Origin of the sequence: Lentzea sp. NBRC 102530 (assembly GCF_030269365.1) — a bacterium.
In the GTDB taxonomy this organism is placed as follows: domain Bacteria; phylum Actinomycetota; class Actinomycetes; order Mycobacteriales; family Pseudonocardiaceae; genus Lentzea.
Map to the genome: position 1 here is coordinate 502,095 of NZ_BSTF01000004.1, position 57,671 is coordinate 559,765.

At 68.8% G+C, this 57,671-nt stretch carries 48 protein-coding genes (2 of these 48 cut by a window edge); 32 read left to right on the top strand and 16 right to left on the bottom strand.

Annotation, left to right across the window (positions count from 1 at the left end; all coding sequences use genetic code 11):
* The 5 genes in view from QSK25_RS13860 to QSK25_RS13880 are tightly spaced (at most 19 nt apart) and all read right to left on the bottom strand, a layout consistent with a single transcriptional unit that may run on beyond the window.
* Positions 1 to 2,465: the 5' portion of an alpha-mannosidase gene (locus tag QSK25_RS13860; RefSeq protein ID WP_285638605.1), read on the bottom strand. Its footprint begins 442 nt before the window's first position; 2,465 of the gene's 2,907 nt are visible here — the first part of the coding sequence; it begins with the start codon at positions 2,463 to 2,465; the stop codon falls past the left edge of the window.
* Positions 2,466 to 2,472: 7 nt separating this feature from the next.
* On the bottom strand, positions 2,473 to 3,591 hold the full coding sequence (locus tag QSK25_RS13865; RefSeq protein WP_285638606.1) for a glycoside hydrolase 5 family protein: 1,119 nt from the start codon (positions 3,589 to 3,591) through the stop codon (positions 2,473 to 2,475).
* 19 nt (positions 3,592 to 3,610) lie between these two features.
* Positions 3,611 to 4,432, bottom strand: a complete 822-nt coding sequence (locus QSK25_RS13870) for a carbohydrate ABC transporter permease (protein WP_285638607.1) — start codon at positions 4,430 to 4,432, stop codon at positions 3,611 to 3,613.
* Positions 4,429 to 5,298, bottom strand: coding sequence for a carbohydrate ABC transporter permease (locus QSK25_RS13875; protein WP_285638608.1), 870 nt, complete (start codon positions 5,296 to 5,298; stop codon positions 4,429 to 4,431). The genes QSK25_RS13870 and QSK25_RS13875 overlap by 4 nt, the downstream gene beginning before the upstream one ends.
* 5 nt (positions 5,299 to 5,303) lie before the next feature.
* Positions 5,304 to 6,557: an ABC transporter substrate-binding protein gene (locus QSK25_RS13880; protein WP_285638609.1), complete on the bottom strand. Its 1,254-nt coding sequence runs from the start codon at positions 6,555 to 6,557 to the stop codon at positions 5,304 to 5,306.
* Positions 6,558 to 6,657: 100 nt separating this feature from the next.
* On the opposite strand from QSK25_RS13880, the gene QSK25_RS13885 reads away from it, so the two are divergent.
* Complete coding sequence (locus QSK25_RS13885; RefSeq protein ID WP_285638610.1) at positions 6,658 to 7,656, top strand: LacI family DNA-binding transcriptional regulator; 999 nt, start codon at positions 6,658 to 6,660, stop codon at positions 7,654 to 7,656.
* 57 nt (positions 7,657 to 7,713) lie between these two features.
* Here the strand turns inward: QSK25_RS13885 and QSK25_RS13890 are convergent, their stop codons facing one another.
* Together QSK25_RS13890 and QSK25_RS13895 are read right to left on the bottom strand one after the other, a co-directional pair.
* Complete coding sequence (locus QSK25_RS13890; protein ID WP_285638611.1) at positions 7,714 to 8,613, bottom strand: LysR family transcriptional regulator; 900 nt, start codon at positions 8,611 to 8,613, stop codon at positions 7,714 to 7,716.
* Between the two features lie 289 nt (positions 8,614 to 8,902).
* Positions 8,903 to 9,649 carry a hypothetical protein gene (locus QSK25_RS13895; RefSeq protein WP_285638612.1) on the bottom strand — a complete coding sequence of 249 codons (747 nt, stop codon included), beginning with the start codon at positions 9,647 to 9,649 and terminating at the stop codon, positions 8,903 to 8,905.
* Between the two features lie 269 nt (positions 9,650 to 9,918).
* On the opposite strand from QSK25_RS13895, the gene tig reads away from it, so the two are divergent.
* The 6 genes from tig (at position 9,919) to QSK25_RS13925 (ending at position 16,743) form a co-directional block, all read left to right on the top strand.
* Positions 9,919 to 11,268 (top strand): trigger factor, encoded by a 1,350-nt coding sequence (gene tig, locus QSK25_RS13900; protein WP_285638613.1) that lies wholly within the window; start codon positions 9,919 to 9,921, stop codon positions 11,266 to 11,268.
* Positions 11,269 to 11,496: 228 nt separating this feature from the next.
* A complete protein-coding gene (locus QSK25_RS13905) occupies positions 11,497 to 12,081 on the top strand; it encodes an ATP-dependent Clp protease proteolytic subunit (RefSeq protein ID WP_285638708.1) in 585 nt (194 codons plus the stop codon).
* 19 nt (positions 12,082 to 12,100) lie between these two features.
* Entirely contained in the window at positions 12,101 to 12,730 is a 630-nt protein-coding gene (locus tag QSK25_RS13910; protein WP_285638614.1) for an ATP-dependent Clp protease proteolytic subunit, read from the top strand.
* A gap of 242 nt (positions 12,731 to 12,972) precedes the next feature.
* Positions 12,973 to 14,253, top strand: coding sequence for an ATP-dependent Clp protease ATP-binding subunit ClpX (clpX, locus tag QSK25_RS13915; RefSeq protein WP_191305687.1), 1,281 nt, complete (start codon positions 12,973 to 12,975; stop codon positions 14,251 to 14,253).
* Between the two features lie 585 nt (positions 14,254 to 14,838).
* The gene (locus tag QSK25_RS13920) at positions 14,839 to 15,417 is read left to right on the top strand and encodes an RBBP9/YdeN family alpha/beta hydrolase (protein WP_285638615.1); all 579 of its coding nucleotides are present in this window, start codon (positions 14,839 to 14,841) and stop codon (positions 15,415 to 15,417) included.
* 21 nt (positions 15,418 to 15,438) lie between these two features.
* Positions 15,439 to 16,743 carry a serine hydrolase domain-containing protein gene (locus tag QSK25_RS13925; protein WP_285638616.1) on the top strand — a complete coding sequence of 435 codons (1,305 nt, stop codon included), beginning with the start codon at positions 15,439 to 15,441 and terminating at the stop codon, positions 16,741 to 16,743.
* On the opposite strand, the gene QSK25_RS13930 is transcribed toward QSK25_RS13925, so the two are convergent.
* The 3 genes from QSK25_RS13930 to fdhD are packed head-to-tail and all read right to left on the bottom strand — an operon-like array spanning position 16,740 to position 19,608.
* The gene (locus QSK25_RS13930; protein ID WP_285638617.1) at positions 16,740 to 17,624 is read right to left on the bottom strand and encodes an alpha/beta hydrolase; all 885 of its coding nucleotides are present in this window, start codon (positions 17,622 to 17,624) and stop codon (positions 16,740 to 16,742) included. The two genes, QSK25_RS13925 and QSK25_RS13930, sit on opposite strands and share 4 nt — an antisense overlap.
* Positions 17,625 to 17,663: 39 nt before the next feature.
* On the bottom strand, positions 17,664 to 18,794 hold the full coding sequence (locus QSK25_RS13935; RefSeq protein WP_285638618.1) for a CaiB/BaiF CoA transferase family protein: 1,131 nt from the start codon (positions 18,792 to 18,794) through the stop codon (positions 17,664 to 17,666).
* A complete protein-coding gene (gene fdhD, locus QSK25_RS13940) occupies positions 18,781 to 19,608 on the bottom strand; it encodes a formate dehydrogenase accessory sulfurtransferase FdhD (protein WP_285638619.1) in 828 nt (275 codons plus the stop codon). Before fdhD ends, QSK25_RS13935 begins: the two co-directional genes overlap by 14 nt.
* Positions 19,609 to 19,673: 65 nt before the next feature.
* Between fdhD and QSK25_RS13945 the strand changes: the two genes are divergently transcribed.
* From QSK25_RS13945 to QSK25_RS13960, 4 genes are all read left to right on the top strand, one after another.
* Complete coding sequence (locus tag QSK25_RS13945; protein WP_285638620.1) at positions 19,674 to 21,188, top strand: phytoene desaturase family protein; 1,515 nt, start codon at positions 19,674 to 19,676, stop codon at positions 21,186 to 21,188.
* Positions 21,189 to 21,235: 47 nt separating this feature from the next.
* Positions 21,236 to 21,727 (top strand): hypothetical protein, encoded by a 492-nt coding sequence (locus tag QSK25_RS13950; protein WP_089922227.1) that lies wholly within the window; start codon positions 21,236 to 21,238, stop codon positions 21,725 to 21,727.
* Positions 21,728 to 21,796: 69 nt separating this feature from the next.
* Positions 21,797 to 22,354 (top strand): winged helix-turn-helix domain-containing protein, encoded by a 558-nt coding sequence (locus tag QSK25_RS13955; RefSeq protein ID WP_285638621.1) that lies wholly within the window; start codon positions 21,797 to 21,799, stop codon positions 22,352 to 22,354.
* Between the two features lie 23 nt (positions 22,355 to 22,377).
* Positions 22,378 to 22,539, top strand: coding sequence for a hypothetical protein (locus QSK25_RS13960; protein WP_285638622.1), 162 nt, complete (start codon positions 22,378 to 22,380; stop codon positions 22,537 to 22,539).
* A gap of 5 nt (positions 22,540 to 22,544) precedes the next feature.
* Here the strand turns inward: QSK25_RS13960 and QSK25_RS13965 are convergent, their stop codons facing one another.
* Positions 22,545 to 24,833 carry an FdhF/YdeP family oxidoreductase gene (locus QSK25_RS13965; RefSeq protein ID WP_285638623.1) on the bottom strand — a complete coding sequence of 763 codons (2,289 nt, stop codon included), beginning with the start codon at positions 24,831 to 24,833 and terminating at the stop codon, positions 22,545 to 22,547.
* A gap of 149 nt (positions 24,834 to 24,982) precedes the next feature.
* Entirely contained in the window at positions 24,983 to 25,684 is a 702-nt protein-coding gene (locus tag QSK25_RS13970) for a hypothetical protein (protein ID WP_285638624.1), read from the bottom strand.
* 97 nt (positions 25,685 to 25,781) lie between these two features.
* Here QSK25_RS13970 and QSK25_RS13975 point away from each other — a divergent pair, with 97 nt between their 5' ends.
* The 13 genes from QSK25_RS13975 (at position 25,782) to QSK25_RS14035 (ending at position 44,150) form a co-directional block, all read left to right on the top strand.
* Positions 25,782 to 28,409, top strand: a complete 2,628-nt coding sequence (locus QSK25_RS13975) for a valine--tRNA ligase (protein ID WP_285638625.1) — start codon at positions 25,782 to 25,784, stop codon at positions 28,407 to 28,409.
* A 5-nt stretch (positions 28,410 to 28,414) separates the two neighbouring features.
* On the top strand, positions 28,415 to 29,752 hold the full coding sequence (gene folC / locus QSK25_RS13980; protein ID WP_285638626.1) for a bifunctional tetrahydrofolate synthase/dihydrofolate synthase: 1,338 nt from the start codon (positions 28,415 to 28,417) through the stop codon (positions 29,750 to 29,752).
* Positions 29,749 to 30,171, top strand: a complete 423-nt coding sequence (locus QSK25_RS13985) for a DUF4233 domain-containing protein (protein WP_285638627.1) — start codon at positions 29,749 to 29,751, stop codon at positions 30,169 to 30,171. Before folC ends, QSK25_RS13985 begins: the two co-directional genes overlap by 4 nt.
* Before the next feature lie 219 nt (positions 30,172 to 30,390).
* Complete coding sequence (locus QSK25_RS13990; RefSeq protein ID WP_285638628.1) at positions 30,391 to 30,690, top strand: PE domain-containing protein; 300 nt, start codon at positions 30,391 to 30,393, stop codon at positions 30,688 to 30,690.
* Positions 30,687 to 31,343: a DUF3558 domain-containing protein gene (locus tag QSK25_RS13995; protein ID WP_285638629.1), complete on the top strand. Its 657-nt coding sequence runs from the start codon at positions 30,687 to 30,689 to the stop codon at positions 31,341 to 31,343. The genes QSK25_RS13990 and QSK25_RS13995 overlap by 4 nt, the downstream gene beginning before the upstream one ends.
* On the top strand, positions 31,340 to 32,647 hold the full coding sequence (locus QSK25_RS14000) for a hypothetical protein (protein WP_285638630.1): 1,308 nt from the start codon (positions 31,340 to 31,342) through the stop codon (positions 32,645 to 32,647). Before QSK25_RS13995 ends, QSK25_RS14000 begins: the two co-directional genes overlap by 4 nt.
* A 1-nt stretch (position 32,648) precedes the next feature.
* Positions 32,649 to 33,347: an ESX secretion-associated protein EspG gene (locus QSK25_RS14005; RefSeq protein WP_285638631.1), complete on the top strand. Its 699-nt coding sequence runs from the start codon at positions 32,649 to 32,651 to the stop codon at positions 33,345 to 33,347.
* 45 nt (positions 33,348 to 33,392) lie between these two features.
* The gene (locus QSK25_RS14010) at positions 33,393 to 33,815 is read left to right on the top strand and encodes a hypothetical protein (protein ID WP_285638632.1); all 423 of its coding nucleotides are present in this window, start codon (positions 33,393 to 33,395) and stop codon (positions 33,813 to 33,815) included.
* A 51-nt stretch (positions 33,816 to 33,866) separates the two neighbouring features.
* On the top strand, positions 33,867 to 35,375 hold the full coding sequence (locus tag QSK25_RS14015; protein ID WP_285638633.1) for an alkaline phosphatase D family protein: 1,509 nt from the start codon (positions 33,867 to 33,869) through the stop codon (positions 35,373 to 35,375).
* 21 nt (positions 35,376 to 35,396) lie between these two features.
* A complete protein-coding gene (locus QSK25_RS14020; protein WP_285638634.1) occupies positions 35,397 to 36,641 on the top strand; it encodes a hypothetical protein in 1,245 nt (414 codons plus the stop codon).
* A 94-nt stretch (positions 36,642 to 36,735) separates the two neighbouring features.
* Positions 36,736 to 42,135 (top strand): pullulanase-type alpha-1,6-glucosidase, encoded by a 5,400-nt coding sequence (gene pulA, locus QSK25_RS14025; protein WP_285638635.1) that lies wholly within the window; start codon positions 36,736 to 36,738, stop codon positions 42,133 to 42,135.
* Between the two features lie 49 nt (positions 42,136 to 42,184).
* Positions 42,185 to 42,667 carry a MarR family winged helix-turn-helix transcriptional regulator gene (locus tag QSK25_RS14030; RefSeq protein WP_285638636.1) on the top strand — a complete coding sequence of 161 codons (483 nt, stop codon included), beginning with the start codon at positions 42,185 to 42,187 and terminating at the stop codon, positions 42,665 to 42,667.
* Positions 42,668 to 42,707: 40 nt separating this feature from the next.
* Positions 42,708 to 44,150: a DHA2 family efflux MFS transporter permease subunit gene (locus QSK25_RS14035; protein ID WP_285638637.1), complete on the top strand. Its 1,443-nt coding sequence runs from the start codon at positions 42,708 to 42,710 to the stop codon at positions 44,148 to 44,150.
* Here QSK25_RS14035 and QSK25_RS14040 read toward each other — a convergent pair.
* Positions 44,147 to 44,764: a hypothetical protein gene (locus QSK25_RS14040; protein WP_285638638.1), complete on the bottom strand. Its 618-nt coding sequence runs from the start codon at positions 44,762 to 44,764 to the stop codon at positions 44,147 to 44,149. The genes QSK25_RS14035 and QSK25_RS14040 overlap by 4 nt on opposite strands.
* A gap of 155 nt (positions 44,765 to 44,919) precedes the next feature.
* Between QSK25_RS14040 and ndk the strand changes: the two genes are divergently transcribed.
* Positions 44,920 to 45,330: a nucleoside-diphosphate kinase gene (ndk, locus tag QSK25_RS14045; RefSeq protein WP_285638639.1), complete on the top strand. Its 411-nt coding sequence runs from the start codon at positions 44,920 to 44,922 to the stop codon at positions 45,328 to 45,330.
* Between the two features lie 357 nt (positions 45,331 to 45,687).
* Here the strand turns inward: ndk and QSK25_RS14050 are convergent, their stop codons facing one another.
* Complete coding sequence (locus tag QSK25_RS14050) at positions 45,688 to 46,266, bottom strand: GNAT family N-acetyltransferase (protein WP_285638640.1); 579 nt, start codon at positions 46,264 to 46,266, stop codon at positions 45,688 to 45,690.
* Positions 46,267 to 46,321: 55 nt separating this feature from the next.
* Here QSK25_RS14050 and QSK25_RS14055 point away from each other — a divergent pair, with 55 nt between their 5' ends.
* From QSK25_RS14055 to QSK25_RS14070, 4 genes are read left to right on the top strand one after another with little or no spacing between them, the layout of a single operon-like run.
* The gene (locus tag QSK25_RS14055; protein ID WP_285638641.1) at positions 46,322 to 47,236 is read left to right on the top strand and encodes an ABC transporter ATP-binding protein; all 915 of its coding nucleotides are present in this window, start codon (positions 46,322 to 46,324) and stop codon (positions 47,234 to 47,236) included.
* Positions 47,236 to 48,009: an ABC transporter permease gene (locus QSK25_RS14060; RefSeq protein ID WP_285638642.1), complete on the top strand. Its 774-nt coding sequence runs from the start codon at positions 47,236 to 47,238 to the stop codon at positions 48,007 to 48,009. Before QSK25_RS14055 ends, QSK25_RS14060 begins: the two co-directional genes overlap by 1 nt.
* Positions 48,006 to 48,851: an ABC transporter permease gene (locus QSK25_RS14065; RefSeq protein WP_285638643.1), complete on the top strand. Its 846-nt coding sequence runs from the start codon at positions 48,006 to 48,008 to the stop codon at positions 48,849 to 48,851. The genes QSK25_RS14060 and QSK25_RS14065 overlap by 4 nt, the downstream gene beginning before the upstream one ends.
* Positions 48,852 to 48,895: 44 nt before the next feature.
* On the top strand, positions 48,896 to 50,857 hold the full coding sequence (locus tag QSK25_RS14070) for a TIGR03960 family B12-binding radical SAM protein (protein ID WP_285638644.1): 1,962 nt from the start codon (positions 48,896 to 48,898) through the stop codon (positions 50,855 to 50,857).
* On the opposite strand, the gene QSK25_RS14075 is transcribed toward QSK25_RS14070, so the two are convergent.
* Positions 50,847 to 51,584, bottom strand: coding sequence for a PhzF family phenazine biosynthesis protein (locus tag QSK25_RS14075; protein WP_285638645.1), 738 nt, complete (start codon positions 51,582 to 51,584; stop codon positions 50,847 to 50,849). The genes QSK25_RS14070 and QSK25_RS14075 overlap by 11 nt on opposite strands.
* The gene (locus tag QSK25_RS14080; RefSeq protein ID WP_502881846.1) at positions 51,581 to 52,978 is read right to left on the bottom strand and encodes a S8 family peptidase; all 1,398 of its coding nucleotides are present in this window, start codon (positions 52,976 to 52,978) and stop codon (positions 51,581 to 51,583) included. The genes QSK25_RS14075 and QSK25_RS14080 overlap by 4 nt, the downstream gene beginning before the upstream one ends.
* A gap of 238 nt (positions 52,979 to 53,216) precedes the next feature.
* Between QSK25_RS14080 and QSK25_RS14085 the strand changes: the two genes are divergently transcribed.
* From QSK25_RS14085 to rplU, 3 genes are all read left to right on the top strand, one after another.
* Positions 53,217 to 53,942: a TIGR03936 family radical SAM-associated protein gene (locus QSK25_RS14085; RefSeq protein WP_285638647.1), complete on the top strand. Its 726-nt coding sequence runs from the start codon at positions 53,217 to 53,219 to the stop codon at positions 53,940 to 53,942.
* 215 nt (positions 53,943 to 54,157) lie between these two features.
* Positions 54,158 to 57,205 (top strand): translation initiation factor IF-2 N-terminal domain-containing protein, encoded by a 3,048-nt coding sequence (locus tag QSK25_RS14090; RefSeq protein WP_285638648.1) that lies wholly within the window; start codon positions 54,158 to 54,160, stop codon positions 57,203 to 57,205.
* Between the two features lie 265 nt (positions 57,206 to 57,470).
* Positions 57,471 to 57,671, top strand: partial view of a 50S ribosomal protein L21 gene (gene rplU, locus QSK25_RS14095; RefSeq protein ID WP_065913850.1) — the 5' portion only. Its footprint extends 111 nt past the window's final position; 201 of the gene's 312 nt are visible here — the first part of the coding sequence; its start codon is at positions 57,471 to 57,473; its stop codon lies beyond the right edge, outside the window.

Consider the following 57,671-nt stretch of genomic DNA (forward strand, 5'->3'; position numbering starts at 1 on the left):
GTGGTGCGGGTGACCTCGTGGCCGTAGGTCGAGTCGTTGACCACCGCGACGCCGTAGCCGGGTTCGCCGACGTGCAGGAAGCGGTGGGCGCAGATCTCGAACTTCGCGGCCTCCCACGAGGTGTTGGTGTGGATCGGGCGGTGCAGGTGGCCGAACTGCGTCTCCGCCGTGGACACCTCGGCGCGCAGGTCGAGCGGGAACGCGATCTTGAGCAGCTTCTCCCGTTCCTGCCAGTCGACCTCGGTCTCGAAGTCGACCTGCTTCGCGCCCTCGCGCAGCCGGATGGTCTGGGTGAGCACGGAATCGCCGAACTCGGCCCGCACCACCACGCCGTCATCGCCGTCGATCCGCTCGGACGGGATCAGGTCGGCCTTCCAGTTGCGGTAGAACGGGTCGATGTCCCAGGCGTCCCACTGGTTCGGGTTGTCGCGGTGCAGCTGCGGCATGCCCGCGAACCCGTGCGGGGGCAACACCTCGCGGTCGTTCTCGAGGTCGAGGATCGAGGTGACGATGCCGTCGGCGTCGATCGTGACGCGCAACCTGCCGTTGTCCAGCACGCCGCCCACCGGAGTGGCGAACGGTTCCGGGGCGTCGCCGCCGAACACGTCGAACGTCAGCGGCTCGTCGCCGTCGCCCTTCAGCGCGTCGATCGCGGCGGTGGTGAGCGCCTTCAGCTCGGACGCCACGCGGGCGTAGGTGGCCTCGGCCTCGCGGTGCACCCAGGCGATCGAGCTGCCGGGCAGGATGTCGTGGAACTGGTGCAGCAGCACGGTCTTCCACAACCGGTCGAGGTCTTCGTACGGGTAGTCGGCGCCCTGCAGCGCCGCCGCCGTCGCCCAGTGCTCGGCCTCGCGCAGCAGGTGTTCGCTGCGGCGGTTGCCCTGCTTGGTCTTGGCCTGCGTGGTGTAGGTGGCGCGGTGCTTCTCCAGGTACAGCTCGCCCGCCCACACCGGCGCGTCCGGGTACTCGTCCTGCGCGGCCTGGAAGAAGTCGCGCGGGGGTTCGACCTCGACCGTCGGTGAGCCTTCGAGGTTCGCGACGCGGTGCGCGGTCTCCATCATCTCGCGGGTGGGACCGCCACCGCCGTCGCCGTAGCCGAACGGGACCAGCGACCGCGACGCCTTGGCGTGCTCGGCGAACTGGCGGGAGGCCCGCGCGAGTTCCTCGCCGGACAGCGAGGAGTTGTAGGTGTCGACGGGCGGGAAGTGCGTGAAGATCCGGGTGCCGTCGATGCCCTCCCACCAGAACGTGTGGTGCGGGAACTTGTTGATCTGGTTCCACGACAGCTTCTGGGTGAGGAACCAGCGGGAGCCGGACAGCTTGATCAGCTGGGGGAGCGCCGCGCTGTAGCCGAACGAGTCGGGCAGCCAGACCTCCTCGGTCTCGACGCCGAAGTTGTCCAGGAAGAAGCGCTTGCCGTGCACGAGCTGGCGGGCCATCGCCTCGCCGCCGGGCATGTTCGTGTCCGACTCGACCCACATGCCGCCGACGGGCACGAACTGTCCACCGCGGACCTTCTCGCGGACGCGGTCCCAGACGTGCGGGTGGTGTTCCCGCATCCACGCGTACTGCTGGGCCTGCGAGCAGGCGAAGTAGAAGTCCGGGTACTCGTCCATCAGCTTGGTGACGTTCGAGAACGTGCGGGCGCACTTGCGGACCGTCTCGCGCAGCGGCCACAGCCAGGCGCTGTCGATGTGCGCGTGGCCGATCGCGGAGACCTTGTGCGCGGAGGCGTTGGCGGGCGAGGTGAGCACTCCCGCCAGTTCCCCGCGGGCCAGGTCGGCGGTGGCGGCGACCTCGTTCAGGTCGAGCGCGTCCATCGCCCGGTCCAGCGCGTGCAGGATCTTGTGCCGGCGCGGGTCGTGGTCCTGGAGCTCCTTCATCAGGCCCTGCAGGACCTCGATGTCGAGCATCAGGTGCCAGACCTGCGGCTGGAACACCGCGAGCTCGGCCTTGAGGATCTTGTACAGCGGCTCGGTGCCGGCGGTGTCCTTGTCACCCAGCCGGGTCGGCAGGAACGGGTGGAAGTCGAGGATCGTCGGGTTGCCCGCCGCCTCCAGGTAGAACAGCACTTCGCGGCCGTCGACGGGCAGGTAGGTGTTGCGCGGTTCGATGCCCTTGATGGGCAGGCCGTCCGCCGTGTAGGCGAGACCCTCGGACTGGAAGCCGGGGCCGGGGTGGGTGAAGCCGAGGTCCAGCACGACCTCGACCTGCCTGCCCTCCCACGCCTGCGGCACGGTGCCGGTGAGCCGGAACCAGCTGGTGCTCCACGGTGCGCCCCAGGCGTCGCCGACGTTCGCCGGTGCGTAGGTGGCCCGCAGGGCTTCGTCGACCGGGACGGGCTCGTCCGGCACGGTCCAGACGGCCAGTTCCAGCGGCGCGGTCTCGCCGTAGACGGCCGGGCGGATGCGTTCCTTCAGCGTGCGGTTGAGTCGGTCTTCCAGCAGCGAGCGTTCGTCATGCACTTCGTCTTCACCCCAGCTCGATCGAAGCCCGCACGCCCTGCCGCGCGAGGCCCATCCACTCTTCGAAGAAAGCGCCGCCCGGACCCCACGAGGGCCGGTCGCCGTGCAGCGTGACCGGCGTGCGTTCGGCCGGCTCGTGCACTGCCTCGCGCACGATCCGGGCGATCGCCTCGCCGAGCGGTTTGACCCCGCGTTCCGTCGTCAACAACCCCAACTCGTACTCGCGTTCGGGGAAGTCCACCAACGCACGGTCGACGTCGTGCGAGCACCACCACGTGATGCCCCACAGGTTCGAGCAGGTCAGCACGTTCGCAAGCGTGTGCTCGGCGAACTGCGGCGCCTGCTCGGCGGTGATCTCCGGCTGGGCGGCGCCGACCTCCTGCAGCCACACGGGCCGCTCGGGGTCCTTGGCGTGCGCCTTGGCCAGTTCGACCAGGTACTCGGCGTGGTGGACGCTCTCCGGGCTGAGAGATCCGTAGCGCTGTGCCGTGCCGTTGAAGACCCACGAGTGCACGGTCGTCATCGCGCCCTTGTTGGCGGCGTGCTCCGGCAGGAACGCGTGCTCGCTCTCGTACCAGACGGCGTCGTACTCGGAGTGGACGTGCGGACGGCCCGGCGCTGACCGTTCGCACTCGGCGAGCAGCGCGTCGATCCACTCGCCGGCCTGCTCGGGCGCGCACGGGTTGGACTCGGTCAGCAGGTTGACCTCGTTGCCCAGGGTGAAGCCCAGGAAGTTCGGCTTGTCCCGCAGGGCCTCGGCGAGCGTGCGCACGTAGAAGCGCTGCCCGTCGATCACGTCGGGGTCGGTGAAGATGTTGCGGCGGTGCCAGGTCTGCACCCACGACGGGTAGAAGTCGAAGCTCGACAGGTGCCCCTGCAGGACGTCGACCTGGACGTCGAGGCCGCAGTCGTGCGCCGCGTCGAGCATCCGGGAGAGCTGGTCGACGGCCTGGGGGCGGACGAGTCCCCGGTTGGGCTGGAACACCGGCCACAGCGGGAACACCCGCACGTGGTCGAGGCCGAGGCCCGCGATGGACTCGAAGTCTGCTCTGACGTCGTCGAGGGAGAAGTCGAGCCAGTGGTGAAACCAGCCCTGGGAGGGGGTGTAGTTCACGCCGAAACGCAAGGTTGAGCTCCTCGGGGTGTCAGCCCTTGATCGCGCCTTCTCCCACTCCGCGGAAGAAGTGCTTCTGCAGCAACAGGAACAGCAGGATGAGCGGGACGACGGCGATGATCGTGCCCGCCGCCACCAGCCGCTGGTTCTGCACGAACGTGCCCTGGAGGTACGCCAGGCCGATGGTGAGCGTGTACTTCTCCTGGTCGCTCAGCACGATGAGCGGCCACAGGAAGTCGTCCCAGCTGAACATGAACGAGAACAGCGCGACGACGACCAGCGTGCCCTTGACCGACGGCAGCGCGAGGCGGGTGAAGCGCTGCCACGCGTTGGCGCCGTCGATGATCGCGGCCTCCTCGACCTCGGCGGGGAGTGCGAGGAACGCGTTGCGCAGCAACAGGACGTTGAGCGCGGCGATCGCGCCGGGCAGCACGACGCCGGTGAGCGTGTTGGTGAGGCCGAACCCGCGCATCACCAGGAACAGCGAGATCATGATCGCCTCGAACGGCACCAGGATGCTGCTCGCGAAGACCACCGCGGCGAACCTCCGGCCGCGGAACCGCAGGCGTGCCAGGGCGTAGCCGGCCATGGCCGCGCCGAGGCAGTTCGTGACGACGTTGACGCTCGCCACGGCCAGCGAGTTGAGCGCGAACGTCCAGACCGGCACCACGTCGGCGACGGCGGCGTAGTTGGCGAACGTCGGGTCGTCGGGGAAGAAGTCGGGCACGAAGACGTCCTCGTTCGGGCCCTTGATGCTGGTGGCGAACTGCCACAGGAAAGGCCCGATGCTGATCGCGAGGATGGCGAGCAGCCCGAGGTACCGCAGTGCCAGGAAGGCGTGGGCGCGCTTCACAGTTGATCCTCCCTGCGGTTGAGCTTCAGGGTGATCAGCAGCAGGCCCAGCAGGATCACGAACAGGACGACGCTGAGCGCCGACGCGTACCCGACCTCGCCGGTGAGGCCGCGGCCGACCGACTGGATGAGCATCACCAGCGTGGTGCTCGCCCCGCCCGGCCCGCCGGTGCCACCCGACAGCAGGTAGATCTCGGAGAACACGCGGAACCCGTTGACCGCGCTCAGCGCCGCGACCAGCACCATCGTCGGCCGCAGGCTGGGCACGGTGACCGACCAGAACCTCCTGACCGGTCCCGCGCCGTCGACCATCGCGGCCTCGTGCAGGTCCTTCGGCACGTTGGCGAGCGCGGCCAGGTAGATGACCATGTAGTAGCCCAGGCCGCGCCAGACCGTCACCACCATCGAGCTGATCAGCAGCAGCGTCGAGTCGGTCAGGAACCCGATCCTGGTGCCGCCCAACGCTTCCACCACGCTGTTCACCAGGCCGCGGCTGTCGAGCAGCCACGTCCAGATGAGCCCGACCACGACCGTGGACGCGATCACCGGCGTGAAGAACGCCGTCCGGAAGATCCCGATGCCCGGCACGACCTTCTGCGCCAGCATCGCGATCAGCAGCGGCAACAGCACCAGCGGCGGGACGACGCCCGCCATGTACAGCGCGCTGTTGCGCGCGGCCGCCCAGAACTTCGGGTCCTGGAGCATCCGCACGAAGTTGTCCGCACCGGTGAACCGGCCGCCGCCCAGCGCGCTCGCGTCGGTGAACGCGAGCACGATCATGTTGATGAACGGGAAGAGGACGAACAGGCCGCAGACGACCAGTCCCGGTGCCAGGAACAGCCACGGTGTGTACGGGCGATGGGTCATCGTGCCTACTTCAGGAGCCGGTTGCACTCGGCGACGGCGTCGTCCAGCGCCTGCTTCGGCGACTTCTTGCCGAGCATGGCGTCCGCGAGTTGCTGCAGCAGCGCCTCGCGCATCTGGTCGCTGAACTGGACGGGCGTGTAGTTCACCGCGGTCTTGAGCTGCTTGGCCGCGGCGACCCGCACCCGTGCCTCGTCGGTGCCGTCCTCGGTGGTGAAGTAGGGGTCGTCGCCGCCCTTGGACGTGCTCGGGAAGATCGAGGCGAGCTTGGCGAACTTCACCTGGTTCTCGGCGTTGGTGACGAACCGCCCGAACGCCAGCGCCGTGGCCTGGTTCTTGCTGCTCTTCGGCACGCTCACGCCGTGCAGGAACATGTTGGCGCTGCCCGTGTTCGTGATGGGCGTGGTGATGCCGATGTTCGCGTAGAGGCTCGGCGCGTCGGTCTTGAACTTGCCCAGGTCGTACGCGCTGCCGGGGTTCATCGCCGTCTGCTGCGCCATGAACTTGGCCCCGGCCCCGGTGTAGTTCTGCGTGAGCGCCTCGGGGATGAGCGCGCCCGCGTCGTACATCCGCTTGTAGGTCTCGACGAACTCGACGCCCTTGGGCTCGTTGAAGGCGAACTTGCCGTCCTTGAAGAGGGTGACGCCGTACAGCCCGAAGTCGGCGATGCTCGGCGTCTGCCCGAGGATCGCGACCTTCTTCTCGGCCAGCTTGAGCGCCGTGGCCTCGAGTTCCTTGAAGTTCGTGGGTGGCTTGTCCGGGTCCAGGCCCGCCTGCGTGAACAGGGCCTTGTTGTAGAACAGCGGGCCGGTGTTGAGGTACCACGGGAAGCCGTAGCAACCGCCCTTGCCGGGGATCTCGAACGCCTGCCAGGCGTTGTCGAGGTACTCCGGCTTGGCCTCTTCGAGGCTCTCGTCTAGGTTCACGAGCTGCCCGGCCTTGGCGAGCGGGAAGCTCAGGTCCGGCGGCACGTTGATGACGTCGGGCAGGCTCCCGGCGCTCGCGTCCGCCATGACCTTCTGCAGGTACCCGTCCGCGGGCTGGTCGACCCACTTCACGGTGGTGCCCGCGTGCTGCTTCTGGAACGCGTCGACGACACCGTTGACGTAGTCGGTGTACTTGGGTTTGAGGGACCAGGTCTGGAACGTGATCTCGCCAGTGACCTGGCCGTTCGTGGCCGTGCCGGTGTTCGACGTGCCGGACAGACCGCATCCCGCCACGGGCACCGCCGCCAGGCCCGCGAGGAACGTGCGCCTCTTCATTGACACCCACCTCCTTGGTCGCGGACCCTAGCTAAACCGGTTTATCTCCGGCTAGCCTCCGAACGTCTTGTTGTCTCGTTCCGGACAGGGTGCGCGTGCTGTGAAGAGGCCGACCATCAAGGACATCGCTGCCGCGGCAGGCGTCTCCAAGGGCGCCGTCTCGCTGGCCCTGAACGGCCGAGCGGGCGTGTCGGAGTCGACCCGCGCCCGCGTGCTGGACGTCGCGTCCGCCCTGGGGTACCGGCCGTCCGTGACCGCGCGCGCGTTGTCGTCCGCCTCGGCCGACGCGGTCGGGCTGGTGCTGGTGCGACCGCCTCGCGCTCTCGGCGACGAGGCGTTCTTCTTCCAGCTGATCGCCGGCATGCAGTCGGAGATGTCGTGCGCTCTGCTGTTGCAGGTGGTCGCCTCGCGCGAGGAGGAGATCGCTCTGTACCAGCGGTGGTGGGCCGAGCACCGGGTCGACGGCGTGTTCCTGGTCGACCTGCTGGTGTCCGACCCCCGGGTCTCGCTGATGTCCTCGCTGGGGTTGCCGGCCGTTGTCGTCGGCGGGTCCGGGCACCACGGGTCGCTGGCATCCGTGTGGGCCGATGACTACGCGGCCATGACCTCGGTGGTCGAGCACCTGAAGTCGTTGGGGCATCGGCGGATCGCCCGGGTGGCCGGGTTGTCGTCGTTGTTGCACACGGTGCGGCGGGACGCCGCGTTCGCTTCGTCCGTTGTGGACGGCGTGGTGGTGGCCGGGGACTACACGGCGGAGTCCGGGGCCGCGGCTACCCGGGACCTGTTGTCGGGCGAGGCGCCGCCCACCGCGATCGTCTACGACAACGACGTGATGGCGGTGGCAGGGGCGGAGGTCGCTGCCTCGCTCGGGGTTTCGGTGCCTTCGGAGCTGTCCCTCGTCGCCTGGGACGACTCCGTGTTGTGCCAGCACGGGCGGTTGACGGCGTTGTCCCGGGACACGTTCGCGTTCGGGGCTCGGGCGGCTCGGGCGCTGGTGTCGGTGATCGGAGGGGCGTCGCCCACCGATGTCCAGGACGTGTTGCCCGAGTTGGTGGTGCGGGGGAGTTCCGGGCCGGCGCCAGGGGGCTCAGCGCCGTGACCGCGCCGGGCGGGCGGCGTCGTGAGCCAGGAGCTCCGCCGCCCACCCGGGCCGCTGTCAGGTCAGCGAGGCGACCTGGTCGCTCACCACCTGCGCCGCCGCCGACACCAGGGCCGTCACCGCCGGGTTCGTCGAGTTGTCCTGGCGCCACCCGAACTGCGTGTACACGCGGAACGTCGGGGACCAGGGCAAGCGGACCAACCTGCCGTCGGACAGTTCGGCGGACACGGTCACCTCCGGCATGAGGGCGATGCCCAGGCCCGAGGCCACGGCGCGCTTGGCGGCGTCCACCGAGTCCAGTTCCAGCACGGGGGCCCTCGTGTCGTCGTAGCCGAGGGAGTGCTCGAAGAGTTCGTGGTAGGCGGCGCCGTTCTCGGCCCTGATCAGGGTGCTGCTCGTGAGGTCGTCCTCGGTCAGCGACTGGCGTTGGGTGAGCACGTGGTTCGGGCCCGCGACCATGACGAGGGGTTCCGGGCAGAGCACCGTGGTCTCGAGGCCCTCGCGGGGCTCGATGGCGCCGATGAAGAAGGCGCAGTCCAGCTGGCCGTCCCGGACCGAGTTCAGGTTGTTCAGGGCGTTGCGCGAGTGCAGGGAGAGTTGGACCGACGGGTAGCGCCAGCACATGTATTCGATGAGCGGTAGCAGACGGTAGTCGGTCAAACTCTGTGCGGAACCGATGACGAGTTTGCCGTGCGGCTCGCCGTTCATCGTGATGGCTTTTCGGGCTTTTTCGGTGAGGTTGATGATGTTTCGCGCGAACGGGAGTAGTTCCACGCCCGCGGACGTCATCTGGATACCTCGGGGGAGGCGCCGGAAAAGGACGACCCCGAGGGCCTCCTCGAGCGCCTTGATGCGGGTGGTGATGGTCGGCTGCGAGCAGTTGAGCGTGGCAGCGGCCTTGGTGAAACTCCCTGTCTGAACCACGGTCGTGAACGCGAGAAGCTGGCGTGTCTCCATCAGGCGGATCCTCGGGGTAAAACGGTGCGACGACTTTTTCTCGTTCGTTCCCGTGGTCCTGTTACGGATGGTGCGGGAGCAGTAACGCTACCTGTCCGCCCTGCGGCGCAGATTGGTGCTTATGGAGTCATCTCGATCGCTCTGGAATCGTGGTTGCGGCCAAAAGAGTGAAATTGGAACTGCCGCCTTCGACGGGCCGTAGTTGCTCGACTCTTTACAGTTAAGTCGTTTGCTGAACGAACAAAAAGCGCCACCCCCGAGTGCGGGACGGCGCTGCGGAGCGGTGGTGTCAGCAGGAGACGGCGACGGCCCCCGCCAGCAGGCTGAGCACGGTCGTGCCGGACTGCCCGTGGACCTTCAGGGTGATCTCGTGGCCGCTCTGGCGGACGACGTTCCGTCCCGCGTACTTCTGGAACGGCGTGTGGGCGGTGAGCTGGGCGGTGGTGGACACCGGCTTCACCTCCACCGAGATGTCGGACGTGGTCGTGTCGGTCGCCGACGTCGCGGGCGTGACGCTCTCGGCGCGGGCGACGGCGTTCCGGTCCGCCTCGTGGAGCTCGCCGTCCCACTTGCGCACGAAGACGCGCGGGCCGTTCAGCGGCACCTCGCTGAAGTCGCCGCAGGTCACACTCCGCGACGGGAGCTTCACCACCAGGAACGGGACGTCGTACCGGTTCTGGTCGATGATCGACAGGAAGCCGCCGGCGGTGGCGAAGGCGGTGCCGCCGTTGAGGCCCGCCCTGACCGCGAAGTTCTGGCGGGGCAGGCCCGCGCCCAGCTTCTCGTCGGACAGGTGGACGTCCCAGCCGGGGTGCGCGGACGTGCGGCCCGACTCGTGCGACGCCACCACCCAGTGCTGGTTCTCGATCGTGACCGACTCCTGCCCGCCGGCGTAGCTGTAGCCGACGGCGGTCGCCTCCGGGGTGCCCGCGGACGCCACCTGGGGTGTGCCGGCCGGCTGCCGCGGGTCCGCCGCCCGGGCGCCCGCCGAGGTCGTCAGGCCGAGCAGCAACGCGACCGCCGCGGTCGCGGCCACAACTCTGGAACCCTTGTGCGTCATCGTGATCCCCCAGGTCTCTTCCGTTCGCGGGCCGGTGCGCCGCTGCCGGGAAGCCAACCGGAGCGCGCTGACGCCGTGCTGGCGCCGCACTGACACTCGCGCGGGCCGCAGGCGCCCGGCACCGGCCCAAAGCGGGGTGGCGGCGGTCACAGCGCGGGTCTCGCCTAGACTCGCTGGGAATCCGGGCGTCCCGAGTGGCGGTACCGGCTGTCTTGCACGTTCTTGTTCGTATCGAGGAGTCCACGTTGAAGAGCACCGTCGAGCACCTGAGCCCGACGAGGGTCCGGATCAACGTCGAGGTGCCGTTCGACGAGCTCAAGTCGAACTTCGACCAGGCGTACCGGAAGCTCGCGAAGCAGGTCCGCATCCCCGGTTTCCGCCCGGGCAAGGCCCCCGCCAAGGTTCTGGAGAACCGCATCGGCCGCGCTCCGGTGCTGGACGAGGTCATCCAGGAGGCCATCCCGGCCAAGTACCTGGAGGCCGTCAACGCCGGCGAGGTGCGCACGCTCGGCCGTCCGGACTTCGAGGTCACGAAGATCGAGGACGGTCAGACCCTCGAGTTCACCGCCGAGGTCGACGTCCGCCCCGAGATCACCGTGCCGGCGTTCGGCGAGCTCGCCGTGACCGTTGACGAGCAGGAGGTCACCGACGAGGACGTGGCGACCCAGCTCGACGAGCTGCGCGCCCGCTTCGGCACGCTGACCGGCGTCTCCCGCCCGGTCGAGACCGGCGACTTCGTCATCGTCGACCTGTCCGCCACCGTCGACGGAGAAGAGGTCGAGGAGGCGCGCACCAGCGGCCTGTCCTACGAGGTCGGCTCCGGCCAGCTCGTCGAGGGCATCGACGACGCGCTCGTCGGTGCGTCCGAGGGCGAGTCCAAGACCTTCACCACGACGCTCGTCGCCGGTGAGCACGAGGGCCGCGAGGCCGAGGTCACCGTCGTGCTGAGCTCCGTCAAGGAGCGCCAGCTCCCCGAGCTCGACGACGAGTTCGCGCAGCTCGCCAGCGAGTTCGACACGCTGGAGGAGCTCAAGGCCGACCTGCAGACCCGCCTCGGCCGCGTCAAGAAGATGCAGCAGGGCGTCCAGGCCCGCGACAAGGTGCTCGAGGCGCTGCTGGAGACCACCGAGGTCCCGCTGCCCGAGGGCATCGTCCAGGGCGAGATCGACGCCCGCAAGCACGACGCCGTGCACGCGTTCGACCACGACGACGCGAAGTTCGCCGCGTGGCTGACCGAGCAGGGCCAGACGGAGGAGGAGTTCGACACCGAGCTCCGCACCGCCGCCGAGCAGGCCGTGAAGACGCAGCTCGTGCTCGACTCGATCGCCGACGCCGAGCAGGTCACGGTGTCCGACGGCGAGCTGACCGAGCGGATCATCTACCAGGCCCAGCGCTTCGGCATCTCGCCCGACGAGTACGTCAAGCGCGCGCAGCAGTCGGGTCAGCTCGGCGCCATCTTCGCCGACGTCCGCCGGGGCAAGGCGCTCGCGAGCGTCGTGCGCCAGGCTGAGGTGTCCGACACCAGCGGCACCAAGCTCGACCTCGACGAGCTCTTCGGCGAGACCAAGTCCGAAGAGGACGGCGAGAAGGCCTGAGCCGGTCGTCTGAAGGCGGCGAAGCCCCCTTCAGACGGGTGACTCAGGCGCCCGACCGCGAGCGGGCGAGCCAGAGGAAATACTGCTGATAGCGAACGCGGGCGGTGTCGGGCATCTGACGCCGCCCGCCTTCGTTAAGGTCGATCGCAGAGAGTTTTTGCTTCCAGATTCGTTCCACCTGGAGTTAGGCAGGCAGACGTGACGCAGCACTCCTTCCCGACCCCCGAGATGCGGTCGGCCACCGCCGGGATGAACCTCAACGACTCGGTGTACGAGCGGCTGCTCCGCGAGCGGATCATCGTCCTGGGATCGCAGGTCGAAGAGGGCATCGCCAACCAGATCACCGCTCAGCTGCTGCTTCTCGCCGCTGAGGACCCCGAGAAGGACATCACGCTCTACATCAACTCGCCGGGTGGCTCCGTCACGGCGGGCATGGCCATCTTCGACACGATGCAGCTGATCCAGCCGGACGTGGCCACCTACGCGATGGGCCTCGCGGCCTCGATGGGGCAGTTCCTGCTCTCCGCGGGTGCGCCCGGCAAGCGCCACGCGCTCCCGCACGCGCGCATCCTCATGCACCAGCCGTCGGCCGGTGTCGGCGGTACGGCCGCGGACATCGCGATCCAGGCGGACATGCTGACGCGCACCAAGCGCGAGATGGCAGAGCTCATCGCGGAGCACACCGGCCAGTCGGTCGAGACCATCACCCGCGACTCCGACCGCGACCGCTGGTTCACGGCTCAGGAAGCGCTGGAGTACGGCTTCGTCGACAAGGTCGTCACCCGCGCGCAGCCGGTCGGCTCGAGCAACTAGCAGCTGAGGAGATCTCGAAGTGAGCCAGTTCCACGCCCCTCAGTCGCGGTACGTGCTGCCGTCGTTCGTCGAGCGCACCAGCTACGGCATGAAGGAGTCGAACCCGTACAACAAGCTGTTCGAGGAGCGCATCATCTTCCTCGGCGTGCAGGTTGACGACGCTTCGGCCAACGACGTCATGGCGCAGCTGCTGGTCCTCGAGTCCGAGGACCCGGACCGCGACATCCTGATGTACATCAACTCGCCGGGTGGCTCGTTCACCTCGTTGATGGCCATCTACGACACCATGCAGTTCGTGCGTCCGGACATCCAGACGTACTGCCTCGGCCAGGCCGCCTCGGCCGCCGCGGTGCTGCTGGCCGCCGGCACCCCCGGCAAGCGCCACGCGCTGCCGAACGCGCGAATCCTGATCCACCAGCCCTCCATGGAGGGCGCGTACGGTCAGGTGTCCGACCTGGAGATCCAGTCGAACGAGATCCAGCGCGTGCGCCGCCTGATGGAAACCACCCTCGCGCGGCACACCAACCGGACGGCGGAGGAGGTTCGCGAGAGCATCGAGCGCGACCGCATCCTCACGGCCGAAGAGGCCAAGGAATACGGCATCGTCGACTCGGTGCTGCCCTACCGCAAGCTTTCCGCCAAGTCCTGAGCCAGGTTCCCGAGCTCTGGGAAACCCCAGAGCTCGGGCACTGCGCGCCCATCCGACACGCCGGTGTGACGGTCAACAGGCCTGATCGACGCGTCGGGGGGACGCTGGTCCTCCCCGGAAACGGGGTCGGCCAGGTACCGTCAGGAGAACGGGCTCAGCACCCACAGCCAGTGGGACTGCCACAGCAAGTCAGCAGGCGCACTACAGCAGGTGTGCGCCGGAGGGGACATAGGTCAGCGGTCATGGCGCGTATCGGTGACGGCGGCGACTTGCTGAAGTGCTCTTTCTGCGGAAAGAGCCAGAAGCAGGTGAAGAAACTCATCGCCGGCCCCGGCGTCTACATCTGCGATGAGTGCATCGATCTCTGCAACGAGATCATCGAGGAGGAGCTGGCGGAAGCCGGCGACGTGAAGCTCGACGAGCTGCCGAAGCCCGCCGAGATCCACGAGTTCCTCGACCAGTACGTCATCGGCCAGAGTGATGCCAAGCGCACCCTCTCCGTCGCCGTCTACAACCACTACAAGCGCATCCAGGCGGGCGACCGCGGGCGCGAGGGTCGTGACGACGGCGTCGAGCTGGCGAAGTCGAACATCCTGATGCTCGGCCCGACGGGGTGCGGCAAGACCTACCTCGCGCAGACACTCGCGAAGATGCTGAACGTCCCGTTCGCCATCGCCGACGCGACGGCGCTGACGGAGGCCGGGTACGTGGGTGAGGACGTCGAGAACATCCTCCTCAAGCTCATCCAGGCCGCCGACTACGACGTGAAGCGCGCCGAGACGGGCATCATCTACATCGACGAGGTCGACAAGATCGCTCGAAAGAGTGAAAACCCGTCGATCACGCGCGACGTCTCCGGCGAGGGCGTGCAGCAGGCGCTGCTGAAGATCCTGGAAGGCACCACCGCCTCGGTGCCCCCGCAGGGCGGCCGCAAGCACCCGCACCAGGAGTTCATCCAGATCGACACGACGAACGTCCTGTTCATCGTGGCAGGAGCCTTCGCGGGCCTGGAGAAGATCATCCAGGACCGGGTGGGCAAGCGAGGCCTGGGCTTCGGCGCCGAGGTCCGCTCCAAGGCGGAAACGGACGCGGCGGACTACTTCGCCGACTCCATGCCGGAAGACCTGATCAAGTTCGGCCTGATCCCGGAGTTCATCGGCCGTCTGCCGATGGTCGCCTCGGTGACGAACCTGGACAAGCCGTCCCTGGTCATGATCCTCACCGAGCCGAAGAACGCCCTGGTGAAGCAGTACCAGAAGCTCTTCGAGATGGACGGCGTAGAACTCGAGTTCACCAAGACCGCGCTGGAGGCAGTGGCCGACCAGGCGATCCTGCGCGGAACGGGTGCCCGAGGCCTGCGCGCGATCATGGAAGAGGTCCTGCTCCCGGTGATGTACGACATCCCGAGCCGCACGGACGTCGCCAAGGTCGTCATCACCGAGCAGACGGTGAAGGAGAACGTGAACCCGACCATCGTGGCCCGGCAGCCCTCGCGCCGCGAGCGCCGCGAGAAGTCGGCCTAGGGTTCGACACAGCACCAACAGCACAGCCGAAGGGGCGCCGGTGGATTCCACCGGCGCCCCTTTCGCATGTCCGGGGTCAGAAGGGGCGCCCACCCCGGACCGAAGAGGCAAGAAGAGGGAAGCAGGGAAAGAAGAGGAGCAGGGGAGAAGGGACAGGGAGGGTGCGGCCGGAGCAGGAACGCCATGCGGTGGTGCCAACCGCAGTCGTCAACGCAGAGCGACCACGTGCCCAGGCCCGGCGCGCGGTGCCAACCGGACAGCCAAAGGCGTAAGCCGCCCACGTACGAGTCCTGGCGTGGCGACGCGGAGCGAGCCCGAACGGGCTGATGCCCACCACCGAGCCGGTTCCCCCTGCCTTGGCGATGGAGGCTTCACCTTGAGGGGGCGGGGTGCCAACCTGTTCGGTCCGGCCGGGGCTCTTTCACCCCGGCTTGTGAGGCCGCGAATGCGCCCCGCCAGAGGCTCAAGGTCAAGCCCCAATCGCACCCCAACTCTCTTTCGTCCCGACCCAACCGGACCACCCTCGCAACCGCAGCCCGACCAACAGAACGCGACCAGCCCGCCCCCGCGACTAGGCTGATGACCATGACGCTGCCCCACGTCCTCCTGCTCCACGGCTACACCGGCTCAGGCCCAGGCCACTGGCAGCGCTGGCTGGCCCAGACCGTGAGCGAACACGGCGGCATGGCCGACATGCCCCACTTCAGCAGCCCGGAAGCCCCGGACCGGGACACCTGGCTCACGGAACTGGACACGCACCTGGAAGCCCTTCCCGCCGACCGGGAACGGGTGGTGGTCGCCCACTCCCTCGGCTGCTACCTCTGGCTCCACCACGCAGCGCGCGAGAACATCGCCCACGTGGACCGGGTCCTCCTGGTGGCGCCACCCCAGCTGGACCACCCGGAACCGGCGATCAAGTCCTTCTTCCCGGCCCCGCTGGACCCGGCGAACCTCCGCCGCGCCGCCACCGAGACGAGGCTGATCGCGGGCGAGGGCGACCCGCACTGCTCCATGACCGAGGCCAAGCAGCTGGCGGAGGCACTGCGCATCGAACTCGACGTGCTCCCGAACGCCGGCCACATCAACATCGACGCGGGCTACGGCGAATGGCCCGCGGTGCTCAAGTGGGTGCGCTCGAGGACGGTGCCCCTCTCACCTCGCTAGTCGAAACATCCTGGGGGATGCATGACCATCGAACTGTTCGACCTGGACGCCCTGATCGCCGAACACGACATCGTGGGTGCCCAGGTGGCCGTGCTGCACGACGGCGAAGTACGTGAAGCCGCCGCAGGTGTGCTGAACAACGTCACCAACGAGAAGGTGACCACCGACGCGGCGTTCCAGATCGGGTCGATCACCAAGATCTGGACCGCCACGCTGATCGTGCAACTGGTCAACGAAGGCCTGCTCGACCTCGACCAGCCGGTGCGGACCGTGCTGCCGAACTTCACGCTCGCCAACGAGAACGCCGCCGAGACGATCACGCCGAGACACCTCCTCACCCACACGGGAGGCTTCGACGGCGACCTCTGGTTCGAAACCGGCGACGGCGACGACAAGGTCGAGAAGTACGTGGCCATGATGGCGGACGCACGCCAGGTGGTGGAGCCGGGCGAGCTCTACACCTACTGCAACAGCGGGTTCGTGGTGCTCGGCAGGATCGTGGAAGTGCTGCGCGGCAAGCCCTTCCACGAAGTCGTCCGCGAACGCCTCGCCAAGGACCTCGACACCGTGGCCACGACCTTCGCCGAGTACGCGAACCAGACCGTCGCCACCGGCCACACGGGCAAAGAACACACCCCGGCCGACAAGTACCTGACCGAGGCCGCCGCACCGGCCGGCACCGTGCTGGCGATGAGCGCACGCGACCTGGTCCAGTTCGCGAGGATGCACCTCGAGTCGGACGAGTTCGCGGCGATGCGAAACGTCGAACTGACGCTGCCCAACTTCGGGCTGGGCGGCAAACAGGGCCTCGGCTGGGTCCTCCAGACCTATCCCGGCGGCCAGAAGGGCATGGCCCACACCGGCTCCACGCTGGGCTTCGAGGCGTCGCTGCGGGTCCTCCCCGAAGCAGGCCTGGCGATCGCGATCCTCACCAACGGCGGCGAGAGTCTGCCGCTGGTGCGCGCGGTCCACGAGAAGGTGCTGAGCGACAAGGTGAGCATCAAGCCGCAGCCCCTGCCGACGCCGCCGTTCGTGCCGGTGCCGGTCGACGTCGAGAAGGTCGTCGGGGTCTACCGGTCTGCCGGGCTGGAGGCGCACGTGACCGAGGGCGACGGCGGCACGGTGCGGATGCGGTTCGTGGCCCTCGACGACATCTGGAAGACCCTGGTCGACGACGACGAGCACGAGTACACCGGGCTGCGCGACGACGCGTTGATCGCCGTGCAGAAAGAAGACGGCTACCACCCCGTGCTCGTCCTCTGTGGACGCGACGAGGAGAACCGGGTCAAGTACCTGCACTGGGGCCGGGCGGCCGCCCGGGTCTAGACGGCGCGCTTCGCGTACTTCGCGAGGAACTGCACGACGTCGGGCGTCACCTTCCGGTACAGCCCGTCGTCGTGCCCGCCGCCCTTCACCGTGCCCACCAACGGCCGTGCGTCGCGGATGAAGCGGCGGGTGCCCTCGATGAACTTGTCGCGGTCGCCGATCCACACGCCGACCGCGGTCGAGCCGGTGGCCTTGAGGTGGCGCAACGGGTCGAGCGACGCCCACTCGCCCTCGTTCTTGAACGCGCGGCGCTTGGCCATCTCCGGCCACGTCGTGATCAGGCCGGGGGAGATGGCCGCGGCGGCCGCGACCGGGTCGCCCCGTTCGGCACGGCGGCGCGCGTAGAGCAGCGAGCCGAAGCCGCCCATCGACGTGCCGGTCACCGCGAACGGTTCGCCGTAGCCGCGGTCCTTGAGCCAGCGCGGGATCTCGTCGAGCAGCATCGCCATCGGGTCGTCGCCGGGGACGTTCTCGTGCCAGTAGTTGTTGCCGCCGTCGACCGCGACGAAGCCGAACGCGGGCACTGAACCCTTCGCGACGGCGGCGGCCAGCACGGCGGGCAGGTCGCCGACGGCGGCGTGGCGGGCGTCGCCGTTCAGGCCGTGCAGCAGGATCGACATCGGCAGGCCGCGCGGGTTGACGCCGGACGGCAGGTAGAAGGCGAGGGTGACCTCGCGGTGGCGGGCGGCCGAGTACACGCGCTCGAAGCGGATCGACGGCTTCGCGGCGGAGTTGGCACGCACCTTGTCCGCCGTGGCGATCTGCTGCTCGACGGCACCGGAAGACGACGACGACACGTACGTCGCGACGCCTGCGGCTGTCGCGATGACCACGCCGATCGCCGCGAGGAGGGTGCGGCGGCTGTACCTCGGTTCCCCCATGCTCACCTCATCGCGCGGGCACCGTTCCTCGTTTCCTTCTCAGAGGACGGAACGCACACGTAACGAGGACAGTTCCTCACCCGAATAGCCCAGCCACGTCAGCACGCGCTCATTGTGCTCGCCGAGCTCCGGCACCGCACCCGCTGACCACTCGAACCCGGCCACCGGCGGCGCCAGCATCCGGGCCGTCCCGCCGGGAACCCGCACGTCAACCCACGTGTCGAGCTGCGGGTGGGTGGGCAGGTCGGTGACCGGCCGGGTCAGCGCGCACGGCACGTCGGCCTCGTCCAACGTGACCAGCAACTCAGCCGCGGTGAGATCTGAAAAGGCCTGTTCGAGCAGCTTCTGCAGCTCACCCCGGTGCTCCACGCGGGACGCCACTGTGGCGAACCTCTCCTCCGCACCCAGCCCGATCAGGCCGCACAGCCGCTGCCACTGCCCGTCGTTCTGCACGGCCAGGTGCACCGAACCGTCCGCGCAGGCCACCGGCCCGTACGGCGCGATGCTCGGGTGGTGCGCCCCGGACCGGGGAGCTTGAGCACCCGTCCCGGAGGCGTAGAGCATCGGCTGGTGCATCCACTCCGCCATCGCCGCGAAGAGTGACAACCGCAGCCGGGCGCCTTCACCCGTCCGGCCGCGTTGCAGCAACGCCGCCAGCACGGCCGACTGGAGCTGCACGCCCGCCGCGATGTCCGCGACCGAGATGCCGGCGCGCGCCATCACGTCGCCCTCGCCGGTCAGCGTCACCAGCCCCGCCTCGGACTGCACCAGCGCGTCGAACGCCTTGCGGTCCGCGTAGGGCCCGTCCCAGCCGTAGCCGGACAGCTCACCGACGATCAGCGAGGACGGCAGCTCCAACGCCAACCGTGCCCAGACCCGCGGCGAAAGGTTGCACAGCAGCACGTCGGCCCGTGCCACCAGTCGTTCGAGCACCTCGCGGCCGTCGGGGTGGGTGATGTCCAGCGACACCGACTCCTTGCCGACGTTCGTCCACGCGAAGTACGACGACACCTCACCGCACGCGGAGTCGTAGTGGCGGGCGAAGTCGCCGACCCCGGGGCGTTCGACCTTGATGACCCGCGCGCCCAGATCGGCCAGCAACCGCGTCGCGTACGGCACGGCGACGGCCTGCTCCAGGCTCACCACCACGACCCCGTCAAGCGGTCTCAACCACGCGCTCCCCACCGGTGTAGACGTTCATCGAGTCGCCGCGCAGGAACCCGACGAGCGTCATGCCCTGCTCCTCGGCGAGTTCGACCGCGAGCGACGACGGCGCCGACACCGCCGCGAGCACCGGGATCCCGGACATCGCGGCCTTCTGCACCAGTTCGAACGACGCCCGCCCGGACACCATCAGCACCGCGCCGCGCAACGGCACCAGGTTCTGCAGCACCGCCCAGCCCAGCACCTTGTCGACGGCGTTGTGCCGGCCCACGTCCTCGCGCACGACGAGCAGTTCGCCGTCCACGAACAGCCCCGCGGCGTGCAGCCCACCGGTGCTCTCGAAGACCTTCTGCCGTTCCCGCAACGCGTCCGGGAACGTCGTCAGCAGCTCCGGCGTGACCCTGACCTCGTCGAACGCGGGCGAGTAGCGCGTCTTGAGCTTGACCGCGTCCAGCGCGCCCTTGCCGCACACCCCGCACGACGAGGTGGTGTAGAAGTTCCGCTCCACGCCGGTGTCCGGTGGCGGCACGCCCTCGGCCAGCGCGATGTCCAGCACGTTGTAGGTGTTCAGCCCGTCCGGCCCGGTGCCCTCGCAGAACCGGGCGATCGAGATGTCGGCGGACGACCCGATGACACCCTCGCTGAGCAGGAAACCGTGCGCGAGCTCCACGTCCTGACCGGGCGTGCGCATCGTGACGGCCAAGGCCTTGCCGTTGACCCTCAGTTCCAGCGGTTCCTCGGCGGCGAGCGCGTCGACTCTGCGGCGACGACCGCTCGACGACACCCGTTCGACCGCTCGGCGCACCGTCACTCGGCCCATGTGCACATCTCCTTCGGACCGCTATGTTCCCCACCGACCAGGCTACGTGGGAGGGATTCCGGGGCATGGACGACGTCGTGATCGTGGGGGGCGGCCACAACGGATTGGTGGCGGCCGCGTACCTCGCCAGGGCGGGGAAGTCAGTCAGGGTGCTGGAGAAGCTGCCGCACGTCGGCGGGGCCGCGGTGAGCGCCTCACCCTGGGCGGGCGTCGACGCCCGCCTCTCGCGCTTCTCCTACCTCGTCTCGCTGCTGCCCGACCGGATCGTGCGAGATCTGGGGCTGAACCTGGCGCTGAAGTCCCGTTCGGCCTCGTCCTACACACCGGACGGCAAGGGCGGGCTGCTGGTCGAGCGCACCCCCGGCGAGGCGACCGAGCAGTCGTTCGAGGCCGTGTGCGGGTCGCTCGACGACTGGGAGCGGTGGCAGCGCTGGTACGCCGACCTGGAGCAGGTGGCCGCCGCGCTGGCCCCGACGCTGCTGGAACCGTTGGTGTCCCGGGAACACCTGCGCGTGCACGTCGACGCGGTGACCCGCGGCCGGGTGTGGGAGCAGGTCTTCGAACGGCCGATCGGCGCCACGTTGCAGGAGCTCTTCGACAACAACCTGGTGCGCGGCGTCGTCGCCACGGACGCGTTGATCGGCACGCACTCGTCGCTGCATTCGTTGCGCGCCAACAAGTGCTTCCTCTACCACGTGATCGGCAACGGCACGGGTGAGTGGAAGGTCCCGGTCGGCGGCATGGGCGGGGTCACCGCCGAGCTGGAACGGGTCGCGCGCGAGGCCGGGGCGCAGATCATCACCGGCGCCGAGGTGACGTCGATCGAGTCGGACGGCAGGACCGCGTCGGTGACGTACGGGGACACCACCGTCGAGGCCGGCTTCGTGCTCTCCAACGTGGCGCCGTCGGTGCTGGGACGCTTGCAGGGCAAGGAGGTCCACGACGCGCCGGGCTGCCAGTTGAAGATCAACATGTTGCTGCGGAGGCTGCCCGAGCTCAAGTCCGGCGTGGACGCGCGGATCGCGTTCGCCGGCACGTTCCACCTCGACGAGTCCTACGACCAGCTGGAGACCGCGTACCTGGAGAGCTCGGCCGGGCAGGTGCCGTCGGTGCTGCCGGGCGAGATGTACTGCCACTCGCTGACCGACCCGTCGATCCTCGGGCCGTCGCTCGCGGGCCACGAGACGCTGACGCTGTTCGGCCTGCACCTGCCCGCGTCGTTGTTCGAGGGCCGCAACGACGAGCTGCGCGACGAACTGGTGGGGCGCTACCTCGACCAGCTCAACGCGCACCTGGTCGAGCCGATCCAGGACTGCCTCGCCGCGGACGCCGACGGCAACCCGTGCATCGAGGCCCGCACCCCGCTCGACCTGGAGGAGGAACTCGGCCTGCCGGGCGGCAACATCTTCCACGGCGAGCTCGACTGGCCGTTCGCCGAGACCGACGAGCAGGTCGGCCAGTGGGGCGTCGAGACCGACGTGGACAACGTGTTCGTCTGCGGTGCGGGCTCCCGGCGCGGTGGCGGGGTCAGCGGCATCGGCGGCCACAACGCGGCGAGGGCGGTCCTCGAACGCGGTTGAGACATTTTTGATGACACCTCCCGTCATCTCTGGTTACGCTCTGCGGCGTGGGGGACTTCTACGGGATCGCGGAGATCGCCGACGCCATGGGGCTCAGCCGGCAACTCGTTGCTGTGTGGCGAAAGAGGCGCTCGCACGGCATCCCCGAGCCGGACGCGGAACTCGCGTCCGGCCCGATCTGGCGCCGCGAGACCGTCGAGCCGTGGATCGAACGCACCCGCGGCCGCCTGGGCCTCGCGGGCACGCGCGAGTCCGCGAGCCGGAGCCTGAGGCTGCGCACGTGTCGCCGGGTGCTGCGGCTGGCGGCGTTGATGCTGGAGGAGCCGCAACGGCCGCGCGTGCTCAACGAGGCCGCTGATCAGCTGCGCGACCTGATCCACGAGGTCGACCAGTCCGCGGACGACGTCGTGGGGGCGTTGCTGCGTGAACTCATCGAACCTGTGCGCGACCCCGATGTACCCGCCGAACTGCTGCGGGTGCCGGTCATCGAGTCGTTGCCGCTGGTCACGGCGGTGGCGCGGAACTCGCCGGATTGGTGATGAGCTAACTCAAGACTTCTATATCAAGGAACCTTGCTAAGGGTTCCTTGATACGCGTACCGTGGTGGCATGACGGACGCTCCGATCACCGACCCCAAAGCACTGCGGGCGCTCTCGCACCCGTTCCGGTGGAAGCTGCTCCAGCTGCTGACCGAGGAGGGGCCGCAGACGGCGACCCAGTGCTCCGCCGCGTTGGGGGAGAGCGTCGCGAGCTGCTCGTACCACCTGAACATGCTGTCCAAGTACGGCTTCGTCGCCGAGGTGGAGGGACCCGGCCGGCAGAAGCCCTGGAAGATCGTCCCGAAGCGCCAGTCCATCTCGTCGGAGGGGCTGGAGGGCGAGGCGGCCATGGCGGCCGAAGCGGCGTCGATGGCCTACCTGGACCAGGAGTTCGAGCGCATGCGCACCCGTCTGCGCCAGTACGACCTCCTGCCCGAGGAGTGGCGTCCGGTGGTCGGCACCGAGGGCACGGTCAAGTTCGTCACCGCCGAGGAAGCTCTCGCCCTCGTGGAGGAGCTGCGGACGCTCCTGGACAAGTACGACGAGCGTCGGCTGAACCCTGAGCTGCGGCCGGAAGGGGCCAAGGCGGTCAGGCTCTTCCTCAGCCACACGGTCGCGCCCGAGTAACAACCAACCGAAGGAGATCAGCTGTGTTCTCGCACCACGAAGCGTTTGCTATCGCGAAGTACCGTCAGCAGGACTTCGAGGCCGACGCCGCCGCGCGCCGGCTCGTGCAGAAGTCCGAGGAGGAGGTCGCACCGAAACCCGAACGACGCCGCTTAGGGCTGTTCGTCCGGGTCCGGCACGCCTGAAGGGGTCAGGCCGCGGCTTCGAGCCGCACGATCACCGACTTGGAGGTCGGCGTACCCGAGATGTCCGCCTTGGAGTCCAGCGGCACCAACGGGTTCGCCTCCGGGAAGTACGTCGCCACGCACCCGCGAGCGGTGGAGTAGGAGACGATCCGGAACGACTCGGCGCGGCGTTCGACGACGCCCGTCGGGTCGTCCTTCCACTCCGAGATGATGTTGACCATCTGGCCGTCGGAGAACCCCAGCGCCTTGATGTCGTCGGGGTTCACGAACACCACGCGACGGCCGTCCTTCACGCCGCGGTAGCGGTCGTCCAGGCCGTAGATCGTGGTGTTGTACTGGTCGTGGCTGCGCAGGGTCTGCATCAGCAGGCGGCCTTCGGGGATCTCGATGACCGTCATCTCGTTCGCCGTGAAGTTCGCCTTGCCGGTCGTCGTCGCGAACTCCTGCGAGTCGCGCGGCGGGTGCGGCAGCACGAACCCGTCGGGCTGGCGGACGCGCGTGTTGTAGTCCGTGCAGCCGGGCACGACGGCGGCGATGTGCTCGCGGATGACGTCGTAGTCCTTCTCGAACTCCTCCCACGCCACCGGGTGCGAGTTGCCGAGGGTCTTGCGGGCGAGTCGGCAGACGATCGAGATCTCGGACAGCAGCTGGTCCGACGCGGGCTTGAGGCGGCCCCGCGAGCGGTGCACGACCGACATCGAGTCCTCGACCGTGACGAACTGCTCGCCGGAGTGCTGCACGTCGCTCTCCGTGCGGCCCAAGGCGGGCAGGATGAGCGCCGTCCTGCCGTGGATCACGTGGGAGCGGTTGAGCTTCGTGGAGACGTGCACGGTCAGCGAGCACTGCTGCAGTGCCTTCTCGGTCACCGGGGTGTCCGGGGTGGCGCTGACGAAGTTGCCGCCCATCGCGATGAACACCTTGCCGCGGCCGTGCCGCATGGCGTTGATGGCGTCCACGGTGTCGTAGCCGTGCTTGCGCGGCACGGAGATGCTGAACTCGTTCTCCAGTGCCAGCAGGAACTTCTCCGGCATCTTCTCGTAGATGCCCATCGTGCGGTCGCCCTGCACGTTGGAGTGGCCGCGCACCGGGCACAGGCCCGCGCCCGGCTTGCCGATCATGCCGCGCAGGAACATGACGTTCGCGATCTCGCGGATCGTCGGCACGCTGTGCTTGTGCTGCGTGAGGCCCATGGCCCAGCAGGCGATGGTGGCCTTCGAGTCGACGAACATGCCGGCGACCCTGGTGATCTGCTCGCGGGTCAGGCCGGTCGCGGTGAGCACGCCGTCCCAGTCGAGCTCGCGCAGGCTCGCCGCGTACTCCTCGAAGCCGTGCGTCTTGGCGTCGATGAACGTCTTGTCGACCTTGTCCCACTGCAGCAGCAGGTGCCCGATCGCCTGGAAGAGAGCCTGGTCGCCGCCGACCTTGATCTGCACGAACTCGTCGCACAGCGCGGTGCCCCTGCCGACGACGCCCGCGACGTTCTGCGGGTTCTTGAACCGCATCAGGCCCGCTTCCGGCAGCGGGTTGACGGCGATGATCTTCGCGCCGTTCTTCTTGGCCTCCTCCAGCGCGCTGAGCATGCGCGGGTGGTTCGTGCCGGGGTTCTGGCCGATCACCACGATGAGGTCGGCGAGGTCGAAGTCCTTGATGGAGACCGACCCCTTGCCGATGCCGATCGTTTCGTTCAGCGCCGAGCCGGACGACTCGTGGCACATGTTCGAGCAGTCGGGGAGGTTGTTGGTGCCGAACGAGCGGACCAGCAACTGGTAGAGGAACGCGGCCTCGTTGCTGGTGCGGCCCGAGGTGTAGAAGATCGCCTCGTCCGGGGATGACAACGCTGTCAGCTCGTCGGCGATGAGAGTGAACGCGGCGTCCCAGCTGATCGGTGTGTAATGCGTCGCACCGGGCCGCAGAACCATCGGTTCGGTGAGCCGGCCCTGCTGTCCGAGCCAGTAGTCGGTCTTCGCCTGCATGCTCTCGACGGAGTGCTCGGCGAAGAACTCGGGCCCGATTCGTCGTTTGGTGGCTTCCTCCGCGACGGCCTTCGCGCCGTTCTCGCAGAACTCCGCCATCTTGCGGTGGCCCTGAGGTTCTGGCCACGCGCAACCGGGGCAGTCGAAACCTTCACGCTGGTTGAGCAGTCGCAACGTCTTGACCGTGCGCCCGACACCCATCTGCTCGACCGCGCGGTCGAGCGACACGAGCACACCGGGAATACCCGCTGCCCAGGTCTTGGGGGTGCTGACTTCGAGCGCGGACTCGTCGACGTCGTGCTGCGGGGGCTTGCTGCTCATGCCTCCATTGTTCGCTGATCGACGTCGGCGCCGCCAGCGCCCCCGAAGAACGCGGCGGCGCCGTCGACACGGGCCCCAAGGGGTGTGAACGGTCCGTGACGGCCAATTGTGATCGCCGTCACTCGTGTCCGGCACCTCTGAAAGGGTGATCAACCACAGGTGTTCGGGGTCGGCAGCGGTCCCTCGGCGGAGAAGTAGCGGCGGTCGTCGTCCGCGAGGCCGGTACCGGGCCGCGCCGGTTCGGTGAACTGCGGTGCCAGGAAGCCGTCGCGGGCCGCGCCGCACGCGACCGAGTACTGAAAACCCCTGGCCTCCGAGGGCCAGACCCCGTCCGGCGTGACGGCGTACGACACCTGGTTCCTGCTCGCCACGACCATCTCGCGCTGGTGCCGCAGCTTCGAGGGGTCCGGCGGCGCGAAGGCGTAGGCGAACACGTAGTCGGTGACCACGAGCGGGTGGCCGTCGCGCTCGCTCATCGTCATCCGGCCGCTGGCCTTGACGCCGAGCAGCCGCACACCCGCCTTGATCCGCGTGGACCAGCCGGGGAGGTTGCCCGCGACCTCGGCGCGCACCTGCGGGTCGAGCAGCGCGAGGAACTGCTCCGGGTTGTGCCGCGCGATCATCTCGTGGTCGGTCCTGGACGCGACGAGCGCCTTGCGGACCAGGGCGAACTCACGACTGCCGTCCGGCACGACGATGCCGTCGGCGCCGTCGGGCCACTGCTCGGCCGGGGTGCCGGCGAACGGGACCGCGAGGTTGATCGCGGGGGGCTCGCGCCACGCCGGGTGCAGGGCGACGAGCACGGCGACGATGACGACCAGGGAGAGGGCGGACACCGTCCTGTTCTTCACGCAGAACACCACGTTCGCGGGCCTGCCGGGGTTGCCCGCACCTCTAGCAGGTATCTCGTTTCAAGTCGAGACCCCGCCCTCCGTAGACTTCTCGGCTGTGACTGAACTCGACACCGCAACCCAGCGTCCCGACCTCCCCGCCGCGTGGACTCCGGCGGAGGTAGAGGCGGAGCTGTACCAGCGGTGGGTCGACCGGCGGTACTTCGAGGCGGACGTCAAGAGCGACAAGCCGCCGTTCACGATCGTGCTGCCCCCGCCCAACGTCACCGGCTCGCTGCACATGGGCCACGCCATGAACCACAGCGTGATGGACGCCCTGTCGCGCCGCCGCCGCATGCAGGGCTACGAGGTCCTGTGGCTGCCGGGCATGGACCACGCGGGCATCGCCACGCAGAACGCCGTCGAGCGCGACCTCGCGAAGCAGGGCCTGTCGCGGCAGGACCTCGGGCGCGAGAAGTTCGTCGAGCGCGTCTGGGAGTGGAAAGAGGAGTACGGCGGCAAGATCCTCGACCAGATGAAGCGGCTCGGCGACGGCATCGACTGGTCGCGCGAGCGCTTCACCATGGACGAGGGCCTCTCGCGCGCCGTCCAGACGATCTTCAAGAAGATGTACGACGACGGCCTGATCTACCAGGCCGAGCGGATCATCAACTGGTGCCCGCGCTGCCAGACCGCGTTGTCCGACATCGAGGTCGACCACAGCGAGGACGAGGGCGAGCTCGTCTCGATCCGCTACGGCGACGGGGACGCGTCCATCGTCGTCGCGACCACGCGCGCCGAGACGATGCTGGGTGACACCGCGGTCGCCGTCCACCCGGACGACGAGCGCTACCAGCACCTCATCGGCACCGAGGTCGAGCTGCCGCTGACCGGCCGCCGCATCCCGATCGTCGCGGACGCGCACGTCGACCCGAAGTTCGGCACCGGCGCCGTGAAGGTCACGCCCGCGCACGACCCGAACGACTTCGAGATCGGCCAGCGCCACGGCCTGCCGAACCTCACGATCATGGACGGCCGCGCGGTCATCACCGCGAACGGCCCGTTCCTCGGCCTCGACCGCTTCGAGGCGCGCCCGGCGATCGTCGCCGCGTTGCGCGCGGAGGGCCGGATCGTCGCGGAGAAGCGGCCGTACGTCCACTCCGTCGGGCACTGCTCACGCTGCAACACCGTCGTCGAGCCGCGCCTGTCGCTGCAGTGGTGGGTGAAGGTCGAGTCGATCGCCGCGGCCGCGTCCGCCGCCGTCCGCGACGGCCGCACCAAGATCCACCCGGCCGAGCTGAACAAGCGGTACTTCGACTGGACCGACAACCTGCACGACTGGTGCATCTCGCGCCAGCTGTGGTGGGGCCACCGGATCCCGGTCTACTACGGCCCCAACGGCGAGGTCGTCTGCGTCGGACCGGATGACGAGGTGCCGACCGGTGAGGGCTGGCGCCAGGACGAGGACGTCCTCGACACGTGGTTCTCGTCGGGCCTGTGGCCGTTCTCGACGCTGGGCTGGCCGGAGTCCACCGAGGACCTGAAGAAGTTCTATCCGACCAGCGTTCTGTCCACCGGCTACGACATCCTGTTCTTCTGGGTCGTCCGGATGATGATGTTCGGTCTGTACGCGATGGACGAGGTCCAACCGTTCGACCACGTCTTCCTGCACGGCCTGATCCGGGACCAGTACGGCAAGAAGATGTCGAAGTCCAAGGGCAACGGCATCGACCCGCTCGACTGGATGGAGCGCTACGGCGCGGACGCCACCCGGTTCACGTTGCTGCGCGGCACGAACCCCGGTTCGGACATGGCCGTCGCCGAGGAGTGGGCGGCCGGTTCCCGCAACTTCACCACGAAGCTGTGGAACGCGACGCGGTTCGCGCTGGCCAACGGCGCGACCGTGGCCCGCCCGCTGCCCGCTCGTGACGAGCTGACGGCGGCGGACCGCTGGATCCTGGACGAGCTCGACGCCCTCGTGTCCTCCGTGGACTCGAACTTCGAGGCGTTCCAGTTCTCCCGTGCCTGCGAGGCGCTCTACAGCTTCACCTGGGACGAGTTCTGCGACTGGTACCTGGAGATCGCGAAGGTCCAGATCGCGGACGGCCGCGCCGAGGCCACGCAGTCCGTGCTGGGCCACGTCCTCGACGTCCTGCTGCGCCTGCTGCACCCGTCGATCCCGTTCATCACCGAGACCCTGTGGACGGCGCTGACCGGCGGCGAGTCGCTCGTCGTCGCCGCGTGGCCCGCTGCCTCGGGGGCTGAGCGCGACCTCGAGGCCAAGGCCGAGATCGAGGGCCTGAAGAAGCTCGCGACCGAGATCCGCCGGTTCCGTTCCGAGCAGGGCCTCAAGCCGGGCCAGAAGGTCGCGGGCAAGGTCCGCGGCGCGTGCTGCGTCGGTCTCCTGGACCAGGTCCCGTCGGTGCGGTCGATGACGCGCCTGACCGAGCCGGGCGAGGAGTTCACGGTCTCCGCGACTTTGGAGGTCGGCCTGCCCAAGGGCGCGGTGAAGGTCGAGCTGGACCTGTCCGGCGCGATCGACGTCGCCGCCGAGCGCAAGCGCCTCGCGAAGGACCTCGCGGTGGCGCAGAAGGAGCTCGACGGCACCACGAAGAAGCTGGGCAACGAGGCGTTCCTCGCCAAGGCGCCGGCCGACGTCCGCGCCAAGATCGAGGAGCGCAAGGCCACCGCCGAGTCCGAGATCACCCGCATCAACGAGCGCCTGGCCGCGCTCCCGGAGGCGTAAGCACCGTGGAGAACAACCTCGACGAGTTCCTCGACGTCGAGAACGAGCTCAACCAGCGGTGGCCCGAGACGAAGCTCGAGCCGTCGCTGGAGCGGATCAAGGCGCTCGCCCACGTGCTGGGCGACCCGCAGACGTCGTACCCGGTCGTGCAGCTGACGGGCACGAACGGCAAGACGTCGACGTCGCGCATGGTCGATGCGCTCTTCACGCGCATCGGCCTGCGCACGGGCCGGTTCACGAGCCCGCACCTGCAGCTCGCGACCGAACGCATCAGCCTCGACAACCAGCCGATCAGCCCCGAGCGCTACGTCGAGGTCTACCGCGACATCGAGCCGTACATCGCGATGGTCGACAGCCAGTCCGAGATCCGGATGAGCAAGTTCGAGGTGCTCACCGGCATGGCCTACGCGGCCTTCGCGGAGGCCCCGGCGGACGTCGCCGTCGTCGAGGTCGGCATGGGCGGCACGTGGGACGCGACGTCCATCGTGGACGCGCAGGTCGCCGTCCTGACCCCGATCGGCGTGGACCACACCGAGTACCTCGGCAACCGTCCCGAGGACATCGCGGTCGAGAAGTCCGGCATCATCAAGCCGGGCTCGGTCGCGATCATCGGCGAGCAGTCCGCCGAGGTCATGAAGGTGATCCTGACGCGCGTGGCCGAGGTCGACGCCACCGTCGCCCGCTTCGGCAGCGAGTTCGGCGTCATCTCCCGCGCCGTCGCGGTCGGCGGCCAGATGATCACGCTGCAGGGCCTCAGCGGCGTCTACGAGGACATCTTCCTGCCCCTGCACGGCGAACACCAGGCAGCGAACGCGGCCATCGCACTCGCCGCCGTCGAGGCCTTCTTCGGCGCGGGCCCCGACCGCCAGATCAACATCGACTTCGTCCGCGAGGGCTTCGCGTCCGTCATCACGCCGGGCCGCCTGGAACGAGTCCGCAGCGCCCCCAACGTCTTCGTGGACGCGGCCCACAACCCGCACGGCGCTGCAGCGCTGGCTCGCGCGCTGGAATCCGAGTTCGGCTTCCGCAAACTGGTCGCCGTCGTGGCCGTGATGTCCGACAAGGACGCCGAGGGCATCCTCGCGGCCTTGGAACCGGTCGTGCAGGAACTGGTGATCACCACCAACTCCTCCCCTCGAGCAATGGACCCGGACGTCTTGGCGGGCCTGGCCGTCCCGATCTTCGGCGAGGACCGCTTCGAGGTCCGCCCGCGCCTCGTCGACGCCATCGAGGAAGCCATCCACCTCACCGAGGACGAACAGTCCGGCGGCGGCATCATCGTCACCGGCTCCGTCGTCACCGCGGGCGAGGCCCGCGCGCTGTTCGGGAAGGAACCGGCATGACCGCCCCGGCCCCGCTGAAGAAAGACCCGATGAAGGCGTTCCGCGGCATCATGGCCGGAACCCTCATCCTCGAAGTGATCGTCGTGGCCCTGGCCCTCCCGGTCATCGCCAAACTGCACGGCGGCGTCGGCTCCCTGGTCGGCGGCGTGGCGTTCGGCTTCATCGTGGTCTTCATCGCCATGTGCGCCTTCGTCCGCCGGCCCTGGGCCATTCCCGCCGTCGTGGGTCTGCACGTCCTGCTGATCGCCACCTGGCTGCTGCTGCCGGCGATGGGCGTGATCGGCGTGATCTTCGGCCTCGTCTGGGTCTACATGCTCTGGCTGCGCAAGGACCTGCTGAAGCGCATGGCGGAGGGCCGCCTCCCGGCCCAGCAGGCAGCTCAGAAGGCCGAACAGCAGAACGACGCAGCGGCTTCCTGACGCAATCGGGTGAAGGCGCTCGCACAATTCGGAAAGACTATTTGCGGTGCCGTCGAATAGCTCGAGCTAAGGGCGGCGTCGAAGTACGTACCCTTGCTTGTCGCAATGCAACTACACTTCCGCCTTGTTCACCCGATCGTGCTTTGAATCCGGGACGGGTCCCGCCACCTGGCGCTATGCTGATCGGCGCACGATTCTGCACGGGGGAGGGCACTGGGGATGAGCGGTACCAAGGTTGATCTCGAGACGCTTCGCGCTGCCATCAAGGAGTACGAGTCGATCTACGCCGACCTCTTGAAGGCGCACGACGCAGGCAACATGCTGGTGGCGATTCAGCCTGCCGGCCTGGACAGGCCGAGTGGTGTCTACAACAACTGGGCCGTGACCGCTGGCGCGGCGCACCAGACGTCGAACGAGCAGTTGCAGGAAACCTTGAAGACGCGGATCAAGAACCTCAAGGCAACGCTCGCCCAGTACGAGCAGACCGAACAAGAGAACGCCCGCAAGGTCAGCGGATGATCCGCCGAACCCAGCAGCAGGCCGACCACCAAAGCCGAAGGACTGAGTTGTTGCGCATCCGAACCGCCGTCGTCGGCGCTGCCGCACTTGTTCTGCTGGTGGGATGCGGCACAAGCGGTGGCACCAGCGGCACGCCGACCACTGCCTCGCAGCCGACCAGCACGAGCAACAGTGCAGGCGCGCCGAAGATCTCGAACCCGATCGATGTGAAGGTCGCCGAGGCCGATCCGTGCGGGGTGGTCACCGCGACGCAGCTGCAGACGTTCGGCCTCCCCGGGGTCGTGGGCTCGCTGAACACGACGTCCGCAGGAGCGGGGTGCCTGTGGCCCGGCACCTTCACCGAGGCGGAGATGGCGCCCGGCATGATCATTTCCCCGGCCGGTACCAGCTTGGAGTCCCTCTACGCGAAGAAGGACGCGACGTATCCGGTGTTCGAGCCGCTGGAGGTCCAGGGGTACCCCGCGGCCATTGCGCTCGTCGTGGACCAGCGCAAGAAGGGCAACTGCGAGCTGTTCGTCGGTGTCTCGGAGGATCGGGTGATCATGTTCTCCCTTCAGAGCGAAGAGAAGAGCAAGTACTTCGCCGACCCGTGCGCCGGCGCCACTGAGTTCGCGAATCTGGGAATGACCACCATCAAGGCAGGTGCGAAATGACACGACCCGCGCCCAGCTGTTTTTCTGAGGACACCTCGCGAGCTGAAGGCTTCTCCGGAGCCGAGATCTACGCGCAGATGCACGGTGGCAAGGGCACTGGTACGGCGCAGATCGCTGCGGACAAGGCCAAGGAGCTCGAGAAGAGTTACGTCCTCATCGAGTCGAGGCTCAAAAAGGTCGGCGAAACCCTGGGCGAGGCCTGGACCGGCGCCAGTGCGGACGCCGCGCAGGCCGCAGCCAACCCGATCAACCAGGCCATGATCCAGATGCAGGACGCGCTGCGGCAGGCCGACCACTCGATCTCGAACCAGGTCTACCAATTCAACCACAACAAGGGTCAGCTCAAGAACATGCCGGCCTCCAAGCCGGACACGAACCTGTACGACGACCTGACCCCGTGGGACACGGACACCGAAGACAAGATCAACGCTTACAACAAGGAAGAAGAGTACAACCGCAACGTCTACCGGGAGTTCCAGAGCGCGAGCAACACCAACCGCGGTGAGCTTCCCAAGGAATTCCCGGGCGTTGTCGCTGACACGCTGAACGTCGAGGTCATCAAAGAGAACGGTGGCGGCGACGACGACAAGAAGTGGAACAAGAACGTCGATCAGACGCGGTCTTCCACTTCGTCGACCAGTTCCACCACTAGCACGCAGAGCACGATCGGCACGGGCTGGACGGTTCCCACCACCAACGGGGACAACACCAACACGAGCTGGGTCGACAACACGAACCCGAGCAACACCAACAACACCGGCCGGCCGATCGTCGACAACCTGACCGGCAAGCCGCCGGTCGGCAGCGTCATCGACCGCCCGCCGACAACGGGTCTCCCGCCCGTCGGCGTGCCGGTGCGCCCGAACATCGGCGGCCCGAACGGGACCGGTGGCGGTCGTGGCACCGGTGGGCCCGGTGGTGCGGGCGGCGGCCGCTTCGGTGGTGGTGGCGGTGCCGGTGGCATGGGTGGTGGCGCCGGCAAGTTCGGTGGCGCCGGCGGCATCGGCGGCGGCATGGGCAGTGCCGGCTCGGCTGGTTCGGCTGGGCAGCAGCCTGGTGGCAAGGCCGGGGTGTTCGGTGGCATGGGCGAGACGGCGGCCGGTGGTGGTGCCCGTGGTGGCGCTGCCGGTGCGGCTGGTCGCGCGGGTGCCGCCGGTATGGGCGGGATGGGTGGTCACGGGGCCAAGGGCCAGGGCGAGGACGACCTGGAGCACAAGAGCGCCGACTACCTCATCACCGAGGAGAACACGAACGAGATCATCGGTGACATGCCGATGGTCGCACCGCCGACGATCGGGGGGTGACGTGCTGCGGTCGTCCATCCAACTGTCCGACCTCGCCTTCGACGTGCTGTGGAAGCAGGAGAAGCTCGGGGAGTACCACCCGGCGCTGAGTGTCGCCTCGCCCGGCGAGACCGAGGACGAACGCGTGCTCATCGAGCGTGACGTCATCGGGGAGTTGCGGCGGGTCGGGCTCGACCACCCGGACGTCCGGGGCACCTTGCACCTGATCGCCAAGGCCGAGCACGACTACTCGGCGTGGATCGCGGTGACGCCGAACGAGACCCGGCCCGTGGTCGTCGCGGCGAACTCGCAGCACGGGGTGCTCGCCGTGCACGACAACGGGTTCGTGCAGTTGCACCCGATCCGGCCGGAGAACGCGCCCGAGGTGCTCGCCATGCAGTTGCCGGACGTGCCGGCGGGTCGTGGGGCTTCGATCAACGTGCACGCCAGCGAGATCAACGTGCACCAGCCCGGCAAGGCGTCGCCCTCGATCTCGTTGCGGCAGTTGCTCGCGCAGCCCCGCAAGGGCACGGCGAAGCTGTACGCGGCCAGGCGCGACGGGGAGAGCAGGCAGCGCGCCAAGACGTTCCTCACCACGATCGACTTCGAGGACGGGCGCTGGCTCGTGGTCAAGTACACCGACCAGAACCACCAGACGTGGGTGCACGCGACGCCGGCGTCGCGGCAGATCATCACCGACTGGCTCAAGCGCCTGACGTAGAACGGATTTACCGCCCCATAACCGGACTGCCGCAGCGTCGCGGCTGTGAGAAAGCCACTTGCCCTCGCCGCCGCACTGGCCGCGACGCTGCTGTCCGTCACCACGGGTACCGCCCACGCCGAGACCGTCCCCGGTTGCCCGACCGCCAAGCAGATCGGCACGACCGGGTACGTCCTGCACAAGGGCGAGAAGATCGCCTCCGTCAAGCAGTTCGCCGGGTGCGGCAAGAACGTCGCCTACACCTGGGTCTGGGACTCCTACGCCAAGAACAACTCCTTCCGCGTCACCAACTGGATCGCGGTGATCGACGGCACCGAGGAGTACCCCGGCAGCGAGTCCCGCAGCGGCACCAGGCAGGAGCTCTGGGGTGCGCCGGCGGCCACGCTCAAGCAGTGCACGCGCGCCGTCGCGAGCGTCACTGTGCCCGGCGGGACCTACGTCTCCGGCTGGACGGACCTGCGCTGCTGAAGTTCACCTCGGGTTCGGTCCCCGGTCAGAACCGGCGACTAGAAACCGCGCATGACCTTCGACCGTCGTACGTTGTTCAAGGCAGGCGCACTCGGCACGGCCGCCGCGCTGGTGCCGGGTGGCGTCAGCCTCGCCAGGTCCGACCGTCCGATCCTCACCCACGGCGTGCAGTCCGGCGACGTCACCTGGGACGGCGGCATCGTGTGGACGCGCGCCGACCGGCCCTCGCGGATGCTCGTCGAGGTGTCGAACGACCCGGAGTTCCGGGTCTGCCGCCGGGTTCGCGGGCCGTTGCTCACGCCGGAGACCGGGGGCACGGGCCAGGTGCGCCTGAACGGCCTGTTGCCCGGCCGCACCGCCTACTACCGCGTCACCGCCGAGGACCTGCACGGCCGCAGCGTCAGCGCACCGATCACGGGCAGCTTCTCCACCGCCCCCGTCGGCCGCGACGACGTCAGCTTCGTCTGGTCCGGTGACGTCGCGGGCCAGGGCTGGGGCATCAACCCCGACATCGGCGGCATGCCGATCTTCCGGGCGATGGCCGACCGCAGGCCCGACTTCTTCATCCACAGCGGCGACAGCGTCTACTCCGACAACCCGATGCAGGCGAGCGTCACGCTCCCGGACGGCCGGATCTGGCGGAACCTGGTCACGCCCGAGAAGTCCAAAGTGGCCGAAACGCTCGACGAGTACCGCGGCCAGTTCGCCTACAACTTCCTCGACGACAACGTGAAGCGCTTCGCCGCCCAGGTGCCCACCTTCGCGCAGTGGGACGACCACGAGGTCACGAACAACTGGTACCCCGGCGAGATCCTGGATCTGCCGCAGTACACCGAGAAGCGTGTGGACGTCTTGGCGCAACGGGCTTTCCAGGCGTTCCACGAGTGGATGCCGCTCGACCGGAAGCGCGCCGTGGACGGCCGCGTCTACCGGAAGTTCGCCTATGGCCGCAACGTCGAGATCTTCGTGCTCGACATGCGCACCTACAAGGACAAGAACACCTCCCCGAAGGACCAGCCCGGCGTCATCCTGGGCGCCAGGCAGGCGAAGTGGTTGGTAGACGGCCTCGACCGCAGCACCGCCACCTGGAAGATCATCGCTGCGGATCTGCCGATCGGTTTGACCGTACCGGACGGCACCGACGTCGAAGGCGTGGCGAACGGCCTGCCCGGCGCCCCCAACGGCCGCGAGCACGAGATCGCCTGGGTGCTGCGGGAACTCAAGAAGCGCAAAGTCAAGAACACCGTGTGGCTCACGGCGGACGTCCACTACACCGCCGCCCACCACTACTCACCCGATCGGGCGGCGGTCGGCGACTTCGACCCGTTCTGGGAGTTCGTGTCCGGCCCGTTGCACTCCGGCGCGTTCGGTCCCAACACGCTCGACCCGACGTTCGGCCCGCAGGCCGTGTTCGTGCACGCCCCGCCCGCCGCCAACACCACGCCGCTGGACAACTTCCAGCACTTCGGCGAGGTCAAGGCGACGCGGCACGAGCTCACGGTGTGGCTGCGCGACGCGACAGGCGCCTCGCTCTGGAGCAAAACGCTCAGGGCTTCCTGACCGGAGACGTAGTGTCGACGGGTGCCCATCTCGTTCGACACCACCGGCTTCCGCCAGCTCGACCAGAACACCTGGCAGCACCAGAGCGGTGACCAGGCCCGACTGACCTACTACGGCCTGGTCCCCGACCTGCCCGCCGGCCTGGACGACCTGCCGAAGCTCAGGCACGACCTCGCGCTCGTCCACGGCGAGACCGGCTGCCTGATCGAGGCGCACGTCGTCCAGCTCGGGGGAACGCAGGCGCTGCTGCGGATCATCAAGATGCCGCTGCCGAACCAGCCCAACGGCCAGGTGTTCGTCGCCTCCTTCACCATCCCGAAGGAGGCCAGCAGTGCCGTGCTGCAACTCGGCGCGGTCGAACGCGGCATGACGGGCACGCGCGAGGCCGTGCTCGCGGCCGAGATCGGGTTCGAGAACTGGGCCATGCAGCACCCGTACGCGCCCGAGCTGCAAGGCGTCCTGCCGTTCCACGCGGGCGATGACCCACGCCACGACGCACGGTTCCCCGACCACCCGTTGACCCGTGTGCGCGCGTGGGCCCATCACGTCGTGCGCACCGCACGGGTCGATCCGGGGTTCGCCTCGCTGCCGCCGTTCCGCGCTCAGCCCCCGAAACCCCCGATCGAGCCCGGCCAGAGCCTCGTCACGGCGATGCCGAGCCTCCCGGTCCGGGACTTCGTCGGCCTGCGCGTCGGCGAGCAGACCACGTTCTGGCGCGTCACCGACCCGAAGCTGCACGAGATGCTCGGCCGCGGCCTCATGGGGCGGTCGCCGCTCGCCGAGACCCGCTTCCGCGACATGCTCATGATCGACGTCGAGACCGGCGACGCGATGATCCCCGACCGCTTCACCACCAACGGCCAGATGACCGCGCACAGCACCCGCCTGCAGCAGGTCACCCTCCGGGAGGCGGACGCGGAGCTCTCCGACGACGACGTCATGAACGCCTTCAAGTGGGCGGGCCGGATGGCGGGCGAGGCGGCCGGACGCGGTGAGTTCCTGTCCCTGGAGCCGATCGAGAACGACGGCGAGCAGGCCGAGCCACACGTTCTGCTCGCTGTGCAGCAGCACGAGGGCCGGCAGGTGGTGATCGCCCAGTTCGCCCCGGCTCCCACCGAGGGACCGCTCGCGGGATCGACGAGCCGCAACGCCCCGGCGACGGCCGAGTCGGTCGAGGGCATCGGCGTGATCGCGGGCCTGGCGGTCAACGAGTGGCGCTCACATCCGTTGCGGATGGCGATCACCTACCGGCGAGCGGCAGGCTGACTGCAAATATTTGCAGGACCCGACGTATTGTTTCCTGCTGTTTGTCGTGGTTTCGTGCAGCAACCCTGCAAGAAGTTGCGACAAGGAGGTCGCGATGCGTCGGGTCGTCGCCGCGCTCGCTGCACTGGTTCTCATCCCCCTCACGCCGGTCCAGGCCGTTGCCGCTCCACCGCAACGTCTTGCCGTGGGCGAGGTGGTGGACATAGCGCCGGGGGTGCGAGATGGGGACGCGAGGCTCGCGTTGCCCCCGAAGCGCGACGACCTGCGGGGCGAGCGCTTCTACTTCGTGATGCCCGACCGGTTCGCGAACGGCGACCCGTCGAACGACCGGGGCCGCAGCAAGGCCGCCGAGCACGGCTTCAACCCCGCTGACAAGGGCTTCTACCACGGCGGTGACCTCAAGGGGCTGCGTCAGAAGCTCGACTACCTCGACGGCATGGGCATCACGGCGATCTGGATGACGCCGATGTTCCTCAACCGCTGGGTGCAGGGCGACAGCGCGGGCTACCACGGCTACTGGACGCTCGACTTCACGAAGCTCGACCCGCACTTCGGCACCACGCAGGAGATGCGCGACCTGATCAGGGACGCGCACCGGCGGGGCATCAAGGTCTTCTTCGACATCGTCGCGAACCACACCGCCGACGTGATCAAGTACGAGGAGGGCAGGACCCAGTACGTCTCCACGGGCGCCCAGCCGTACCTGGACGCGTCCGGCAAGCCCTTCGACATCGCCGACCACGCGGGCAAGAAGGACTTCCCGAAGCTCGACGCGCAGAAGTCGTTCCCGTACACCCCGGTGAAGGACGGCCCGACGAAGTACCCGTTGTGGCTCAACGACTCCACGCTCTACCACAACCGCGGCGACTCGACGTTCTCCGGCGAGTCGAGCGAGCAGGGTGACTTCTCCGGCCTCGACGACCTGATGACCGAGCACCCGCGCGTGGTCAACGGCATGAAGGACATCTTCACCAGCTGGATCGACACGCTCGACATCGACGGCTACCGCGTCGACACGGTCAAGCACGTGAACCTGGAGTTCTGGCAGGCCCTCGCGCCGCATGTGAAGCAGTACGCGAACCGCAAGGGCAAGAAGGACTTCTTCGTGTTCGGTGAGGTCTTCGACTCCTCGCCCGAGAACACCTCGAAGTACACGACCGACGGCCGCATGCAGGCCACGCTCGACTTCCCGTTCCAGAGCAGCGCGCTGAACTTCCTGTCCGGCAAGGGTTCCCAACGCCTCGGTGAGGTGCTGCTCGACGACGACCGCTACACCGACGCCGACTCCAACGCCTCGTCGCTGCCCACGTTCCTGGGCAACCACGACATGGGCCGCATCGCGTGGATGATCCGCAACGACCGCCCGGGCATCACGGACGCGGAGCTGCTGGAACGCCTCAAGCTCGGCAACCAGCTCATGTACCTGTGGCGCGGCAACCCGGTCGTCTACTACGGCGACGAGCAGGGCTTCGCGGGCACCGGCGGCGACAAGCTCGCACGTCAGGACATGTTCGCGTCCAAGACGCCGGAGTACGCGGCGGAGAAGCTCATCGGCTCCGACCGCACCGGCGCGGTGGACAACTTCAACACCGCGCACCCGCTGTACCAGCAGCTCAAGGCGTTGGCGGCACAGGTCGACAAGGATCCCGTGTGGCGCGACGGCAACCAGGTGCTGCGGTACGCCGAGGGCGACGTGTTCGCGTTCAGCCGCATCCTGGGCCGGGAACACCTCGTCGTCGCCAACGCGGGCACCGCACCCGCGACCGTGACCGTGCCCGTGTCGTCGGCCGGCTTCGAGAACGCCCAGGTGCAGAACGGCCGCGTCACGGTGACCGTGCCCGCGCTGTCGACGTTGGTGCTCAAGGGAACCAGCGACGTCGCCAAGTCGAAGCCGTCGCCCGTCCTGGTCGCGCCCGCCGCCGGCACCGTGCTCGACGAGCGCGTCGAACTGCGCGCGGACGGCATCGGCGCGCCCAACGCGGCCGCCACGTTCGCGGCACGGGTCGAAGGCACGCGGGACTGGACCGTCCTCGGCACCGACGACGCCGCGCCGTACCGCGTCTTCGCTGACCTGTCGGCGCTTCCGGGTGCCGCGGTCGGCAAGCGCGTCGAACTGCGCGTGGTCGCGAAGTCCGGCGAGATCGGCGCGGACGGCGCGTTCGTGTCGCTGGTCGCCGCGCCGCCGTTGCCGGACCCCGGCACGAAGAACCCCGACTGGCTGGTCGTGCACTACGCGCGCGACAGCTACGACGGGTGGGGCCTGCACGTCTGGGGTGACGTGGAGACGCCGACCGAGTGGAACGCCCCGCTGCCGTTCGCGGGGGAGGACGCCTACGGGCGGTTCGCCTGGGTGAAGCTGAAGCCGGGCGCCAAGTCCGTCGGGATCATCGCGCACAAGGGCGACGAGAAGGACACGTCCGTCGACCGGTTCGTGGACCCGAGCGTCACGCCGGAGATCTGGCTGGAGCAGGGCGATCCGGCCGCGCACCCGTCCGAGCAGGCGGCCACCGGCAAGGCGGTCGTGCACTACGTCGGTGACGCCGCCGGGGCGTTCGTGCGCGTCGCCGGACGCGGGGACGTGCCGTTCACCGACGGCATCGCGGAACTGTCGCCCACCACGGACTTCTCCGTCGTCCGCGGCACCACCGTCGAGGCGTCGGGCAAGTTCACCAGCGGCCACGCGTGGGTCGCGAACGGCAAGGTGCACGCGACGAAGGCCGCCGCCGAGAACCGCGCGGTGATCCACTACAACCGCGCGGACGGCGACTACACCGACTGGACGATGTACCACTGGACCGGCTCCGCCGAGCCGTCGCCGGGCTGGAACCAGTCACGCGTACCGGACGGCGCGGATGCCTACGGCGTCTACTGGTCGGTGCCGCTCGCGGCCGGCGCGGCGGGCCTGAGCTACATCATCCACCGCGGCGACGCCAAGGACCCCGGCCCCGACCAGTTCCTCGACCTGGGGCAGAAGGGCAACGAGGTGTGGCAGTTGCAGGGCGACGAGACCTACCTGCTGCCGCCGAACGCCGGTCCGGCCGCCGATGACGACCTGACCAAGGCCAAGGCGATCTGGATCTCCAAGGACAAGGTCGTCTGGGACGTGCCCTCGGTGCAGTCCGACGGCTACCGGCTCGAGTACGGCACGAAGGTGCTGCGCCTGTCGCCCACGGCCGAGGAGGTGCCGGCGCGGTTCCCGCACCTGAAGGGCAAGCCGGTGTTCGCCGTGCGCGGGTTCGTCGACGAGGCGTTGCGGGACAAGCTCTCCGCCGTGCACGTCGACGCGGGCGGGGCGATCCGGCACCGCACGAGCGTGCAGATCGCGGGGGTGCTGGACGACCGCTACGCCGCTGCCGCGACGAAACTGACGTTCGGCCCGGCGTTCGACCACGACCGCGCGTCGGTCCGGTTGTGGGCGCCGACGGCGTCCAACGTCAAGCTGCGGATCTTCGACCAGCCCTCCGGTGAGCCCAGGAAGGTCGTGCAGCTCAAGCGTGACGACGCCTCGGGCTCGTGGACCGGCACCGGTGCCTGGAAGAACAAGTACTACCAGTTCGAGGTCACCAACTGGCAGCGCACGGTCGTGGTCACCGACCCGTACTCGGTGGCGTTGTCGGTGAACTCGACGCACTCGCAGTTCGCCGACCTCAAGGACAGCCGCACGATGCCCGCCGGGTGGGCGAAGGACGTCGCGAAGGGCATGGGTGGCGCGATCACCGAACTGCACGTGCGCGACTTCTCGATCAACGACCAGTCCGTGCCTGCGGCCGATCGCGGCACCTACAAGGCGTTCACCCACCGCGACTCGACCGGCATGAAGCACCTGAAGACGCTGGCCGCGGCGGGCATGGACACCGTGCACCTGCTGCCGACGTTCGACATCGCGACGATCCCCGAGAAGCGGTCCGACCAGGCCACTCCCGCGTGTGACCTCCCGTCGCTGCCGGCGGATTCCGACCAGCAGCAGGCCTGCGTGGGCGCGGTCGCGGCCAAGGACGGCTTCAACTGGGGCTACGACCCGTTCCACTACGACGTGCCCGAGGGCTCTTACGCCACGGCCGACGCACAGAACGGCGCTGCCCGGTCGAAGCAGTACCGCGAGATGGTGAAGTCATTGCACGACAACGGCAACCGTGTGGTGGTGGACGTCGTCTACAACCACACGGCGGCGTTCGGCGACGCACCGACGTCCGTGCTGGACAAGGTCGTGCCCGGCTACTACCAGCGGCTCAACCTCGACGGCTCGGTCGCCAACTCCACGTGCTGCGCGAACACGGCCACCGAGAACGCCATGATGGGCAAGCTCGTCGTGGACTCGGTCGTGCGGTGGGCGAAGAACTACAAGGTCGACGGGTTCCGGTTCGACCTGATGGGCCACCACCCGAAGGCGAACATCCTCGCCGTGCGGGCGGCGCTGGACGCGTTGACCGTGGAACGCGACGGCGTCGACGGCCGCAAGATCGGCGTCTACGGCGAGGGCTGGGACTTCGGCGAGGTCGCCGGGAACGCCCGGTTCGAGCAGGCCACGCAGGCCAACATGGCCGGGACCGGCATCGGCACGTTCAGCGACCGGCTGCGCGACGCCGTGCGCGGCGGCGGGCCGTTCGACGACGACCCGCGCGTGCAGGGCATCGGCTCCGGGCTGGCCGGGGACGTGAACTCCTCGCCCGCCAACGGGAACGTCGCCCAGCGCCTGGAGAACTACAGCGACCTGGTGAAGCTGGGCATGGCGGGCAACATGGCCTCCTACCGCTTCCAGTCGACGGCCGGGCCCGTGGTCGCCGGTCGCGACGTGCAGTACAACGGCTCACCCGCCGGGTACACCGGGCAGCCGTTGGAGGCCATCACGTACGTCGACGCGCACGACAACGAGGCGTTGTTCGACGCGTTGATGTTCAAGCTGAAGCCCGAGACGTCGATGGCCGACCGGGTGAAGATGCAGACGGTGTCGCTGGCGCCGGCGTTGCTGGGGCAGGGGCGGCCGTTCGTCCACGCGGGCACCGAGTTCCTGCGGTCGAAGTCGTTGGACCGCAACAGCTACGACTCGGGTGACTGGTTCAACGCCTACGACCCGTCGTTGCGCGACAACGGGTTCGGGCGCGGGTTGCCGCCCAAGGCCGACAACGAGGCGAAGTGGCCGTACGCGAAACCGTTGCTGGGCCTGGCCAAGCCGTCGTCCTCGGACATGAAGGCCTCGCTGCACGCGACGCTGGAGCTGCTGCGGATCCGTCAGACGTCCCCGTTGTTCTCGCTGGGGTCGGCGGACCTGGTGCAGCAGAAGGTGTCGTTCCCGGCGGCCACCTCCGGCGTGATCGTCATGCACGTCGACGACACGGTCGGGCCGGACGTGGACCCGGCGCGGCGCGGGGTGGTCGTGGTCATCAACCCGTACCCGACGGACCAGGCCGTGACGTTGCCCGCGGGTGACTGGAAGGCGCTGACGAAGGAGAAGAAGGCGGGTGCGGCGCGGTCGGTGGTCGTGCTGGAGCGATAGTTCCGCTGAGAAATAGTTTTGTTTCGGATTAGTTTGCTACCGTTGGGTCATGGGCACGACGGGGTGTACTGACCTGATGATGCTGCTGCATCGGGCGTCGCACGCGCTCGAGACGGAGTTGACGGCGCGGCTCGCGGAGATCGGACTGACTCCGCGAGCCCGCTGCGTGCTGGCCAGCGCGCTGGACGCCGGACTCACGCAGATCGAGATCGCGGACCGGGTCGGCATCGACAAGACGACCATGGTCGTGACGCTGGACGCCCTCGAATCCGCCGGGTACGCCGAGCGTCAGCCGTCGCCCACGGACCGTCGTGCGCGCGTGGTGGTGGTGACCGACGCCGGCCGCACGATGACCGCCAAGGCTGACGAGGTGTACGTGGACGTCGTGAGCAGTGTGCTCGGCGCGTTGCCAGATGACGAACGATCTGGCCTGGTCGGAGGCCTGACCCGGCTGGTCGAAGGCCGGTTGAGCAGCCCGCCCCCGTGTGAGAAGCCGCCCCGCAAACGTGCCGTGCGTCATGCAGTTGGATAAGAGATAGTCCCGTAAAAAACTATCTGTTACGGTCTCTCTTATGACTTCAGGGGGATCGAGGACCGACGCGCGCTGGCTCGCGCTGATCGTGCTGTGCGCGGGGATGTTGATGATCGTGCTGGACCAGACGATCGTGAACGTGGCGCTGCCCGCCATCGCGCAGGACCTCCAGTTCGGCCAGGCCGGACTCGCGTGGGTCGTGAACGCGTACCTGATCGCCTACGGCGGTCTGCTGCTGCTCGCGGGCCGCCTCGGCGACCTGATCGGGCACAAGAAGGTGTTCCTGATCGGCCTCGGCGTGTTCACCGTCGCCTCGCTGCTGTGCGGGCTGTCGTTCAGCGCCGAGATGCTGATCGTGTCCCGGTTCGTGCAGGGTGCGGGTGGTGCCCTGGCGACGTCCGTGACTTTGGGAATGGTCGTGACGATGTTCCCGGAGCCGGGGGAGCAGCGGCGCGCGATCGGCATCTTCAGCTTCGTCGCCGCGGCCGGTGCGTCACTCGGGCTTCTGCTGGGTGGTGTGCTGACCGACGCCATGTCGTGGCACTGGATCTTCTTCGTGAACATCCCGATCGGCCTGGTGGCCGCGGTGTTCGCCGTTCGGCTGGTGCCTGACTCGGTCGGTCTCGGGCTGCGCGCGGGCGCGGACGTCGTCGGGGCGTTGTTGATCGTCGCCGCGGTGATGCTCGGCGTGTACACGATCGTCAAGGCCGAGCACTACGGCTTCGGGTCCGCGCACACGTTGGTGCTTGGCGCCGTTGCCGTCGCGTTGTTGGTGGGCTTTGTCGTGCGCCAACGGACTGCCGCACGGCCGTTGCTGCCGTTGCGGGTGTTCCGCTCTCGCAACGTGACCGGGGCGAACCTGGTGCAGATCTCCATGGTGGCGGGGATGTTCGGGCTGTTCTTCCTCGGCACGCTCTACATGCAGCTCGTGTTGCAGTACACGCCGTTGCAGATCGGGCTCGCCTTCATGCCCGTCGCCGGTGCCATCGCGGTGTTCTCGGTGTCGTTGTCGGCCCGGCTCAACTCGCGGTACGGCGAGCGCAACATGCTGATCGTGGGGCTGCTGTTCATGCTCGCCGGGATGCTGGTGTTCACGCAGGTGCCGGTCGACGGCTCCTACGTGGCGCACATCCTGCCCGCGGTGGCTCCTCTCGGGGTCGGACTGGGGTTGTCGTTCCCCGCGCTGATGTCGCTGGCGATGTCCGGTGCCTCGCCCGACGAGGCCGGGCTCGCGTCCGGGCTGGTGAACACGACCGCGCAGGTGGGCGGGGCTTTGGGGCTCGCCGTGCTGGCCACGACGTCGACCTCGTACACGTCGTCGTTGCTGGCCTCGGGGGTTGGCCGGTTGGAGGCGTTGACCTCCGGGTTCCACCTGGCGTTCTGGATCTCCGCCTCGCTGGTGGCGGTGGCTCTCGGGCTCGCGGTGTTCGTGTTGCGGCAGGTCGCGGTCGACCGTTCCGCCCAGCCGGTGCTGGTGCACTAGTGGTCGGCTAGTTCTTCTCGCTTCTGAACGTCCTCGGTGCGCAGGATCTTGAACTTGCGGTCCTTCGCCTCGAGGACCTTCAGGAAGCCGGGGCTCGTCTCGAAGACGTAGACCTCTTCGGAGTCGTTGATGCGTTCCTTCGGCACCCACGGGGTGCTGACGATCGCGGCGACGGCCAGGGCGGAGCCGGCCAGGATCCAGGCGAACCACTTGAGGATCCAGCGGGCGTTGTGGATCGCGAGCACCATGGCCGCACCGATCGCGACGGCGCCCAGGGCCAGCCACCAGCGGTGGTAGGTCAGGGTGTGGCTGACCATGAGTGCGATGAGGACGATCAGCGCGAGGAGTGCGGTCGTGTTCGGACGTTCCGGGTCCTTGCGGGTGCGCAGGTAGTAGAAGAACGTCGCCGGGGTGACGATCATCAGCAGGACCGTGCTGATGCGGTCGTCCGCCATGAACGTGCCGAGGAACAGGCCCGGGGCGTCGTCCAGTTCGAGGGTGTGCAGGAGCGCGAAGCTCGTGTGCCAGTCGTAGTGGGAGACGGCGAGGAGCCTGAGGAGGACGAACAGGACGGCGGCGCCCGTTACGGCGGAACCCGTGTGCTTTGCACTCACGGCAGCACTATGGCGCATTCCTGGCTGATGGATCGCCTGGTGTGCTGCGCGGCTGCTTCGAGTAGTCCCCGTCACAGCCCTGTCGGAGGGCGCCGCACGTGCGCGGTTACCCTTGTCGGCACATCCCGTACCTGTTTTTGAGGAGTCACACCGTCGTGTCCGAGCGCACCCTGGTTCTCGTTAAGCCCGATGGCGTCGCCCGTGGTCTCGTCGGCGAGGTGATCGCCCGCATCGAGCGCAAGGGCCTCAAGCTCGCCGCGCTCGAGCTGCGCACCGCCGACCGCGCCACCGCCGAGCAGCACTACGCGGAGCACGACGGCAAGCCGTTCTACGGTGACCTGGTCGACTTCATCACCGGTGGGCCGCTGGTCGCGATCGTCGTCGAGGGCGTTCGGGCCGTGCCGGCGTTCCGTCAGCTCGCCGGTGGCACCGACCCCGTCGAGAAGGCCACGCCCGGCACGATCCGCGGTGACTTCGGCACCGAGGTCCAGTACAACCTGGTGCACGGGTCGGACTCGGCCGAGTCGGCCGAGCGCGAGATCAAGATCTGGTTCCCGAACCTCTGATCTGGTCCGGCTTTGAGGGGACGTGCCGGCTTGCGCCGGCGCGTCCCCTTCCTGTTCCAGCGGGGTTGGTTGCGTTTGCCGGGTCCTGGCTGCGGGGTCGCGCGGGTCGGTTCGACCATGTGGGGTGCGATCGGGGCTTGACGTCGAGCCTCTGGCGGGGGCGCTTTCGGCTTCACCACGCCAGGTTTCGCAGGTGGTCGGCTTGCGATGCCGGCTGTCCAATCGAGTGCGCGCACCTGGCCAAGACGGTGGTCGGCTTGCGTTGGCGAGTGCGGCCGGCACCGCTTCCAATGCCTCGGCGCCACCCGCCTTCGACACCTTCACACCGCCGCCTCCACCTTCGCTGCCCCTGCGCCCTCACCGCCGTCGCGGGCTGCTGCCCAAGCCCCCTGCCGCGGCCCCGTTGAGCGTGGTGCCCTCCGGGTAGCCGAGTGGCAGGTACATCCACACGTCGTCCCAGCGCTCCGTCCCCACGGCAATGGCGTTGGGCATCCGCCCGCACTCCCGAAACCCGAGGCTCTCGTACAGCTCGATGGCGCCGTGGTTGTTGCCGCGCACCCCGAGCATCAGGATTTCGAGGCTTGCGGAGCGGGCGTTGGCGATGAGGCCCTCCATCACCTGCCTGCCCAGTCCGAGGCCGCGGGCCGACGGGTGCGCCATGATCTGCTGGACCTCGGCCCGGTGCCCGAACACGGCGGTCGAGCCCCGGCGCCACAGGCCCACCGCGCGCACCACGCCGTCCACCTGGACCGCGCAGAACGCGGCGTCACCATCGCGGACCTGCTTCAGCACACCGTCCAACCAGGTCGAAATGCGCTCGAAGGAGGGAGGCGAGTGGTAGCCGACGGCTCCGCCCGCGGCCACCACGTCGTGGACCACCGCGTGGATCTCGGTGCGGAGGTGGTCGTCGGCTTCCGAGAGCCAGAGCAGCGTCATGGGGCGATCGTAATTGCGGTGAAAATTGTCAGACCTGTTCGTTAACGTCGGGCGGGTGGAGAACCTCGTTGAGGCCAAGGCCCTGACCAAGCACTTCGGGTCGTTCGAGGCCGTGCGCGGCATCGACGTCGAGGTGCGGCGGGGCGAGGCGTTCGGGTTTCTCGGGCCCAACGGGGCCGGGAAGTCGTCGACCATGCGGATGATCTCGTGCGTGTCCGGGCGGACCGGCGGAGATCTCAAGGTGCTCGGGATGGATCCCGGGACGGACGGGCCGAAGATCAGGGCGAGACTCGGCGTGGTGCCGCAGCTGGACAACCTCGACACGGAGTTGACGGTCCGGCAGAACCTGCAGATCTACGGGCGGTACTTCGGCATGTCCCGGCAGAAGTGCCGGGAAAAGGCGGTGGAGCTGCTGGAGTTCGCGCAGCTCGCGGATCGGGCGGACCACGAGGTCGAGCCGCTGAGCGGCGGCATGAAGCGCCGGCTCACGATCGCGCGGTCGCTGGTGAACGATCCGGAGCTGCTGCTGCTGGACGAACCCACCACCGGGTTGGACCCGCAGGCCCGGCACCTGTTGTGGGACAGGCTGTTCCGGCTGAAGCAGGAGGGCGTCACGCTCATCATCACCACGCACTACATGGACGAGGCGGAGCAGTTGTGCGACCGGCTCGTGGTGATGGACGGCGGGCGGATCGCGGCCGAGGGGTCGCCCAAAGAGCTGATCACCAGGTACTCCACCAAAGAGGTGCTGGAGCTGCGGTTCCAGCCCGACGAGGAGAAGCCCGACCTCACGAGGTTCGCCGAACGGGTCGAGGTGCTGCCGGACCGGTTGCTGCTGTACACGGTGGACGGTGAGGCGACGTTGCAGAGGGTGCACGAGCAAGGGGTGACACCTGTGCAGAGCCTGGTGCGCAGGAGTTCCCTGGAGGACGTGTTCCTCAGGCTCACCGGCCGGACGTTGGTGGACTGATGGACACGTTGCGGGCGAGTTGGTTCGGGTTCGAGAAGACCTGGACGTGGTACCGGCGCAACTGGCGGGCCACGGCCGTGTCGGGCTTCCTCACGCCGGTGTTGTTCCTGTTGGCGCTCGGGGTCGGGTTCGGGTCGCAGGTGCAGTCGACGGCGTTGATCGGGGGCGTGCCGTACCTGCAGTACCTGGCGCCCGCGCTGGTCGTGGTCACGGCGGTGCAGGGGGCCACGTTCGAGTCGACGTTCCCGGTCATGTCGCAGTTCATGTGGCAGAAGTCGTTCATCGCCATGGTGGCCACGCCGATCACGCCCGCGCAGGTGCTCTACTCGCAGGTGATGTGGCTCGGCTCGCAGCTGTTGTTGCGGTCGGTGGTGTTCGTGGGCGTCGCGGCCGTGCTCGGGGCGGCGGCGGGGCCGGGGATCCTGCTCGCGATCCTGGCCGGGACGCTGGCGGGGCTCGCGTTCGGCGTGCCGTTGGTGGCCTACAGCGCCACGTTGGAGAAGCCCGAGGCGTTCAACAACATCTTCCGGTTCGTGCTCATGCCGATGACGTTGTTCACCGGCGCGTTCTTCCCCGTCAGCCAGCTGCCGGACTGGTTGGTGCCGGTGGTGTGGCTGACGCCCGCCTGGCACGGCATCGAGCTCGCGCGCGGCGCGACGTTCGGCACGTTGGACCTGTTGCCGGCGTTGGGGCACGTCGTGTACCTCGGGGCGTTGGTCGTCGTCGGGATCGTGCTCGGCGTGAAGTTCTTCCACCGGAGGCTGGCGGTATGACGCAGACCCTCGACCGCGCCGACCAGGCCCGGCCCGCGAGCGTGGGGCTGCTGTGGCGGGTGATCCCGCCGGGGTTGTACGGCGGCAAGGCGAGCAAGCTCGTCGAACGGTCCGCGATGGTGAACCGGCGCGCGTGGTTCGTGCTGGTCGGCGGCGCGTTCGAGCCCATGCTGTTCCTCTGGTCGCTCGGGCTCGGGTTCGGGCAGATGGTCACCTCGGTGGCCGGGCCGGACGGGCAGCCGATCAGCTACGCGGCGTTCGTGGCGCCCGCCCTGCTCGCGGCCAGCGCGATGAACGGGGCCGTGTACGACGCGACGTTCAACGTGTTCTTCAAGTTCAAGTACGCGAAGCTCTACGACGCGATGCTCACGACCCCGATGGGGCCGATGGACATCGCGATCGGTGAGATCTCCTGGGCGTTGCTGCGCGGCGGGCTGTACTCGGCCGGGTTCATCGCGGTCATGCTCGGCATGGGGCTGGTCTTCTCGCCGTGGGCGTTGCTGGCGTTGCCCGCGGCACTGCTGGTGGCGTTCGCGTTCGCGGCGGTGGGCATGGCGGCGACGACGTTCATGAGGTCCTGGCAGGACTTCGACCTCGTGCAACTCGCGGTGCTGCCGATGTTCCTGTTCTCGACGACGTTCTACCCGCTCAGCGTCTACCCGGGCTGGTTGCAGGCGGTGGTGTCGTGGACGCCGCTCTACCACGCGGTCGAGCTGATGCGCGGTCTCACGCTCGGCGTCGTCGGCTGGGGCATGCTCGGGCACGTCGCGTACTTCGCGGTGCTGTCGGCCGTCGGAACGGTGGTCGCGGCACGCCGTCTGGGCAAGTTGTTGCTGGACTGACCGCCGATTCGGCCGTCGCCTGTGGGGGCCGTTACTCTGGTCGTGTGAGTGTCGAGTCTGTTTTCCCCAGGTTGGAGCCACTGCTGCCGCGGATCTCCAAGCCGGTGCAGTACGTCGGCGGGGAGCTCAACGCGACCGTCAAGGACTGGGACGCGGCGTCCGTGCGCTGGGCTTTGATGTACCCCGACGCGTACGAGGTCGGCCTGCCCAACCAGGGCGTCATGATCCTCTACGAGATCCTCAACGAGCTGCCGGACGTGCTCGCCGAGCGCACCTACGCGGTGTGGCCGGATCTCGAAGCGCTCATGCGTGAGCACGACGTCCCGCAGTTCACGGTCGACGGGCACCGTCCGCTCAAGGCGTTCGACCTGATGGGCATCAGCTTCGCGACGGAGCTGGGCTACACCAACATGCTGACGGCGCTGGACCTCGCCGGCATCCCGCTGCACGCGCAGGACCGCACCGAGGACGACCCGATCGTGGTCGCCGGCGGGCACGCGGCGTTCAACCCCGAACCGATCGCCCAGTTCGTGGACGCGGCGGTGCTCGGCGACGGCGAGGAGGCCGTCCTCGAGATCACCGAGATCGTGAAGAACTGGAAGGCCGAAGGCTGCCCCGGTGGCCGCGACGAGGTGCTGACCAGGCTCGCCGAGACCGGTGGCGTGTACATCCCGCGCTTCTACGACGTGGAGTACCTGCCGGACGGCCGCATCCAGCGCGTCGTGCCGAACCGCGACCGGGTCCCGTACCGCGTGTTCAAGCGCACCACGATGGACCTCGACGCGTGGCCGTACCCGAAGCAGCCGCTGGTGCCGCTCGCCGAGAGCGTCCACGAGCGGATGAGCGTCGAGATCTTCCGCGGCTGCACGCGCGGCTGCCGCTTCTGCCAGGCGGGCATGATCACCCGCCCGGTGCGCGAGCGGTCCATCGAGGGCATCGGCGCCATGGTCCAGAAGGGCCTGGAGGCCACCGGCTTCGAAGAGGTCGGCCTGCTGTCCCTGTCCAGCGCGGACCACAGCGAGATCGCCGAGATCACCAAGGGCCTCGCGGACCGCTACGAGGGCACCAACACGGGCCTGAGCCTGCCGTCCACGCGCGTCGACGCGTTCAACATCGACCTCGCGAACGAGCTGTCCCGCAACGGACGGCGCTCGGGTCTCACCTTCGCGCCCGAGGGCGGCAGCGAGCGGATGCGGCGCGTCATCAACAAGATGGTGTCCGAGGAGGACCTCATCCGGACGGTGTCGGCCGCGTTCTCCAACGGCTGGCGGCAGGTGAAGCTCTACTTCATGTGCGGTCTGCCGACCGAGGAGGACGAGGACGTCCTGCAGATCGCGGAGATGGCGAAGAACGTCATCCGCGCGGGCCGGCAGGCGAGCGGCCGCAACGACGTCCGCTGCACCATCTCGATCGGCGGGTTCGTGCCCAAGCCGCACACGCCGTTCCAGTGGGCGCCGCAGTGCGACCCGGACGTGGTCGACGACCGCCTCCGCAAGCTCCGCGAGGCCGTCAACGCCGACCGCAGCCTCGGCCGCAACATCGGCATGCGCTACCACGACGGCAAGCCGAGCCTCATCGAAGGCCTGCTCAGCCGGGGTGACCGCCGCATCGGCAAGGTCATCGAGGCCGTGTGGCGCGACGGCGGCCGGTTCGACGGCTGGAGCGAGCACTTCAGCTACGACCGGTGGACCGCCATGGCCGCGCAGGAGCTCGAGCCGCTCGGCGTCGACCTCGCCTGGTTCACCACCCGCGAGCGCGAGGAGCTGGAGGTCCTGCCCTGGGACCACCTCGACTCGGGCCTCGACAAGGAGTGGCTCTGGGCCGACTGGCAGGACGCGCTCGACGAGCGCGAGCAGGACGACTGCCGCTGGACCCCGTGCTTCGACTGCGGTGTCTGCCCCGCGATGGGCACCGACATCGAGGTCGGCCCGACCGGGCGCAAGCTGCTGCCGATCTCCCCGGTCGGCATCGGTTCGCCGGTGAAGAACCCCTCGCTCACGCCGTGACGGCGAGCCCGCCCACCATCACGCCCGCCTCCGACGAGGTGGCCGTGATGGTGGCGGGCCGGCCGAGCGAGTCGCCCATGTCGACGGTGACGTCCGCGCCCAGGTGAGCCGCGAGACAGGCCGTGCTGTTGGCGTTCGCGATGTCCTCCGGAACGCCGATGGACGGCGCGAACATCCTTGCCGCGTACCGGCTTCCGCCTGAGTAGGTGTAGCAGCCGAGCAGTCCGGACTCGTCGGTCGCCGCCTTCAGCAGGTCCAGGTCAGGACTCAGCGCGGCGACGTCCGGCACCTCGATGAGCATCCGCGGCCTGCCGAGCGTGGCGATCACACACGAGCCGTCAGTGCCCAACGCGCGCACGACCGCGTCTCGTTCCGCGGAGCTGGCTTCACGGACCTGGATCGGGCCCGGATCGAAGAACGCCTCGACGCCCGCGGACGTGAGTTCCGCCGTGCCCCGGAACGTCCGCGCGCCCGCCCGCAACGTGAACTCGCGCGTGCCGTCGGCGGCCAGCACCGCCAGCGCCGCCACGGTTCCGTGCCCGCAGCCCGGCAGCTCGCCCTCGGACGTGAAGAACCGCAACGCGCCCTGCGGCCCGAGGAAGACGGCGTGCGAGGTGCCGTGCTCGACGGGCAACGCCCGTCGTTCGGCGTCGCTGAACTCCCCGTCGGGCAGCACCAGCGTCGGACTGCCGCCGGACCCGTCGCGCAGGCAGGCGTTGACGATCACTTCGTGACGGCGGCGAGGGCGTCCACGAGCCCGTGGCCGTAGAACGAGTTGTACTCCGAGTACCCGGTGCAGAACGCGTCCTGCACGCCCGTGCCGTTGAGGTCGTAGTCGTCCGGGCAGGCCAGTGTCTGCGCCTGCGCGTTCAGCATGCGGCCCAGCGACACCGCGTCGGTGTCGGGGTGCGTCGACGCGATCAGCGCCGCGACGCCGGACGCGTGCGGGGCCGCCATCGACGTGCCGCACGAGTAGTCGTAGCCGGACGGCACGGTCGACAGCACGCACCCGTTCGGTGTGCGCGGATCGCCACCCGGCGCCGTCACGTCGATCGCGCCGAGCCCGTAGGAGCTGTACCCGGCCTTGGTCCGGTTCGAGTCGACCGCCGACACGCCCACCACGTTCTTGAGCTGCGCGGGCAGCACCACGCACGTCGAGTCGACCGGCCGCGTCTGCGCCTCGCCGTTCGTCGGCGACAACGAGTCGCGGCCCGGCCGGGACAGGTCGGCGGCGGCGTTCCCGGCGGCGGCGACGGTCAGCACGTTGCGCGAGGTCGCGTAGTCCACGGCCCGGCGCACGGCCTCGTAGACGACCCGCTGGCCCGGCTCGCTCTGGCACGTGAACAGGTACGGGTCGATGAAGTAGCTGTTGTTGGTGATGGTCATCTGCTGTGAGGCGGCCCACATGAACCCGCACACCGCGTACTCGGGGTAGATGAACCCGTCGTCGTCGACGACCTTCACGGACGCGATGCGCACGCCCGGCGCCACGCCGGTGGTGCCGCGGCCGTCGTCAGCGGCGGCGATGGTGCCCGCGACGTGCGTGCCGTGCGGCGACGTCGTCGGGATCCACGCGGACGGCGAGGTGTCGGGCTTGCCGGTGAGGCAGCCCGCGGACAGTTCGGGGGCCAGCGCGCCCACCAGGTCGGGGTGGCGGGCGTCGACGCCGGAGTCCAGCACGCCCACGACGACGGACTTGGAGCCCGTGGTGATCTCGTGCGCCTGCGGGGCCCGGATGAGATCCATGTCCCATTGTTCGGACGAGCGCCCACCGGAGGGCCGGAAGAGCTCCGTGTCGTCCTTCTTCCGCTTCGCCGACCGCTTGGCGACGCTCTCGGCCTGCGCGCTGTAGGCGCGGTCCGGGCCGATCCGCTTGAGGAAACCGGGGTCCGGCGAGGTGGCCACCGCGACCGCGATCTGGGGGTAGTAGACGGTCGTCAGACCACACGCCCCGGTGACCTCCGCGTTGGCCTGCTCGGCGGTCGTGGCCTGCGGAAACACCACCAGGTACCGCAGCAGCGGACCCGGCTGGATGCAGGCGGGGGCCTCGGGCGTCGACTCCGGCTCGGCGCCGGCGGGCAGGGACGCCGCCAATACCCCGGCCACGAGCAGTGCGGTCATCGCCGCCGCTCGGGCGCGGTGGAGCAGAGGCACCAGGGACCTCCAGGTAGGCAGGGCGTCCAGTCAGCCGGACCGTAGCCACGCGCAACGATCTAGACAAGCTGAACGTTCTGAATCGGGTTCACGGTACCGTCCTCATGGACGAACAGCCTGCGCCGATGGGACCGCTCACCCATCGGAACACCACTCGGGAGCACCACTGAGCCGCAACCTGCCCAACAACCCGTCGGCCGCCGCCGTGCAGAAGCTGCGCCTCCGCTACACCAAGCGGGGGAGGCTGCGTTTCACTTCGCACCGCGACATCGCTCGCACGTTCGAACGCGCGCTGCGCAGGGCAGGCGTACCCATGGCGTACTCGCAGGGGTTCAGCCCTCACCCGAAGGTGTCGTGGGTGGGGGCCGCGCCGACCGGCGTGGCGAGCGAGGCCGAGTACGTCGAGGTGTCCGTGGTCGAGAAGGTCGACCCGGTGGCTCTCAAGATCGCGCTCGACGCGGCGTTGCCCCCCGGCATCGACGTCGTCGACATCGTCGGGTCGCTCGGCGGCAACCTCACCGAGCGCATCGACGCGAGCGAGTGGCGGATCGAGCTCGACGGGGTCGCCCCCGACGAGCTGGCCAAGGCCGTGGAGGTGTTCCTCTCGGCGGAGTCCGTCGAGGTCGAACGGCTCACCAAGAGCGGTGTGAAGATGCTCGACGTGCGGCCTGCCGTCGTGTCGGCGCTGGTCGAACCACGTTCGAGCGACGCCGGACACGATGACACCGCTTTGTCACAACCGTGTGGGATACTCATGACGGTCGTACGGCAGGTAACGCCTACCGTTCGACCCGACGACGTGCTGAATGCGCTTCGCGTCGTGGCCGATCTCGTGCCGCCGGTACCTGCGAAAGCAACCCGGATGGCGCAGGGACGCCTCGATGACGACGGCAGGCTGGTGGACCCGCTCCAACAGGACAGAGAGTCCTGACAGGAGCGCGGGTCGCGCCAGCTGCGACGCGCAAACAGGAGGAGCGGCGCTGACAGCGGCGTCGTCGTGGGACCTGCGCAAGCGTGCGCCCGGTGAGGCGCCACGCCGCTGCGCGCGAGGCAAGGATTCCCGCCGCGAGCAGCGGTGGAGAGAGACAAGAGAGGCCCCTGCGCGGCCGCGTCCTCACGGGACGCGCCCGGGGGTGGAGGAGCTGCATGTCGAACAAGGAACAGCCTGCCGGTGGCACCGGCGGGCAGGGTGTGGTTGCCGCACGCCCTGAACTGGCGGACCTGCCGGACAAGTTGCGGGTCCACGCGCTGGCGAAGCTGCTGGAGGTCAGCAGCAAGGACGTGATGACGGCGCTGGCCGACCTCGGTGAGGTCGCCCGCAGCGCGCAGTCGAGCGTGAGCCGCGACGTGGCCCTGAAGGTCGCCGAGACGCTCATCGACTGGGACGACGTCGTCACGGGCGAGGTCACCGAGGACTACGAGGCCCCCGCGGTCCCGGCGTTCGAGGCACCCGCGCTCGCGCCGATCTTCGCCGCGCCGAGCGCCGTCTTCCTGCCCCCGACGCCGGTCGAGCGCCCCAAGGCGCCCGTCTCGCCGTTCGTGGTCGAGGAGACGCCGGTCGTCGAGGAGAAGTCGGTCGGCGAGATCGCCGCGGACGAGCTCGACGCCGCCGAGGCCGCTGCCGAAGCGGACGCCGACGCCGACGCGGACGCGGACTCCGACGACGAGGGTGACGGCCGCCGTCGCCGCCGCCGGGGCCGTCGCGGCCGCGGCCGGGGCAAGGGCACCGACGCCGAGGCCGGCGACGAGACCGACGAGGCTCCCGCCGAGGACGCGGGCGAGACCTCCGAGGAGACCGAGGCCTCCGACGAGACCGACGACGAGGGCGACGAGAGCTCGACCCGCCGTCGCCGCCGTCGCCGTCGCCGCAAGACCGGCACGGACGACGACGTCACGTCCGAGGACGACCCGCCGAACACCGTCGTGCACGTGCGTGACTCACGGGACGCACGCGACGACAAGGCCGACTCCGAGGCCGCCCAGAGCGAGGTCCGCAGCATCCGCGGCTCCACGCGCCTCGAGGCCAAGCGCCAGCGCCGCCGCGACGGTCGCGAGGCCGGCCGCCGCCGTGCCCCGGTGCTGACCGAGGCCGAGTTCCTGGCCCGCCGCGAGGCCGTGGCCCGCACGATGGTCGTCCGCGAGCGCGGCGACCGCACCCAGATCGGCGTCCTCGAGGACGGCGTGCTGGTCGAGCACTTCGTCACGTCGTCGGGCTCCGGCTCGATCGTCGGCAACGTGTACCTCGGCCGCGTGCAGAACGTGCTGCCGAGCATGGAAGCCGCGTTCATCGACATCGGCCGCGGCCGCAACGCCGTGCTCTACGCCGGTGAGGTCGACTGGGACGCCGCCGGTCTCGAGGGCAAGTCCCGCAAGATCGAGCAGGCGCTCTCCAGCGGCGACTCGGTGCTCGTCCAGGTCACCAAGGACCCGGTCGGCCACAAGGGCGCCCGTCTGACCACCCAGATCAGCCTCCCCGGCCGCTTCCTGGTCTACGTGCCGGGCGGCGGTGCCACGGGCATCAGCCGCAAGCTGCCGGACAACGAGCGCAAGCGCCTCAAGGACATCCTGAAGAGGGTCGTCCCCGAGGACGCCGGCGTGATCATCCGCACCGCCTCGGAGGGCATCTCCGAGGAGGAGCTCGGCCGCGACGTGACGCGTCTGCAGGCCCAGTGGAAGGTCATCCGGGAGAAGGCCGACAGCACCTCCACCAAGGCGCCGACGCTGCTCTACGAAGAGCCGGACCTGCTGGTGAAGGTCGTCCGCGACCTGTTCACCGAGGACTTCGCGCAGCTCGTCGTCCAGGGCGACGAGGCGTGGGAGGTCATCGACTCCTACGTCCGCCACGTGGCGCCGGACCTGCAGGACCGCCTGAAGAAGCACGTCGGCAACAACGACGCGTTCGTCGAGTACCGCATCGACGAGCAGCTGATGAAGGCGCTCGACCGCAAGGTCTGGCTGCCCTCGGGCGGCTACCTGATCATCGACCGCACCGAGGCGATGACGGTCATCGACGTCAACACCGGCAAGTTCACCGGGTCGGGCGGCAACCTCGAAGAGACCGTCACGCGCAACAACCTGGAGTCGGCGGAGGAGATCGTCCGCCAGCTCCGGCTGCGCGACATCGGCGGCATCATCGTCATCGACTTCATCGACATGGTCCTGGAGTCGAACCGCGACCTGGTCCTGCGCCGCCTCACCGAGTGCCTCGGCCGCGACCGCACGCGTCACCAGGTCGCCGAGGTCACCTCGCTGGGTCTCGTGCAGATGACCCGCAAGCGGGTCGGCACCGGCCTGCTCGAGGCGTTCAGCCAGACGTGTGAGCACTGCCGCGGCCGTGGCGTCGTCGTGTCCACCGAGCCCGTGCACTCGCACGGCGGCGGTGGCAACGGCGGCGGCCAGCAGCAGCCGCAGGGCGGTGGCCGCAAGTCGCGCCGCAACAAGGGCGGCTCCGAGCACGCGGCGGAGACCACCGAGGTCGTCGAGGTGTCCGTCGAGGCGCCCGAGGCATCGGTCGTGCCCGAGGTGGTCGAGCCGGGCGAGCCCGAGGACACCTCCGAGGACGCGGTCGCGGCCGACCAGGAGCACGAGGGCCACGGCCGTCGCCGCCGCCGTCGCCGGGGCAGGGACAAGGAGCCGCAGGCCGTCGTCGACGCGGTCGTGGTCGAGGAGCAGGCGCTCAACGGTCACGTGTCGCACGAGGACCCGGCGCCCGTCGAGCTCGAGCCCGTCGCCGAGCCCGAGGTGATCGAGGAGACCACCGAGGAACTCGTCGAGCCGGTCGCCGAGCCCGAGCCGCCCAGGCCGAAGCTGTCGGGCCGGATCGGCTCCCAGCAGCCCGCGGTCACCGGCCGCATCGGCTCCCAGCAGCCCGCCGTGACCGGACGCATCGGCGCCCAGCTCCCGGAACCCGCTGAGGTCGAGCAGGAGCCCGTGGTGGCCCCTGAGCCGGTCGCAGCGCCCGAGCCCGTCGCCGAGGCCCCTGCGGCCGTCGTGGCGGCCCCCGCGGCCCGTCCGCGGCGCCGTGCGGCCAAGCGCGCCGCCGGTGCGCCCGCGGCGACCGAGGCGCCGTCCGCGCCGATCGTCGTCGAGGTGCCCAAGCAGCCCGAGGTCCAGATGCCCGCGCCGGTGGTCACCACCACTCGCCGTCGCCGCGCCGTGTCGCGGCCGGCGGGACCGCCGGTCCAGGAGGACTGAAGCGCATGAGCGAGACCGGGGTCGCCTGTCGGCGGCCCCGGTTTTGCTTTGTCCGGAGGCGTTGTGAGGGACCGCACAGCCTGCGGAAACGCGATCGGGGCACCCCAGTTTGCTCCCGGCGTACCCACTCCCGTAACCTTGACGACGGCCCGCCATCCGACGGGTCCTGTCGTGTGCCTCCTCTGGTGCCTTTGGTGGAAACACCGTTCCCAGACTGGTTGGCGCACGGCCCGTCACCATCGAGTAGCAGGAGACTTCCGTCCTGATGTACGCGATCGTCAAGACCGGCGGCAAGCAGTACAAGGTCGCTGTCGGCGACATCGTCGAGGTCGAGAAGCTCGAGGGCGAGCCGGGCACCGAAATCTCCCTCCAGGCGCTGCTCGTGGTCGACGGCACTGACGTCACCGCTGACGCGGACGCCCTGGCGAAGTTCTCGGTTACCGGCAAGCTGGTCGAGCACACCAAG

Coding starts and splice junctions, on each gene's coding strand:
- QSK25_RS13875 (WP_285638608.1), bottom strand. CDS start 5,298: ATGACCCATCGCCCGTACACACCGTGGCTGTTCCTGGCACCGGGACTG.
- QSK25_RS13880 (WP_285638609.1), bottom strand. CDS start 6,557: ATGAAGAGGCGCACGTTCCTCGCGGGCCTGGCGGCGGTGCCCGTGGCG.
- QSK25_RS13890 (WP_285638611.1), bottom strand. CDS start 8,613: ATGGAGACACGCCAGCTTCTCGCGTTCACGACCGTGGTTCAGACAGGG.
- QSK25_RS13905 (WP_285638708.1), top strand. CDS start 11,497: ATGCGGTCGGCCACCGCCGGGATGAACCTCAACGACTCGGTGTACGAG.
- clpX (WP_191305687.1), top strand. CDS start 12,973: ATGGCGCGTATCGGTGACGGCGGCGACTTGCTGAAGTGCTCTTTCTGC.
- QSK25_RS13920 (WP_285638615.1), top strand. CDS start 14,839: ATGACGCTGCCCCACGTCCTCCTGCTCCACGGCTACACCGGCTCAGGC.
- QSK25_RS13925 (WP_285638616.1), top strand. CDS start 15,439: ATGACCATCGAACTGTTCGACCTGGACGCCCTGATCGCCGAACACGAC.
- QSK25_RS13930 (WP_285638617.1), bottom strand. CDS start 17,624: ATGGGGGAACCGAGGTACAGCCGCCGCACCCTCCTCGCGGCGATCGGC.
- fdhD (WP_285638619.1), bottom strand. CDS start 19,608: ATGGGCCGAGTGACGGTGCGCCGAGCGGTCGAACGGGTGTCGTCGAGC.
- QSK25_RS13945 (WP_285638620.1), top strand. CDS start 19,674: ATGGACGACGTCGTGATCGTGGGGGGCGGCCACAACGGATTGGTGGCG.
- QSK25_RS13955 (WP_285638621.1), top strand. CDS start 21,797: ATGACGGACGCTCCGATCACCGACCCCAAAGCACTGCGGGCGCTCTCG.
- QSK25_RS13965 (WP_285638623.1), bottom strand. CDS start 24,833: ATGAGCAGCAAGCCCCCGCAGCACGACGTCGACGAGTCCGCGCTCGAA.
- QSK25_RS13985 (WP_285638627.1), top strand. CDS start 29,749: ATGACCGCCCCGGCCCCGCTGAAGAAAGACCCGATGAAGGCGTTCCGC.
- QSK25_RS13990 (WP_285638628.1), top strand. CDS start 30,391: ATGAGCGGTACCAAGGTTGATCTCGAGACGCTTCGCGCTGCCATCAAG.
- QSK25_RS13995 (WP_285638629.1), top strand. CDS start 30,687: ATGATCCGCCGAACCCAGCAGCAGGCCGACCACCAAAGCCGAAGGACT.
- QSK25_RS14000 (WP_285638630.1), top strand. CDS start 31,340: ATGACACGACCCGCGCCCAGCTGTTTTTCTGAGGACACCTCGCGAGCT.
- QSK25_RS14015 (WP_285638633.1), top strand. CDS start 33,867: ATGACCTTCGACCGTCGTACGTTGTTCAAGGCAGGCGCACTCGGCACG.
- pulA (WP_285638635.1), top strand. CDS start 36,736: ATGCGTCGGGTCGTCGCCGCGCTCGCTGCACTGGTTCTCATCCCCCTC.
- QSK25_RS14030 (WP_285638636.1), top strand. CDS start 42,185: ATGGGCACGACGGGGTGTACTGACCTGATGATGCTGCTGCATCGGGCG.
- QSK25_RS14035 (WP_285638637.1), top strand. CDS start 42,708: ATGACTTCAGGGGGATCGAGGACCGACGCGCGCTGGCTCGCGCTGATC.
- QSK25_RS14050 (WP_285638640.1), bottom strand. CDS start 46,266: ATGACGCTGCTCTGGCTCTCGGAAGCCGACGACCACCTCCGCACCGAG.
- QSK25_RS14060 (WP_285638642.1), top strand. CDS start 47,236: ATGGACACGTTGCGGGCGAGTTGGTTCGGGTTCGAGAAGACCTGGACG.
- QSK25_RS14065 (WP_285638643.1), top strand. CDS start 48,006: ATGACGCAGACCCTCGACCGCGCCGACCAGGCCCGGCCCGCGAGCGTG.
- QSK25_RS14080 (WP_502881846.1), bottom strand. CDS start 52,978: ATGACCGCACTGCTCGTGGCCGGGGTATTGGCGGCGTCCCTGCCCGCC.
- QSK25_RS14090 (WP_285638648.1), top strand. CDS start 54,158: ATGTCGAACAAGGAACAGCCTGCCGGTGGCACCGGCGGGCAGGGTGTG.